We start from the raw sequence: 56,711 nt of genomic DNA, 5'->3' as shown, positions 1-56,711 counted from the left end.
ACGGCGTGGTAGCCGAGCTCGCTGAAGGCATCGGTGGCGGCGCGGGCGATCTGGATCTTGCGGTCCTTCGGGCGCCGCTTGACGTGATCCGCAGACGAGCGGCTAGCCGATGGCATACAGATCACCGTAGCCGCAGCGGCGGCTGATCGGGCGATCGGTGGACCGCCGGTTTTGTGGGGACGGCAAGGTGGGGCCGCCCGGCCGGGCGCAGCGTCGTACGCGAGGTCATTGGACGTCTAACCCCGTTACGCCCCGCCGAATTCCGGCCGCAGCACCGGGCTGAGCGCGCTGAGCGGGATGTGTGGCTCAACGGTGCCTCCGTCCATAAACCATTGCTGGGACTGCCCGTACTGGATCGGGGAGTCGTGCCCGACCGGGTAGTCCGGCATGTAGAGAATCAGCTCGTCGGGCGTGAGCGCCCACGCCTTGTAGCCCCCGGAGAACACGTTGTCCGGTGTCCAGCGGTCGACGGTGAACGGATATGTCCCCGGGGTGTGTTGCCACGCGGCGCGGTCGAGCGCCTCCTGAATGAAGGGTTCGGCCAACGGAGGGATAGCGGTCAGCGGGGCGACACCGGGTTTGGTGATGTCAGCCAGCTGCAGCGGCCGTCCGGACGCCATGTCGAAGGTGAACGTGCGATAGGCGTTGTTGAACGACGGCCCGTCGGCGTGGTAGTCCTCGTGGAAGGCCACGCTGAGCGCGCGCCCATGCGAGAAGACTTGGAAGTTCTCCTCGCCCCAGCTGTCTTGGACCATCGAGGCGCCCTTCGCGCGCCAGTTGTTCATCAGGGTGTGCAGGTACTCGCGGATCGCGGGGCCGCTGGTCGGGTTTTCGACCAGATCGCCCGGCAGGGCCATCTTGATGTCGCGCACGGCTTTTCGCTCGGATGTCACCGAGGCGTGGCAGTACTGTCCGTCCCAGTCGCCGCCGAGGTCGCCGCAAAACGACTGCGCCGACGCCGACGCCGGCGGCGCGGTCAACACCGCCGTGGCCACCGCCGCGGCCACCGCCGCGACACTGGCCGAGAGCCGGATAATCCGCATGACCGAAACGCCCTAGGGGAGTTCGACTTTGCTGGCCAGCCAATGGCCGCCGACATTGTCCATCGTGATCTTCATCCGACTCCGGTCGACGCGGCCGTCGGGACGCACGGCATTGCTGACCGTCTGGTCGACCATCAACAACACCACCACCCTGGTTTTGCTCAGGGATTCGATCGCGGAGTCGACGACCGTGCCGTGCGCGGTGGCCTTGTTGTCGACCAGCAGCTGCCGAAGCTGCACGCTGGCCTTGGTGTAGGTGTCCTTGAATTCCCCTGTGGCGCCGTCGAGTACGGCGGAGAAGTTCTGGTCGACCTGGTTGGAGTCGATGCTGGTCAGCACCTGGGCATAATCGATCGCGGTTCGCTGGGCCGCCTGCCCGGCCTGAGTCACCGTGTGCTCATCCCACAGCTTCCAGCCCAGCCCGCCCGCAAGGCCGAATGCGCCCAGGTAGACGGCGGCCACCACGGCGACGCCGGCGTACCTTTTCCACTGGCGCGCCGCGGTTTTCGGGCCCTTCTCCCCGGCATCCGACGCGTCTTCGCCGTCGTCGGGCGGCTTCTCGATGTCCTCGGTGGTGTCGCATTCTTGGTCGGCGGTCACGGTCACGGTTTCTCCTCGAGGTCTGGGCGTCGGTAGGTCAGTGGGGTGGTTCGATCGGCAGCACCGGTCCGCCGTACGGCGTGGGAATGGTGAACCGGCCCTTGGGCGTTGGATCCGCGGTTTGGCCGAGGTCGGCGCCGGCCGGGGGGCCCGCGGTGTCGTCGCCGCCCGGCCGGGGGGCGTTCTTGGCGCCGCGGATCAACACCTGGGGATCGTCGTCGCGGCAATAGGTGTACAGGAACGGTTCGGGGTAGTCCGCCGACGACGACGGCCGGCGCGGGGTGCCGTAGTCACAGGTGTAGCGCGGGTAGATGTCGGCGGTCGCCCACAGCCCGTGCTCGTGCATGGTCGTCATCAGGGCCTCGAGCGTGGACCCCCGGTAGTTCGGGAAGACCGCGTTCAAGGCAGGAACCCGGACATAGATGATCCGCGCGGTGGTCACCAGGTTGGCCAGCAGCCCGACCATGGTGTCGGAGTTGTCGTCGAACAGGTTGTCCACCGACGACATCGCGTGCGGTGTCTGGTCGACGAATTTGCGATAGCCGCGGTCCATTTTGTTCACACCGGTCATGAGGTCGCCGACATTGCGTGCGGCGACCGCGAGCCCGGCATTCTTGTCGGAGAGGGTGGTCAGGACGACGCGACTGGTCTTGAGCATGCTGACGGTCTGCGGCAGCACCGGGTCCATCGTGGAGAGCAGGAACGTCGAACCGTCGATGATGTCGGTGAGCTTTTGCGGGCCCTCCTTGCTCAAACTCAGTTCGCGCTTCACGATTTCGAGCTTCTTCGGGTCGGCTTGGGCGAGCATCCCATCGGCGTCGGCCAGCACCTGGGACAGCGGGATGGGAGTCGTGGTCCGCTGTGGGCCGATCACGCTGCCGTTCGACAGGAACGGTCCGCTGTTGGAGGCGGGCTCGAAATCGATGTACTGTTCGCCGGCGGGCGAGAGTCCGGACACCCGCACCGGGCTGACAGCGGGAATCTTGGTGTTCGCGTTGATGTTTGCGATCACCTCGACACCGGTGGGTGTGGGTCGCAGCGACTGAATCCGCCCGACCCGGATCCCGCGGACGGAGACGTCCTGGTTGGCCAGCAACCCGCCGGATTCGGGCAGCCGGATCGTGACCTGGAAGGTGGAGTCCAGCGGATTGATGCGCAGTGCGCCGATCGCCAGGTAGGCCAGGCCGACCACGAGGGTGAGCACCAAGGCGAGGCCGGACAGCCAGGCGCGCTGGCGGTGGCCGGCTCGGACCGCGGCGACGATGATTCGAGCGAGGGTGTCGATCATCGCGGTGGCTCCGGGTTGATGGGATCGGGCGGCGCTTCTCCCCCGGGCGCCGGGGGGAGGGGCGGACCGCTCGGCGTCCACGGGGTCTGGCCCATCGGCGTTTGCGGCCCGCGACCCACGACGCGTTCCTGCAGGCGCCACAGCACGTACTTGATGGAGCCGATCATGTAGTTCCAGTCGCGGCGCATGGGTCCGTGAAATGCCGGGTCGCCCTTGAACCCCCCGGTCTCCGCCCCGGTACCGGGTCGCGATCCCATGACCAGCCGGTCGAAGCTTCCGCGTACCGAAATGGCGTCGCTGGACGTGGTTTTCACGAACGGCGGGATCAGCCGGTTCAGCGCGGCGAGGCTGGTATCGGGGCTCAGCACCACGTCGTTCCAGGCGGCGGCGATGGTGTTGGCGTCCTTGATGACGCTGCGGCCTGTCTTGTCGGTGCCGGCGATGGAGGGGAATTTGGAGAGCTGCCGGGTCGTGGCGCCGAGTTCGTCGACCACGTCGGCGATTTCATCGGCGTTGCTGGACAACACGTTCGTGGCCGGGCCGACGGCCTGCAAGACCTCGGTGATCGCCTGGTTCTTCTCATCCAGGCGATCGGCCAGGCCCGCCGTCTCGGTCACCGCCGCGTCGATCTGCTCCGATCGGGCGTTGAGCTTGCCCAGCAATAGATTGGTCCGGTTGATCAGGTCGCCGAACGCGCGTCCCTGGTCGCCTGTCGCCTTCCCGGCGCCGTTGACGATGTTGGTGAAGTTGCGGACCGCACCGCCGTTGACGAGCAGCGCGGCCGAGCTGAGCACGCTCTCGACGGTGGCGGCGGCGCGGGTGGCCGGCAGCCCGATGGTTTCGCCGCCCTTGAGCAGCGGCGCATTCGGGTCCACCGGGGTCGGTGGCTTGATGGCGACGAACACGTCGCCGAGCGGTGTCGCGGATCGCAGCTCCGCGGTGCTGCCGACGGGGATGCGCACGCCGTCCATGATGCGCAGGGTGGTCACCGCGGTGTAGTTGCGCGCGACCATCTTCTCGAGTTGCCCGACGTCGGCTCCGGCGAGTTTGACCTTGGCATGGGCGGGCAGATTCAGGGCGTTGGAGAACACGGCGTTGAGCAAATATCCACCGCCGCCGATTCCCGGTGCCGGCAGCGGCAAACTGGCCAGGCCGTTGGTGGCACAGCCCGCACTGACCATCACCGCGCTCAGCGCCGCCGCCGCTGCCTTGTGCTTGCCCCAGGTCATCGCTACTGCCCCATCGCCGAGAGGCCGTCGAGGATGTAGGTCAGCCCGAAGTCCGGGCCGTAATCCTGGAGCGTCCCTGTGCTGCAGCCCAATTGGCGCAGGTGCATCAGATTGCACAGCTCCTTGGCCGACTGGCTGTCGGTGAGCGCCTTGTCGAGCAGGCCGTGCACACGGATCGCGCCATTGGTGCGGTCGACGGTGTTGTACAGGTTTTCCAGTGTCAGCGGGAGCACGTCCAGCATCTCGGCCACGACGCGCTGATCCGCGACAACCGTCTTGGCGACCGTGTCCCCGTTGCGGACGGCCTGCTTGAGGTTGTCGCGATTGTTCTCGATCAGCGTGGTGACTTCTTCGAGTATCCGGTTGATGGTCCGCCCGGTGGCGCCGGTGCCGAACTTCTCGTCCGCCAGGATCTGGCTGAGCTGCCGTGTGGTGGAACCGAACTCGCGTACCTTGGCGTCGTTGCGCGCGGCCGCCTCGGTGATCGAGCTGAGGTCGGTGATGATGGTGGTCAGTTGCTCGCGGGTGGTGACGCCACGCTCGGAGCTGAGGCGCAGCGCTTTGGAAAGCTCGTCGAGGGCGGCCAGGATCTTCTTGCCGTTCCCATCGGTGATGGCGACCGCCGCGTCGCTCAGGTCGGCGACCGGGCCGCCGCCTTTCCCGTCGCCCTTGAGCGATTTGGAGACTTTGTCGAGCATGTCGAGCACGCGGTCGAACGCCACGGGCGTCTTCGTCCTGGTCAGTCCGATGGTGTCGTGGTTCTTGAGCACCGGTCCGCTCCGGTATGGCGGGGTCAATTCAACCTGGCGGTCGGTGAGTATCGAGGTGGTGATCGTGACGGCACGGACCGCGGCGGGGATCTTGACCTTCTTGTCCAGCGTCAGCTCGGCCTCGACGTAACTGCCTTTGGACGTGACCTTGCTGACCTTCCCCACCGGCATGCCGAGCACCGCTACCACGTTTCCCTCGTAAAGGCCGGCGGCGCTGTCGAATTGAGCGATCACGGTCATCGTGTCTAGTCGGGATTTGACATAGTGCCCTACCAAGCCGATGGCGACGGCCGCCGCCGCGGCTGCCACGGCCGCGACGGCGATGAGCCTGCGCCGACCGGAAATCATTTGCAGTCCTTGAAGTACTGGATCATCTTGAATTCCTTCGCGCGCCCACTGATGGCGCACATCCACGAGTCGATGGCGAGCCCGTTGGGCAGGTTGAATTCGACGACCGGACCGTAGCCGGTGGCGTTCGTCAAGCCCCGCAGCGCCACCGGGGCGACCTGCAGCGTGTTGCGCACCAAGTCGTCGTGCTGGCCGATCATGTTCGTCAGGTCATGCAGGTTGACGAACAATTCGTCGAGCATGGGGCGGTTGGTGACGACGACCTTGTCGAGCTGATCGACCAGCTCGGTCAGCGCCGCGAACATGGCGTGGAAGGTGGCCTGGCGGGCCACCAGGTGGCCGAGCAGGTCCTGCCCTTGATCCATCAGATGCCCGATGTTGGTCTGCTGGCGCCGCAGCGTATTGACCACTCGCTGAGTGCTTTTCAGCAGCGTGCCGAGCTGTCCCCGGCGGTCGGCGGTGATCGTCGACAACGTCTGCAGGTTCGCGACCGCCTGCGGAACCAGCGGGGGCACCCCGCCCAGTTGCTTGCCCAGCACGGCGAGCGACTGCGCGAACTGGTCGGAATCGACCTGCTCGAATGTGGTGGTGGCGTCTTCGAGCAGAGACTGCAGGTCGTAGGGCACCGCCGTGTGGGACAGGGTGATCGTCTTGCCCGGAATCGATCCCGGGCCGTCGGGCACCAGCTCCAGATAGCGCGATCCAAGGATGGTCATCACCTTGATGACCGCCCGGGTGTCCTTGCCCAGCGCGACGTTGTCCCGCACGCTCAAGCCCGCTTCGACGTGATCGCCGTCGAGTTTCATGCTGGTGACGTGCCCGACCTCGATCCCGGCGATGGTGATGGGGTTTCCGGGCCGCAGCGTGGCGGCTTGCAGGAATTCGGCGGTGTAATGGGTGTAACCGACGCCGAGAAGCTTGATCCCCAGCGACACCGCGACGAGGACCGCGACCACCGCCAGCCCGCCCAGCCCGAGCCAGGTCCTGTTGTAGGACTCGAGCGGTCGCCAGCGCAGCCATCGGGTTCTCAGTGCGTCAGCCATTGGCCATGTTCCTGCATCGCGGGGTGTGCCACCCCATGTTCTTCGTGGTGATCGGATACGCGTTTCCGGGCGTGGCCGCGTTGACGATGAACGTGGTGATGTCGTTGAGCCCGGGGAAGAAGCCCGTCGCGTTCAGGTCACACGCGTAGGCGTTGCCGTAGGAACCCTCGCTGAGCGCCCGCGCGAAACCCTTGAGCAATAGGGGGAGGTTGTCACCGGTGAACGCCAGCTGGGGCTCGATTCCGGCCAGGTGCTTGCTGAATCCCGGCTCCCGGGTGATCAGCTGGTTCAATGACGGGTCGACGTCGTCGGCGATCGCCGCGAGGCGGCGGGTAACCCGGGCGATCGAACCCACCGAGTCCTGCAGCGCCGGGCGGCGGGCATCGAAATTGGCTACCGCGGAGCGGGTTTGATCGAGGGCGTGGTCGAGGTCGTCGTTTTGCCGCGCGACGGTGTCGGTGACCTTGGTGAGATTGCTGATGAGGTCGCCCAACGACTGGTCGCGCGCCGACAGCGTCCGCGTGATCGTCGAGGTCTGCTGCACCAGCAGCGGAATGGACGCCTGGTCGCCTTGCAGCGACTGCAGGACCCCCTTGGTCAGGTCGTCGGCGTCTTTGGGGTTGAGCAGGGTGAACAGCGGCTCGAAACCGTTGAGCAGCTTGCCGACGTCAAAGGAGGGGTCGGTCTGCTGCACCGGTATCACGCTGCCCGCCGAAAGCGTTCCCCTGCTGCCGGTTTCGCCGAGCGACAACCCCAGATACCGCTGCCCGATGATGTTCTGGTAGGTCACCGATGCGACCGTGTTGCCGTACAGGTGCTGGTCGTTCTCGACGATGAACGAGGCCTTCGCCAATTTGCCGGCCAGTTCGATGTTTTCGACGCGGCCCACCCGCACGCCGGCCATGCGGACGTCGTCACCGATGCGTAGTCCATACACGTCGGTGAACATCGCCGCGTACCGCGTGGTCGGCCCAGCCACGTCGCGCCGCAGGGTGGCGTACACCATCCACGTCACGGCGATGGCGATCGCCATGAACAGCGACAGCCCGATCAGCGGTCCGCGTACCTTCATTTCGGCTCACCACCCGGCGCCGGCTGCGGTTGCCGTGGTTTCAGGGAGACCGTGGCGCCGCGCGCCACCGGGCCCAGCAGCAGTTGCGTCGCCACCGACGCCGGACGACCCTGGCCGGTGATCGCGCCGAGTTGGTCACGTTCGTGTTGGCTGCCCACCGGGCCGACGTTGCCGCCGTAGGCCGCCGGCGCGGCCGCGTCGGGCGGGCCCGGACTCGGGGGAGGCGGTCCCGGCGCCGGTGCCGGCGGCGCGTCGTCGGGGTCGGCGGTCCCCGGGACGCGGGGTGTCGGGCCGATCTGCCACGGCCACCACGGCAACGGCGGGTTGGGGTCTTCCAGGCTGGGATTCGGGTTGAACAGGGGCGGGCCCACCGCGGTGAGGTTGCCATCGGGTCCGATCTGCGTGCCCGGGGGCGGCGCCAAATCCGCTGGCGCGTGGTAGTTCTGCGGCAACAACACCTCGGGCAGGTCCGGGCGCACCGCGATGGTCGGGGCGGTGTAGCAGCTCGGCCCGAGCAACTGACCATACCGCGGGCAATCGGCGCGGGTGTAGGTGTAGGTCGGGGTGAGCGCCAGATTGACTCGCATGTTCCCGGTGTCCATTTCCGGGTCCCACACCTCTTCGAAGAACTTGTCGGACAGCCGGTTCAGCCGAGTGAAGATGGGGACGAATTTGTCGCTGTTCAGGGCGAACACGCCGAGGGCGGGCGTGAGGTTCTGGCTCATCTCGATCAGCTGGTCGGTGTGGTTGTCGAACGCTTGCCGGTTCACGCCGAAGGTGTGGCGCGAGCCGGTGACCAGAGACCGGAATTGCTCGTGCTTTTCGGCCAGGGTTTGCATCGGTTTGACCGCGTCGTGCAAGACGTCGAGGAGGTCGGGCGCGGTGGCCTGCAGGCCGCGGGTGGCGTCCAGCAGCGCGGAGACCGTGGACGGGCCGGGGTAGGTGGTCACGATGGCATTGAGCTCGTCGAGCACCCGGGTCAGCTGCGCGCCGGCGTTGAGCAAGGTGCCGCGCCGGTTGTTGGTGGCGGCCGCGACGGCGGCCAGGATGCCGACACTGTGGTCTTCGCGGCCCCGGCCGGTCGCGGCCAGGATGTCGCGTAGCTTGCTGATCGTGGTCTGGAAGATCACCGTCGACAGCTGCAGGTCCTCGGGGATGCGCGTCCCGTTGCGGATGCTCGGGCTCGGGGCGCCGTCGACGAGTTGCACCGACGAGACCGCGAACACGTTGCTGGGCACCACGCGCGCGGTCACCGCGCTCGGGATGTCCTTGGCGTATTCGGGTTTGAGGTTGATGTGCACGTAGTTCGGCTTGCCGTAGGCCGCCGGGACGACGTTGTCGACGGCGCCGACGAGCAGCCCGTGGTATTTGACATCGGACCGCGCCGGCAGCCCATCGCCCACGTTCGTCAGCTCGGCGACCACGCGGATGTAGTCGTTGAGCCGGCCGGTGGACTTCAGCAGCAGGCTTCCCGTGATCAGTCCCGCGATCAGCAGCACCGTCGCGCCCAGGGCCACCAGCTGTTGGTCGGTGGGGCCCCGCCCGTCGAAATCTAGCGAATTGGCCATTCAGCCACCGAATCTCGCGCCGGCGTCGATGCTCCACAGCGCCATCGTGAGCAACATGTTGACCATGATCACGACGGTGATGCTCGCCCGCATGGCATGGCCGGCCGCGACGCCCACGCCCTCGGGTCCGCCCGCGGCGTAGAACCCGTAGTAACACTGCACGGTGGAGGAAAGCCACACGAAGACAACGCATTTGAGTACCGAGTAGGCGATGTCCTTGGTGCTGAGCATCATGGTGAAGTAGTGCAGGTACGGGCCGATCGATCCGCCGCTGATGATGTTGGCGACCACCTGGCACGTGAGGTAGGTGACGGCGAGGCAGGCGATGTAGAGCGGGATGACGGCGATGACGGAGGCCATCAGCCTCGTCGTGACCAGGAACGGGATGGGGCGTATCGCCAGGGATTCCAGGGCGTCGATCTCTTCGGCGATGCGCATGGCGCCGAGTTGGGCGGTGAACCGGCAGCCGGCCTGCATCGCGAACGCCAGGGAGGCCATGATGGGCGCCAGTTCGCGGGTGTTGACCAGTGACGAGATGATCCCGGTGGCGGGGCCGAGGCCGAGCAGGTTGAGAAAGTTGTATCCCTCCACGGCCACCAGTGCGCCGGCGGTGAAGCCGAGGACCACCGCGACGCCGGCGGTGCCGCCGCCGACCACGATCGAGCCGTTGCCCCAGGCGATGTTCGACAGCAATCGTAGGAATTCCGTGCGGTATTGCCGAAGCACGATCGGCACCGCGAGCACGGCACGGACGAAGAAGACCAGCATGTGTCCCAGCCGCATGGTAGGTGCGGCCGCGACCCGGTACGCGCCGATGAACGGTCGTGCGAGTCCGGGAACGTATGCGGAGGCCGTCATTTCACAGTCCCGTCCTGGGGAACAGCGTGTTGTACAACTGGCTGATCCCGACGTTGACGATCATCAGCACCAAAATCGACTCCACCACGGCCGCGTTCACCGAGTTGGCCACGCCCGCCGGCCCGCCCTTGGTGAAAAGCCCTTTTTGGCAGGCGATTACCGCCACGATGGCTCCGTAGATCACGGCCTTGAGCAGCGCGACGATCATGTCCTCCGTGGTGGCGAACGACGAAAACGTCGCCACGAAACTTCCCGGTGCGCCGCGTTGGAAGTAGACGTTGAACAGATAACTGGCCAAAAAGCCGACGAAGCAGGTGATTCCGGTCAGCGCCACGCCGACCATGATGGCGGCGGCGAAGCGAGGGACGACCAGGCGGCGGATTACCGAGACCCCCATGACCTCCATGGCGTCGGTTTCTTCGCGCATGGTCCGAGACCCGAGGTCCGCGGTGATGGCGGACCCGACGGCCGATGCCATCAGCACCGCGGCCACCAGCGAGGCGGCCTGACGGATCACGGCGAGCCCACTGGCGGCGCCCGCCAGCGAGGTCGCGCCGACCTGGTTGGCCAGCAGGGCGAACTGGATGGACAGCGTCACCCCGATGGGCAGCGCCACCAGGACCGTGGGCAGCACGGCGGTCGCCGCCATGAAGGCCCCCTGCCGCACGAACTCCGCCCACTGGAAGCGGCCGGTGAACAGGTCGACCATGCAGTACTCGACCGTGCGGACCGCGAGGATGTACTGCTCGCCCAGTGTGTTCAGCGAGGCGAGGGGGTGCCGCACCACATAGCCCGCGGACCACTCCTGGATGGTGGCCACACTGTCGGGCGCCCGATCCTCGGTGAGCGGGCGATCGTCCTGGGCGGTCATCGCCGGATGCGCCTCGGCGCGGTCACTCGCCGGTACGGCTGTTCATCGGTGAACCTTTGCTGTGCCCCCACGGGCGGCTATGTTAACCGCTATTCAGGCTATGCGAAAGATCTCACTTTGCACTTTGTGCAGATTTGGCGCTCAATTGCCCCGCCTGGTGCCGCTATGACCCGTGGTCACTTCGCATCTTCGCCTGCCAGCGGGTCCTTGACGCGACGCCGACTTCGCGAGAAGATCCCGTTCCAGGCCACAGATGTTACTGGACATTTGTCGACTAAATGGTTGGTTAGAGCGGTCGCGAGTTATCGTGTTCTCGGGGAAGGCGCGGATGATTCTGGCGAGGTTGCGACAGGCGGGCGGAGGCATCGTGTGTGCCGGCCAGGCGCTGCTCGCGACCGCCGTCGTGCTTTCCGGCACCGCCTACGCCGATCCGGGTGAACCTCCCCCACCGCAGCCGGCGTTCACGCCCGCGCCCAGCGATTGGTCACCGAACTTCGACGTCTGGCCCTACAACACGTTCACCTCTCGGGTGACCCCCGAGATGATCGGCGGAATGTCCGACTCCTGCCAATGGTTCAAGTCCCAATTCGATCCGTTGATGGGCCAGATCAACGACTTCAATCGCCACCTCGGTGACCACCATGACGACTACACGACCGGCGGCATGCAGCGGAACGCCGATGCCGTTGTCGCCAACATCGATCGGTCGACGGCCTTTCTGGGCCCGCGGGTGAAGCCACTGATCATCACCAACGAACCCGACAACTTCGGCCCCTATTCGCCGTTATACGGCGGGGAATCCATGGTCCACTTGGCATTTCAGTTGTCCCGGATCAGCGACAGCATCAAGAGAAAGGATCCGTCGGGCGTCACCCACGCGAATATCGTCTCGGCCATCGGCTGGGCGAACGCGCTGCGTGACTCCGGCGCATGTAACTGATGAACCATCGCCCATCGCTACGAACAGTCGGCAACCCACGGACGTGGTTGGTGAGTCGCTTCCGCATCGCCGCAGAAGGCACAGAAGTTGCCGAAGACACGGAAGCGGCGGAGGCCGAGGACGACGACGTCAGCCGTCCACCGGCCGACGCCTCCCCGGACACGGACCCCGGTGAGGGCTCTGCCGACGGGGAAGACGATCAGCGTCCGAGCAAGCGAAAGGGCCGGCGCGTCAACGTCGCTCGTTGGGCGGCCGCTCTGATTCTGGCGGTCGTACTCGCCGGCGCCGGATACGAGGGCTGGTTGCTGTTCCAGCATCACCAGAAGGACGTGGCGGCGGCCCAAGCACTCACTGCGGCAAAGAAATACATCCTCGCGCTGACCAGCGTGGACACCAACGCGATCGACAAGAACTTCGCCGAAGTCCTCGACGGCTCGACCGGCGAGTTCAAGGACATGTACACGAAATCCAGCGCCCAGCTGCGCCAAACGCTCATCGACAACAAGGCGGCGGCGCACGGCAACGTCGTCGACGCGGCGGTCCAGTCGGCGACCGAGGACAAGGTGGACGTCGTGCTGTTCGTGGATCAGTCGGTGAGCAACGGTGCGGCGCCGGCACCTCAGCTGGACCGCAGCAGGGTAAAGATGACGATGGAAAAGGTGGACGGCCGATGGCTGGCCAGCAAGGTCGAACTGCCGTGAAGTGATGCGCCGGTGGCCTGTTCAGGCGCGCCAGGCTTGTTTGGCCACCCGATAGAAGTTGCCACCGAGGACCGCGTGGATGTCACGACCGTTCCATCCCCTTCCCCGCAGGTGCTCACCGAGTGTCACAAAGGTTTCCGGCGGCACCCACTGGATCGGGCCCCAGCGGGTGTAGCTGGCGTCGAACAGGTGGGGATTGCGGCGCAGCTCGTTGGCGAAATCGGCGGCGTCGAAACAGAAGTCGGTGCTGATACCGACGTGCTCGATGCCGACGAGGTCGACGGCGTATTCGAGGTGCCGTGTCATCGCTTCCAGCGTGGGCGTGTTGGGTCCGAGGAAGATGCCGACGCCGGTGATGCCGATGACACCGCCCGTCTGCGCGCAGGCCCTGGCCTGATCGTCGGTGATGTTGCGGGGATGGTCCCACAACGCGCGCATGCATGAGTGGCTGTAAATGACCGGGCCGGTCGATACCTCGCACATGTCGAGACCGGTGCGCGCACTGCAGTGAGACCCGTCGGGAACGATGCCGACCGTGTTCAGTTCCGCGACGATCGCACGGCCCCAGGCGGTGAGGCCGCCGTCGGTGCGGTCGAGGCAGCCGCTGCCCGCGCGGTTGGCGTTGTTATAGGTCGGCAACAGGGTGCGCACTCCCAGGTTCGCCAGCCTCCGCAGATTCTCCAGGTCGTCGTCAAGCGGGCGTGAATCTTCCAGGTCGAAGACGACCGCGATGCGCCCGGCTTGGGTCGCCGCGTCTACCTCACCGAGGGTGGCCGCCAATTCCAGGCCGGGGTGGTCGTCGATCGCGGCACGATAGTGATCCAGCAGCGCCACGGCGTCGCTGAAGCTGTGTGGTGAATATCCCGCGTTGACCGAAAGCACCGTGCCACCGGCGAATTGGTAACGATTCAACGGTTCGATGTCGGCGTCGGTGGCGAGCGGCAGGCACGTGTGCTGGTCCCACAACAGGGCGGTCATGGTGGTGAACTCTCCTGAGGCGAGCCGTTACCCTCGAGCGCGGAGTCGACGGCCCGATCGGCCAGTTCGGGCCAGGGCCTCGGTTCGCGCGGGGACGCGGGCGGGTCGGCCAAGCGACGATGCCACCAGCCGACATCCCACCATCTTTGTCGCTTGAAGCCCACGTCGCGAAAGACGCCGACCGGGGTGAAGCCCAAGGCTTCGTGCAGACCGACACTGGCAGCGTTGGGAAGCGTGATGCCGGCATAGGCATTGATGTGCCCCTGTGCGGCAAGCACATTCAGCAGCGCCGTGTAAATTCGGCGGCCATGTCCCCGGCCCTGAACGGATGTGTCGAGGTACACCGAAACATCGACGCACCAACGGTAGGCGTCCCGTGCCCGGTGTGGGCTTGCGTAGGCGTATCCCTTGGGGCCTCGACTGTCCGCGACGACCAGCCAGGGCAGCGTTGCCAGCGTGGTGGTCATCCTCGACCGCATCTCCTGAACGCTCGGGGCGACCGTCTCGAAGGACACGGCCGTGTCCCGCACATACGGCAGATAGATGTCCACGATGGCGCCCGCGTCCTCGGGCGTGGCCATTCTTAGCCTCACGACCACAGAAGGCTAGCCGCACGACGGCCGATGGTCGCGGCCTTCAGGAAAAGAACCTGGCCATAAGGGCTTCTGCGAACGGGCGATGCGTGGTGTTTTGCGAAGACGCGAGCAACCAGCGCCCGTCGGTCCGCACGGCGACACTGGTGTTCACCCGGGCATTGCGCCGGTTGCGTCGCCGCCTCACCACCGTCGCGTTCGCGTGAATCAGCGCCACGTCGGGTGTGAGAAACCGGAGCTGGGCGACGTCGATCCGTAGCCGGGTGCCCTTGAGGAGCTTGCGGAACAGCGGGGCGTACGACGCCGCAATCGCGTCGCGGCCCGTATGGTGGGCGCCCAGAAAGGTGACGTAGTCCGCATCCGCGGTGAAGACACTGGCGTAGGCGTCGGGATCGCCTGCCGCCCAACCCCTTACCTGCTGATCGATCAGCCCGCGGATCGCGTCTTCGTCGGCCCGCCGCTCACCGGTCGTCACAATGCCTCCCGCAATCGATGGTGTCGATGCTGCTGCGCCCGTCGGAATCGTTGCCGCAAGTTGGCTCGAAGGACGCGAGACAACAACGTGGGGTCCTGCAGCCGCACCGGTGGGTCGACGAGGTGAGTGACCCGCAGCAGGCGTTCGGTGACCGCGGTGTCGTCGCCGGCGGCGTTCAGCATCGCCCCGACCAGACGGCCCCGCAGCCGCCGTTGCAGGGAAGGCTTGCGGTTCGACGACCGGTTGCGGTCGTTGGCCTGATTCATCGCCCATGTCGGCCGGATGCCGCGTGCCGCCATGAGGAAGAAGCGCTGGGCCAAGTCGGCGTCGCCGCCGCGTAGGCAGTCACGCAGTGCCAGCGCTTGCTGCGCCGCCATTGTCATGCCTTGCCCGTACACCGGGTTAGGGCTGCAGAGCGCATCGCCGATGACGAGCAGTCCGCGGGGGAGTCTCGTCATGTGGTCGTAGCGCCGCCAAACCGCCGCGGGATTGCGGAAGGTGGCAATGTCCGCGAGCGGGTGCGCGCGGCGTAGCCCGTCCATGATTTCCGGGGGCAATGCACCCTCGGCCAGCGCAAGCATGGTGGCGAAATCGGGTGGCGCCCCGCCCGTGTCGATGGTGCGGGCGACCGCGAACATCCAGGTGTCGTTCTCGCAGGCCAGCAGCAGCCCGCCGGGCTTGCCACGGAGCCCGAGGTTGAACACGACCATCTGCTCGTTGATGCATCCGTTAGGGATGCTCAGCAGTTGGCTGGAATAGCCCAGCATGGCGGTGGAGCGCGTCTCGGGCGGGCGTCCGTAGCCCATCCCCTCTAAAAACGCCGGGGTGCGGGCGGACCGGCCCATCGCGTCGACGAGCAGATCGGCGGCCAGGTCCCCCGGCGTGCCGTTGTCGTGCTGCACTATTCGCACGCCGGCAATGGCATTTGCCTCGGTGAGCGGCTCGATCACCTCATGGCCCTCGAGAAACCGCACGTTGGGCAGATTCGCGACGCGTCGATGCACATGGGACTCCACAAAAGGTCGCGTCGCCAGCCACAACGTCACCGCCGTGGGATCAGTCAACGTGCCCGCACGTTGGAGCTCGTAGCGGCCCGCCCGCACATAAAGCCGCGACAAGTCGCCGTCGTCGATGACAACCGCACCGGCGGCGCCCAGCTCGTCAATCAGCCCGGGAAACAGTTCGGCGAGCACCTGCGTGCCGCGGCTCAGGAAATTGTGGATGTGACGCCCTTGTGGCACACCCTTCCGGTGAATGGGAAGGCCGAGAGTCTTGTCACGCTCGATGACGCACACCGAGTCGTAGGCATCCGAAAGTACCCGCGCGGCAAGCAGACCCGCGATCCCCGCACCTAGCACAACGGCGTGCTCACGCGAGGCGTTCACGGCACAGGCCTGTGAACAGAGGAGCCCACACGGTTTGTGGTGTGACCCATGCCGCAGCAGCATACCGCAAATCTAAGGTTATGGTAAGAATATTAAGGCGATGATAATACGGCTTCCGCCACGGCCGACCGGCGGGATCCGTGGAGATCGCAGTCCCTCCCGGACAACGGCACGCACCTCAACACGGTGAAAGTTGGATCTATGCACAGCTTTTGGGACATGGGTGGCCCTCCTGGCGTCCATTCCGATGATTCGCTGCCACCCACAGGGCCGCCGTGGATGCGCGAGCATGCTTTCGAAATTGTTCCGCTGCAGTTAAAGTGGGGCGTCGGCGCGGCTGACCTGCATCACGAATAGGGAGGGTCAAACTGTTCTCCCGTTCGCGCCAGCTACCCGTTACACCGGCGTGGTTCACTTCCGCACTCGATCAACAGCCCGAGCACGGCGAGGTCGATGTCGACGGCTGCCGTATCCACCTACGCATTTGGGGTGCCGCCGACCAGCCGCCGGTGGTGCTGATCCACGGCGGCGGAGCCCACTCCGGTTGGTGGGACCACATCGCGCCGTTCATTTCCCGTACCCACCGGGTGATTGCGCTGGATCTGTCCGGCCATGGCGACAGCGGGTCGCGCGCCAACTATGACCTGCGGATCTGGGCGAGCGAAGTGATGGCCGCCGCGTCCGCCGCGGGCCCCGCCGGGAGGCCGACCATCGTCGGCCACAGCATGGGCGGTTGGGTCGCATCCACAACGGCGATGCACCACAGCCGGCAGATCAACAGCATGTTGGTGATCGATTCGCCGCTGTGGGAGCGTGCGCCGGAGGAAGAACGCCTACGCCGGCACAAACACACCGAATATCGGACGAAAGACGAGATCCTGGCCCGGTTTACGGCCGTGCCGTCGCAGGAGTTGATCCTCCCCTATGTCCGCCGGCATATCGCGGCGGAGTCGGTACGCAAGTCCGACGGGGGCTGGGTTTGGAAATTCGATCCGGCGATTTACGGCGGTGAGTATCTCGATCCGACGCCCGCCGACGAGGAATCGCTGGAGAGCATGCTCGCCGCGATGCGCTGCCGCGTGGGGTATTTGCGTTGCGAGGCCGGATTGGTGCCGCCCGCCATGGCCGAACGGATCCGCTCCCTCCTGCAGCTGAGGGGCCCGTTTGTCGAGCTGGCCGAAGCCGGTCATCACCCGATGCTGGATCAGCCGCTTCCCCTGGTCGCGACGCTACGGACGCTGCTGGAATTCTGGTCGATCACCTAGGCCCGTGCGCGGCGGGCCAGCTTCGCGGGCTGGTCGATGATCAGGGCCTTGCCCTGCTGCCGGATCCAGCCGCGCTGGGTGAAATCCGATAGCGCCTTGTTGACCGTTTCGCGCGAGGAACCGACGAGTTGAGCGAGCTCTTTTTGCGTGAGGTGATGCTCGACGCGCACCGGTCCCCCGCTGTTGGTACCGAAACGCATTGCCAGATCGAGGATTTGCTTGGCGACCCGGGCGGGCACATCGGTGAAGATCAAGTCGCACAGCGTGTTGTTGGTGTGCCGGAGCCGACGCGCCAGCACCCGTAGCAGCTGCTCCGCGATTTCGGGGCGTTCGGCCATCCATGTTCGCAGGGCGTGGCGGTCCATCCTGACGGTCTCCACCTCGGTCAGCGTGATCACCGTCGAGGTTCGCGGGCCCGGATCGAACAGTGCGAGCTCGCCGAACACGTCGCCGGGGCCCAGCACCGCGAAGACGGTTTCACGGCCGTCGGCGGTCTGATGACGGATCTTCACCGAACCCGCCAAGATCACGAAGAGGTCGTCGCCCGCCTCGCCCTCGACGAAGACGGTGCGCCTGCGCGGGAAGGAGACGTGCTGCAGGTGGCGGGCCAACGCGGCGACCGCGTCGGGTGCAATTCCCTGGAAGATGCCGGCTCGCGCCAAAATGTCGTCCACGCCGCCCCTTTCAACGCGTTCCGCACGGCGTTTGCGCGCACTAGGCGCTACTCCGGGTTGGGGGCGTCTTGGCTCGCGTCCTCGACTTTACACGAGGGTTAAATTCCGTAACGCAGCAGGTCGGGCGGCTAGGCGGCCGGCGTCGTGGCGGTCGACGCGGTGGTGACTTCGGAGTAGACGTTGCCGCACGCATCGCAACGGACCTGATACTCGAGCTTGTCGTCGCGCTCTAGAAAGCTGTACTGCGCCCATGCCATGCATCGCGGGCACCGTGCGCGACCGTGTTCCACTGCCATTCACCAAACCCCTCATTCGCACAGATGCAGTGGAAGTACCCCGTGCAAAGCTGGTCTAATCACCGACTTGCGGGCCCTGCCCGCCGCCTAGTAATTCAGCCCGGAGAACATCACCCGGCCGGGATCATACTTTTGCCGCACCGCGCTCAGCCGAGACAGGTTCGGGCCGAAATAGCGCGCCGGCGACTGGCCGGCCTCGATGTAGTTCACGTAGCCGCCGACCGAATACTGTTGCACCGCTTGGTGTGCCGTGCCGAGCCAATTCGTCGCGGCCGCAGGATCGCCGGTTTCGACGTACCACTGCACCAGCGCCGACTGCCGGCGCCAGGGAAAGGCCGTCGCCCCCGGCGCCACGGTGGCAAGGGCGCCGTCGAGCGCGTGCATGATCGCCAACATGCGCCCGGCGCCGCGGGGAAAGGCGTTGACCGCCGCGGCGATCCCCTGCGCGACGCCCGCGTTGACGGTGGCGAAGACGTCGGATCCGCCGACGTAGCCGAGCGGTGACGGGTTGAGGTTCCCGACCGCCAGGTAGTTCACCAGGTCCATGTAGTTGAAGGTGTGGTTCTCGGTGCCGGAGGGCTGCATTCCGACCGCCTGGGTGATGGCCGCCGCCGTGCTGTTGCCGGATCCGGCCGGGGAGGTCGCCATGATTCGGCAATGCGTGCCCGTCGCGTCGACGGTGGCGTCGGCCAGCGCCCAGCTGTTTCGGTCCGCGGTGCGCAGCCAGTTCTGCCATCCGACGAGGACCTGGGCGAACGACTCCGGCGGGAAGTTGAGGTTGACGACGTCGACGTCCTTGGTGGGGAACGTCGCGAAGGTCAGCGAGGTCGTCACACCGAAGTTGCCGCCACCGCCGCCGCGCAGCGCCCAGAACAGGTCGGGGTTGCTGGCCGCGGATGCGGTGACCGCCTGGCCGTTGGGCAGCACGACCGACGCCGATGTCAGCTGGTCGCAGAGCAGACCCGCGTGCCGGGACTGGGCACCCAGGCCGCCGCCCAGCGCGTGCCCCGCGGCGCCGACCGATGGGCAGGTGCCCGTCGGGACGCCCCGGCCGGCCGCGGCAAGCGTCCGGTGCATCGTGTAGAGGCTGGTGGCCGGCGTCACCGTGACCTGCCCCGTGGCCGCGTCGTAGTTGGCGTCCCCGGGCAGTTGGCGCAGATCGAGCACCATGGTCCCGTTGGCGGTCGACGCTCCGATGTAGGAGTGCCCGCCACTGCGCGGAGCGACCTTGAGGTTGTGGGCGGCGGCGAACGCCATCGCCTTCTGCACGTCGGCCGCCGACGTGGGGGTGACGACGGCCGCCGGCGTGGACCCGTTGTAGTTGGTGTTGAAAACCTGTTTGGCACTGGCGAATTGGGGGCTGTCCGGGAGCAGCACCTTGCCGCCGAGCGCGGTGGAAAGGCCTTCCCACCCGGACGGCCTGGGATCGGCGAAAGCACGGGGTGAGCCGAGCACCGCCCCCGCGGCTAGCGCCCCGACGGCGCCCCGCAGAAACGTCTGCCGTGAGATCTCACGCGCCAACGTCGGGCTCCCGCGACTGCCTCATGTCCCGAATTGTCGGCCACGAGAACCGTGGCGGCGCATGACATGTCGACGGTTGACCGAAACGTGCCCCAACCGTTATCCGGCGCCCTTGCCGTTGTCGACGCGATAGACGGCGCCGTGGATGGCCGCGGCGGCGTCGCTGGCAAGGAAGGCGATCACGTTGGCGACGTCGAGCGGCTGCATCATGCCGCGTGGGGAGGCCGTGCGCATGATCAGGTCGTAGTTCGGATTGTCCGGGGCGCTGAACTGTTCGATTTGGGGTGTGAGCATCCCGCCCGGGCACACGGCGTTGACGCGCAGGCGATCCGCCGTGTATTCGACGGCCAGCGCGCGGGTAAGGCCAATCAGCCCATGCTTGGCGGCGCAGTAGCCGGCCGAGTACGCCTGGCCCTCGACACCGGCGATCGAGCTGACGTTGACGATGTTTCCGCCTCGCTCCAGCAGGTGGGGCAGCGCGGCCCGGCAGAGAAAGAAGGGGCCGTTCAGGTTGACGGCGACATCCTGCTCCCAGTCGGCGTCGGACATCGACTCCGTGCGGCGCATCTGGTGTTTGCCGGCGACGTTGACGAGAATGTCTAAGCCGCCGAATTCGTTGACGCACTGCTCGACCGCGTCCCTGCAGGCCCGGGGCGAAGCGATGTCCACCGATGCGTGGCGGCCGCGTTCCACGTCGGCGAAGACGCCGGCCAGGCGTCCGGCGTCGCGACCGATGCCGAAAACCGTTGCGCCCTGCCGCGAGAACAGTTTGGCGGTTTCCGCGCCCAGTCCCGACGACGCGCCCGTCACCAATGCCACCTTGTCCTGCAGCGCAGCCATGCCAGCTCTCTTCCTTCGTCGCGGCGAGTTCGATGCGGCGTGCATGCTTCGGGCAGGCTAGTAGGACCGCATCCGCACGACGCTACCCCGCAGAAGGTCAAGTGGGGCAACCGGTCTCGATCTTCGCCCACTCGCGAACATCCGCTCGAGCTGCAGGCTCTGCCGAAGTCGGCGTGCCGTGACCACCGCGACCAGGTTGATCGCCAGCTTGCCCAGCGCGATCCTGCTGGTGCGCTTCTTCCAGCTCGGCCGCGTGGGACGCGCACGGCGGCCGACGTAGTAGCCGATGCACGTCGCTGTCGTGAGCGCGCAGATCGCCGCGATTACCGTCACGTGATGAGCGTCCTTCGTCACGGTCGCGGGAGGGTCACGCGCCGGCCACACTCCGGCCAACAAGTCTCAGGCCAGGTCGTGAGGCACGGAACCTGCCGATTCAAACAAGCTGGACCTCAACGCAATGCGATATCAGTCGATGTCGGCGCCGCCCGACATCGAGATCAGGACGCGGCGGTCACCACCGAGATGGGGATATTCGTCGTCGGGCAGGGGTACCGACAGTTGCTGTTCTGCCCAGTCGGCGGGGTCGGCCTCCACTGGCAAAAAGCTGTCCCGCGCACCGAAGTATCTGCGCGCACGGCTGTTGAGCATGGCTGGTTCGATCACGGTTACCCTCCTTCGCGACTGATGAATAACCCCGACTGTCAACATGTTTGGCTTTGTGAGGGTGGGCCGCCCGCCCCCGGACGAGTCGCCTGGCTATGGCAGTGGCCGAACCTCATCCGTGCAGGATCGAGGTAGTGCCCACGGAGTTGCCCGGGCGCGGCGGACTGGCCCATTCATCCTCGTTGTGATCTCATCACCTGCCTTTCTCCATCCTGGTGTTACCGGGCTTGGCCGACGGTCGCCGCGGAGGGCTGCGCTGCACGGCGCGCACATTGGGCGCGGGCGCGCGCCATGGCGGTGCGCATACCTCCCAGGACCGACCAGGTGACCGGGGCCCAAGCAGGGCGCACCCGGCCACTGGTGGCGCCGGTGGCCGACGAAGCAGGGTGACTGACGCCGCGCACAAGATGGCGTCGACCTCGGCAATCAGGACCGCCACCTCCGGATCATCGGCCAGCAAGAGCCCCGTCTGCCGGCCTGCTGATCCCTCGGCGTCGGTGCCGGGCGCCGCTGTCCCGGTGCCGCAGTGCGTCATCACCAACTCACGTTCTGTCAGCATGGCACCGGCCCATCAGGCGCTGATTGCGGTCTGCTGCCTATCCCCGCGGTTGACCGCGATCTTGCGTGGCTTGGCCTTCTCGGCCACAGGGATACGTAACCGCAGTACCCCGGCGTCGTAACACGCGTCGATATGTTCGGTGTCGAGATTGTCGCCGAGCACCAGTTGCCGACTGAACACCCCACGCGCCCGTTCGGTTGCCAGCATCTCCCGGCTTGGATCGACGTCGGGGCGCTCGGCGCGCACCGTCACCACATTGCGCTCGATGTCGAGGTCCAGCGACTGCTCATCGATTCCCGGCAGATCGAATTCGACCACGAACTGCTCGCCGTCGCGCCAGGCATCCATCGGCATCGCGGCAGGACGTGCCGCGGTGCCCGATAGCTGCTGAGTGAAGCGGTCGAGGTCACGAAACGGATCGCTACGAACCAACATGGTCGTCACCTCCAACACTCCCATCTGGTGTCTGTTCGCATCGGTTATCTATGCCTTGCGGCATAGTTTTTATATAGCTCGGGTCGGCGATCTTGGCAAGGGTCTGGCGAAGATTTTCGGGGCCAGTTGCCGAGAGATGTTGCCGGCCACCGCATGCAGCGGGAGATCGGGTTGACGTGACCGGGCGACGGCGCCCCCCTTCGGCGCAAGACCCCCGCGCCGCAATCGCAGAATCGCCCGGCACTGTACGCCTGTACAGCGTGCCACCGGTGTCACAATACAACGAACCGGCTGAACGAGGAGAACATGGCAGCATCCGCGCGGCGTGTGGGCGCCGAGACGTCCAAGACCCGGGACACCCTGCTCGACCATGTCGAGAAAATGATGCTCGACGAGGGATACGCGAGCGTGACCTACCGCGCCCTGGCCTCGGCCGCCGGGGTCACGCCCAGCCTGGTCCAGTACTACTTCCCGACACTCGACGACATTTTTCTCTCGGCGATCCGCCGCTATTCCGAACGCAGCCGACGGCTCCTCGACAAAGTGCTCGAATCGCGCCCCGATGATCCACTCCGCGCATTGTGGGAGTTCAGCCGTACCGAGGCATCGGGCGCGTTGATGACGGAATTCATGGCTCTGGGCAACCACCGCAAATCCATCCAGGCCGAGATCGCCGCGGTGACCCAGGCCAACCGCAAACGTCAGGTCGATGCGCTCGTCGCCAAATTCGGCAAGAGCGCACGCCCGGGTGGACACTTCTCGCTACCCGCCCTGCAACTGCTGATCTCCGGGCTGCCCAAGTTCCTCAACCTCGAAGAGGGCATCGGCGTCAAGACCGCCCACAAGGAAGTCACCAACGCCTTCGAGAAGTACCTGGACTCGATCGAACCGGCCCCAGCGCCGAAACGTAAGACCGCCCAACGGCGTTCACCGTAGCGTTCAGGGCGGACTTCTCCAGGGAAGCCGGATCGAATCAGGGCGCAGCCAACTGCATAGCGACACCGCGGTGCCGCTCGGCTAGCGCATCACATGGGCGCACTGGGTGTGCGGATGGACGTCAAACAGGTCGCGGTAGGAGGGTGGTTGCCGGCCGTCTTCATCGTGGATGCCGTACTTGACGGCCAGTTCCGCGCCGATGAGCGTCTGGCCGCTGAGTTCGATGCATTGGTGGTCGTTGTAGAGCGCCCAGATCACATGTCCGGTGAGCTCGGGTGTTTCGGCGCTGTCGAGGATGTGCCCGAATTTCTCGGGGTTGCTGGCGATGATGGCGCGGACGCGGTCGGTGAGCAGCGATCCCATCCAGATCGATACCGCCGTGATCCCAGTGTCTTTGAAGTCGACGGCCATGTCGGCGGCCATCTTGTCGACGGCGGCTTTCGGCACTCCGTAGGCGGGTCCGAAGGCATAGTGCACCGAGCCCGACGAGGAGGTGAAGGCCACCAGGCCGCGTCGCTGCGGGAGCATCAGGGGTGCGGCATAGACGGTGGCGACGTAGCTGCTGCGCACGCCGACATCCAGGGTGTCGATGACATTGAGCGGCTCTTCCCAGAACTTGGTGCGCCCCATCATTTCGTCGCGGATGAGGGCGGCGTTGTTCACCAGGATGTCGATGCGGCCCTGTTCCTGCTCGATCCGGGTGAACAGCGCCTTGACCTGTTCGTCGTCGCCGTGATCGACACGCACGGCGATGCCCTGTCCCCCTGCGGCGCTGACCATTTCGGCCGTCCGGTGGATCGTGCCGGGCAGGGCGGCGTCGCCGGCGTTCTCGCTGCGGCCGGTGACGTACACGGTGGCGCCGTGCTGTCCGAGGGCGTGGGCTATGCCGGCTCCGGCGCCGCGGCTGGCTCCGGTCACGACGGCCACGCACGGTGCGGACGACATGAGAGTTCTCCTGTCTGTCGGGTCAGCCGACGATCGCGGGCATGGAGTCCCAGCCCCGGACGGTCGAAGTGCGCGAACGACGCGCGTTGTCCATGTCGATGGTCCACTCGGGAAATCGCTTGAGCACCTCCTCGAGCGCGACGCGGCCCTCGAGGCGGGCCAGTGGTGAGCCGACGCAGAAGTGGGCGCCGCGACCGAAGGTGAGGTGTCCGCCAGGCTTACGGCGGATGTCGAACCGGTCGGGGTCCTCGAAGTGCCGTTCGTCGCGATTTGCCGAGGCGAGCATCAGCAGTATCGCGCTGCCGGCCGGCACCATCTGCTCCTGGAACGCGACATCCTCGGTCGCGACGTAGCGCGCGACGTGCGGCCCGGGCGGCTCGAAGCGCAGCAGTTCCTCGATCGCCGTCGGGATCAGGGAGTGGTCTTCGGCGAGTTCCTTGCGTTGGTCGGGGTGTTCGGCCAGGACCTTGCCCATCCACCCGAACAGCCGACCGGTGGTCTCGACGCCGGCGCCGGCGACGACGGCGAGGAAGATGACCAGCTCTTGCTTGGTCAACTTGCGCGTAGTTCCGGTTTCGTCGTCGAATTCGACGTTCAGCAGCTCGGTGATCAGGTCCTCGGACGGGTGCTTCTCGCGCCACTCGACGTATTCGCCGAACATCTCGCCGGTGAAGTAGTGCTCCTTGTCGACGTGCATAGGCTTGCCGGCTTCGTTGCGCAGCACCGCGTTGGCGTGGGCGCGCACCGCGGGCTGCTCGGAATCCGGGATGCCGGCGAGCATCCCGATCGTTTTCATCGGGAGTTCTGCCCCGAGGTCCTGGACGAAGTCGAAGCGTTCACCGCCAACCAGCGGATCGAGGCAGGCGGTGCAGAACGCGCGCACCTTGTCCTCGATGGCGCGCATCTTCTTCGGTGTGAATGCGCGCGACACGATGGCGCGGTGGATGGTGTGCACCGGGGGATCTTCATTGATGAAGACGCCTGCCGGGATCATCGGATCTGTGAGCACGACTTCGAGGATGTCGCCCTTGGCCGAGCTCAGGCGAGTGGTGTCCTTGAGCGCCGCGTCGACGTCGGCGTAGCGGCTGATGCCCCAGAAGTTGTGCCGCTCGTTGTAATAGAGCGGGGATTCGTCGCGAAGCCGGCGATACGTCGGGTAGGGGTCGAGGTCGATCTCGACATCCCAGGGATCGTAGTACAGGTCGTCCATCTGCTGCCTCCAAAGTTATTGCCGAGCGGCGCGATTCGTTTGGCATTCGGCCTAGATGACGGCACCGCCGTTGACGCCGATCACCTGGCCGGTGATGTAGCCCGCGGCGTCGGTGCACAGGTAGGAGCACAATCCGGCGACGTCCTCGGGCGAGCCCAGGTGGCCGGCGGGAATCGCCCGCGTCAGGTACTCGGTCGGCGGCAGCTTTTCCAGCCGCTGTTGTTCGCGCAGCATCGGGGTGTCGATCGCGAATGGCGGAATGGTGTTGGCGGTGACGCCTTTTCCGGCGTAGTCCCGCGCGACGGTCTTCGTCAACGCGATCACCCCGCCCTTGGTGGCCGAGTAATGGCCCTGACGTGGCGCGCCCTGTTGGCCGGCCGCCGACGAGATGGTGACGATGCGCCCCCATCCGGCGGGGACCATGTCCGCGAGGCCGGCCTGCAGGCTCAGGAAGGTGCCGGTCAGGTTCACCGCGAGGAACCGATTCCACTCTGCCAGGGTGATCTGGTCGAACCGCGTGAACCCGCCGATGGCCGCGCTGGTCACCAGGATCTCGACGGGGCCGAACTGTGCTCGCACCGTGTCGAACGCGGCGTGAACCGACGCTTCCTCCGATACGTCGACACCGGCCGCGACGGCTTTGCCTCCCGCCTCGTGGATTTCGGCGACGACCTGGGTGGCTGCCTCCTCGTTCAGATCAAGGACGGCCACCCGGTGCCCGTCGGCAGCGAGCATCGTGCAGATCGACCGACCCAAGCCCGATCCGCCGCCGGTCACCACCGCCACTCGGCTCATCTCAGACACGCTCCTTGCCGCACCGACATTGGGTGGGTGCTGTACGAATGTACAGCGATACGTACGCCGTAGACAAGGCGGCCGCATTTCGCTGATGTTGTACAGTCGTATTGCGTCTGTTGCCGGTCGCGACGATGGGAAGTGGTGTTGTGGACGACAGGTTCTCGATGCAGGGGCGGGTTGCCGTCATCACCGGCGGCGGCACTGGGATCGGCCGGGCTTCGGCACTGGTCCTGGCCGAATACGGCGCCGACGTCGTGCTCGCCGGACGGCGGGAGGAGCCGCTGAAGGCCACGGCCGCCGAGATCGAGGTACTGGGACGGCGGGCACTGGCCGTGCCGACCGACGTGACCGATGCCGCGGCGTGCCAGTCCCTCGTCGATACGACGCTGGCCGAATTTGGCCACCTGGATGTGCTTTTGAACAATGCCGGTGGCGGTGAGACCAAATCCCTGATGAAGTGGACCGACGACGAGTGGCATCGGGTGCTGGACCTGAACCTGTCCAGTGCGTGGTATCTGTCGCGCGCGGCCGCCAAGCCGATGATCGCCGCGGGCAAGGGCGCCATCGTCAACATCTCGTCCGGCGCCGGCCTGTTGGCCATGCCCCAGGCGCCGGTGTATGCCGCCGCGAAGGCCGGGCTGAACAACCTCACCGGCTCGATGGCCGCGGCCTGGACCCGCAAGGGCGTGCGGGTCAACTGCATCGCCTGCGGCGCCATCCGCACGCCCGGCCTAGAAGCCGACGCAGAGCGTCAGGGCTTCGACGTCAACGTGATCGGACAGACCAACGCCTCGGGTCGCGTTGCCGAGCCGGATGAGATTGGTTACGGGGTACTGTTTTTCGCCTCTGATGCGTCCAGTTACTGCTCGGGTCAGACGCTGTACATGCACGGCGGGCCCGGCCCCGCAGGTGTCTGAGACACAGGCGAGACGCGAGGTCTGCTGGGGTTGTAACCACAGATCGGATTCCAACCGAGGCGATCTACCTCGTCGCTGAGGTTCACCACCGTTCGGCGGGGACGTCTTCGATCGTCAGCGGACGGGCGTAGGAGGGATCGGTGCGGTCCCACTTGCCCTTGATGAAGCCCTTGACGGCGCCCGATGCCATCACCGAGGAATCGCCGCTCATCATCCACTCGAGGGTGCAGCGGCGCAGCGCGATCTTCCAGACCCCGTCGCGGCGCTCGAGGCGATCGAGGTAACGGCCGCCCATCAGCGACACGATCTTGCCGCCCTTGGCCCGCATCGCCCCGATGACATAGCTCTCCGCATGGGCTTCGTCGCCATTGATCTCACAGGTGTGGGTGGTGATGTTGTGCAGGTGGTCCTCGAAGACCATGCTGTGCGCGTTGTTGGCCCAATCCCCGTATTCGGGGCCGAGTTTCACGGTCGGGCCGTGTTCGTCCACGCCGTCCTCGAAATAGACGCTGCCCATCAGTTCCGTGTCGTGGCGGTCATGCCCACGGGACTGGTTCATCACGCAGTCGAGGATGGCGGTGCGATCCTCGAGGTACTGCACCCGCTGCTGCAGTTGCTTGAGCTCGTCGCCGTTGGTCATGACGGTCCTTCCGCTGAAGTAATGGGTTCGCTGTACATCTGTATAGCACACCGTGGGGTCGACCTCATCAAGGCGGGCGTGTTCGTTCAGGACGGCTGGCCTCGTTGTGATCAACCTGCGAGAGGCCGCGTGTTCGACTACGCACGCCGGGACACGGACTACGCACTTTCAAGGGCGCGAAGGACTGCCTGGACACGCGAAGCTCATGCCGTGCGACCCGGACCGGCATGAATTTTCCACCATTCCTCGCCGGCCCGTTCGGGTCCGCCCTTCAACTATCGAGGAGACGAAGATGAGCCTGGCGCACGCCTCAGACGCCCGGATGGCCCCGGCGGACGAGTTGGTGCCGTCGCGCTACGCGGTGCGGGTCGGCGAGATTGACGTGCTGGTGATCAGCGATGGGGTGCTACCGATAACCACCTCGACGTTGGCCACCAACGCCGCCCCCGCCGAGCTGGCAGGCTGGCTGGGCGATAACTTCCTGCCGCCTGAGGTGGTCGACTGGCCGCTGAACGTGGTCGTGGTGCGTAGTGGTGACCGGACCATCCTGGTCGACGCCGGGCTGGGGCTGGAGTTCCCGGACTTCCCGCGGGCGGGGCAAACGGCGAAGCGACTGGAGGCCGCGGGTGTCGATCTGGCATCCGTGACCGACGTGGTGCTCACCCACCTGCACATGGATCACGTGGGCGGGCTGCTCACCGAAGGGCTGAAGGACCGGTTGCGTCCGGACCTGCGGATCCACGTGGCGGCCGCAGAAGCCGATTTCTGGGAGGCACCCGACTTCTCCCACACCACCATGCCGGAGCCGATACCGGACGTGCTTCGCTCGGTCGCCTCGCGATTCCTGGACGAGTACCGCGACCGGCTCCGGACGTTCGAGACGGACTACGAGGTGGCGGCGGGCGTGTTCGTCACCCGCACCGGTGGTCACACCCCCGGGCACAGTGTGGTCCGCCTGGCTTCGGGCGGCGACCGGCTGACATTCGCGGGTGACGCCGTGTTTCAGGTCGGATTCGAAAACCCCGAGTGGCACAACGGATTCGAGCACGACCCCGAGGAGGCGGCCCGCGTTCGGGTGCGTCTCCTGCGGGAGTTGGCCTCGACAGGCGAGTCGCTGGTGGCCACCCACTTGCCGTTCCCGTCAGTGTGCCGGGTCGCGGTCGCCGGCAACGTCTTTCGGTGCGTACCGACCGTCTGGGATTACTGACCGCTCCCGGGTGGTCGCGCCATTGTCGCTGCCGGACTAGGCTATCGCGGTAGCGTCGGCCGACACACGAAGGAGGCGCTCGCATTGACCGACATCATCAACGACGCTTTCTCCCGCCGGGTGTTCATGCGGGGCGCCGCGTTATCGGTGCCCGTCGTGGGCGCCGCGCTCGTCGTACCCGCCGCGTTGGCCGAGCCTTCGGAGTGCAGCGATCCATCCGGCATGGTCGGCAACTGCGCGGTGCAGCTACCCCAGGAATTCACCTCGACGAGTTTCAGCACAACGGCCATCGCCGGAGGTACGAACTACTCGATTCTGTTCAGCACCAAGATCCCGAGAGGCCCGCTCGTACCTTCGGGCGCCACCGGTTACCGCATCCGCAGCGGCAGTGTGTCGGGCACGAAGCAGGACGGAACCCCGTTCCGCCTGACACCAGGGATCGGCGAGGTGGGACCACGGGTCCTCGGAGCACGTTCGGCGTCATCCCTCGGCTTCGCGCTGGATGTGCCGTGGAATGCCGACCAGCTCGTGCGTTCGTTCCTGTACGCCTACGAAGTCGAGTTCTTGACCGGGCTGACCGGAATTCAGACCTGCCCGTACACGACCACCATGACGCTCGCGGACAACGGGATGACCCTCGGTGGTGTCGGCTCGGTGACGTTTTCCCAGCCGAGGCTTACCGATTGCGGCGAGGCACCACCGCCTCCAGAGTGAACCAGTCGCACAGCTTCCGTCGCTATCCCGCTGCTCGGGTTTCGGAACCAGGGATGGTCCTACCCTTGACGAACTTCCACCGCTCAACCAGTGCGTCGCCGAAAACATCGTTCTGCCAATAGAATTCGATGGACATTAGTACTTCGAGTATGATATGACCCGGCTGTTCGCGATTGAGGCCAGGATTGGGGCCGGCACCTATGGGGTGCAATTGGTCGGCGCGCCCCACCGCGGCATGGGCCGCAAATACGTCGCGCAGCTTCTCGACCGAGCCGCGGGGCCCGCGGCACCGGCCGTAAACGATCTGTGGGCCGACAAGGGTAATCCCTTGCCGGCCCACAGATTACGTAAAGATCAGACCGCGGTCACTCCGGTGGCCTGGGGGCCCTTGGCGCCCTGTCCTACCTCGAACTGAACCCGCTGATTCTCCTCCAGTGAGCGGTAGCCACCGCCCTGGATCTCGGAGTAGTGGACGAAGACGTCCGCACTGCCGTCATCGGGGGCGATGAAGCCGAAGCCCTTTTCGCCGTTGAACCATTTCACGGTTCCTTGCGTCATATCTCTTGTACTTCTTTCGTTTACTTTCGCGAATGCAGAACACATTCACCCTTCAGCCTACCCCACAATTGGAGTCCCTGAATCCGTCTTCTACGGCGGCGCCGCGCCGGGGGCCCCCACCGGACGAGATTTACGCGTCGATCATCACCGTAGGTTGCCAACCTGCGTGGCGGTGGACGACTCCTTTACGCGCCGCTCGACGCGATGCCAATCGACCGGCTACGGCGTGAAGGCCATGCGATCACGGCTCCGTTGCGCACACAGCTCGCCACCCCGTCAACGCCCCCCGGGTCGGTTGGCGTGGTTGACGCGACGGTGTTAGCGTAGCCACCGTCGCTGACTCGGAACCCGAGTTTCGCTTCGGTTGGCAGCCATCTTCTCGCGTCAACCGGGCTGTCCGGCGTCTGACTGAACGCAACGAAAGCTGGGGGAACGCACGCGGTGTTTCGAGTGTTGAGACGGTTCTGGATCCCGCTGCTGCTGGTGGTGGTCGTGGCACTAGGCGCGTACGCGATCACCCGCATCCGGGAGTCCACCGGGCATCACGGCCCGAATCTGGCGGAGGGATCCGGAATTACCGCGAACTTCAATCCGAAGCACATCCGGTATGAGGTCACCGGGGCGGGTGGGACCGCGAATCTCAACTACCTCGATGAGAACGGACAACCCCATCTCATCGAAAACGCCCCGCTGCCCTGGTCTTTCACGATCGTGACGACGCTGCCGTCGATGTCGGCCAACATCCTGGCCCAGGGCGATCGGGGCACCCACGATCTTCGGTGTCAGGTGACCGTCGACGGTCAGGTGCGTGACAGCAGGACGAGCACCGACGCCATCAAACCGTTCATCTACTGCTTGGTGAAATCCGTATGAGCAACTTGCACACGAAGCCGCACCGCCCGTTCGTTGGTCGGATGGTCCGGATCTTCTCGTTGCCGATCATCGTGTTCTGGGTGCTCGTCGCGGTGGGCCTGGGCGTCTTGACCCCGTCGCTCGATGCCGTCGCGGCGACGCGTTCAGTGCCTATCAGCCCCACCAATTCGGATTCGTATCGGGCGATGCTGCACATCGGCAAGGTGTTTCAGCAGTACGATTCCGACTCCACAGCGATGGTCGTGCTGGAGGGCAAGGACAAGCTCGGCGACGCGGCGCACAAGTTCTACGACAAGATCGTCGCCAAGCTGGAAGCCGATCATCAGCACGTGCAGAACGTCCAGGACTTCTGGAGTGATCCGCTGACCGCGGCGGGCTCTCAGAGCGTGGACGGCAAATCCGCCTACGTGCAGATCTTCCTCAATGGCCCCCAGGGCACGACGCCCAGCCACGAGTCGGTGGCAGCGGTGCGTGACATCGTTGCGTCGGTACCAGCGCCGCCGGGTATCAAGGCCCATGTCGCCGGTAATACCGTGCTCAATGCCGACACCAGCGTGGCAGGGCACCAAAGCATGGCGATCATGGAGCTGGTGTCGGTCGGCGTCATCATTGTGATGCTTCTGATCGTCTACCGCTCCGTGGTGACGATGCTGGTGTCCATGGTCATCATCGGCCTGGAACTATTTGCCGCACAGGGCATTACGGCCACGGCGGGCAACCTGAACATCATCGGCTTGACCCCGTACGCGGTGAGCATGGTGACCATGCTGGCCTTGGCCGCCGGGACAGATTATGTGATCTTCCTACTCGGGCGATATCACGAGGAGAGATCGAAAGGCCTCGATTCCGAAGAGGCGTTCTATGTCGCCTACAGCGGTGTCTCGCATGTCATCCTGGGTTCCGGGCTGACCATCGTCGGTGCCTGCTTGTGCCTCACCATGACCACGCTGCCCTACTTCCAGACCATGGGTCTGCCCTGCGCGATCGCAGTTGGGGTGATCATCGCCGCAGCCCTGACGCTGGCGCCGGCGATCCTGACGGTGGCATCGAAGTTCGGTCTGCTCGACCCCAAGCACAACGTGGTCTCCTCGCCGGGTTGGCGCAAGGTCGGCACCTCCGTGGTTCGCTGGCCCATCCCGATCGTCCTGGTGACCTGCGTGATCGCCGTCGTGGGTTTCGTCGCCCTGATGACGTATGTGCCGCAGTACAACGACCAGAAGTTCACCCCCGCCGATATGCCCGCCAACCAGGCCATGGGCGTCGCGGACCGGCATTTCTCCCAGGCCCGCATGAACCCCGAGCTGTTGATGCTCGAGGCCGACCACGATCTGCGTACCCCCGCGGACATGCTCGTGATCGAAAAGGTCGCCAAGAATGTCTTTCGCATGCGGGGCATCGATCGGGTGCAGACCATCACCCGCCCGCTGGGCGCGCCGATCGAGCACAGCTCGATCCCCTTCCTGCTTGGTGCGCAAAACGCCGGCACTCTGCAGGCCGCGAAGTTCAACAACGACAACTCGGCGCAGATGCTCGAACAGGCCGACGAGATGAGCCGGACCATCGCCAACATGCAACGCATGTACACCATCACCAAGGAGATGACCGAAACCACGCACAGCATGGTTGGCAGGACCCACGAGATGGTGGACACCACCAACGAATTGCGGCAAAGCCTCGCCGATTTCGAGGATTTCTTCAGACCCATTCGCAGCTACTTCTACTGGGAAAAGCACTGCTACGACATCCCGATCTGCTTTTCACTGCGGTCAGTCTTCGACACCCTGGACGGAATCGACGCCCTCGCCGACCAAATACAAGGCCTCACCACCGATTTGGATCGGTTGGATCATTTGCTGCCGCAGATGTTGCCGGTGCTGCAGAACACCATCACCTCGATGACAAAGATGCGCGACTTCATGATCGCGACCCATAGCACCCAGGCCGGCACCCAGGCCCAGCAGCAGGAGCTGGCCAAAGGCGCGACGGAGATCGGCCTGTACTTCGACCAGGCCAAGAATGACGACTTGTTCTATCTGCCACCGGACGTGTTCGACAATCCCGACTTCAAACGTGGCATGAAGATGTTCATGTCGCCCGATGGCAAGGCAGTCCGGATGATCATCACCCACCAGGGCGACCCGGCCTCGGTGGAGGGTATCGACCATGTGCGGGGCCTCAAAGGTGTTGTCGCAGATGCCCTCAAGGGCACCCCGCTGAGTAATGCCAAGGTCTCACTCGCCGGCACGGCATCGCTGTATGCCGACATGCAGGACGGCGTCGTCACCGACCTCATGATTGCGATCATCGCGGCGATGATCCTGATTTTCGCGATCATGCTGTTGATCACGCGCAGTGTGGTGGCCGCCCTGGTGATCGTCTGCACCGTCGCCGCATCCTTGGGTACCGCGTGTGGTTTGTCGGTGCTGCTCTGGCAGGACATCCTGGGGCTGGGCGTGCAGTGGATCGTGATCCCGTTGTCGATGGTGATCCTGCTGGCAGTGGGTTCGGACTACAATCTCCTCGTGGTCTCGCGCTTCAGGGAAGAGATACACGCCGGGCTCAACACGGGCATCATCCGTGGCATCGGGGCGACCGGACGCGTCGTCACCGCGGCCGGCCTGGTGTTCGCCTTCACCATGATGGCGATGATCGTGTCCGGCCTGCGCGTGGTCGGTCAGCTCGGCATGACCATCGGCATCGGCCTGGTGGTCGATACGTTGATCGTGCGGGCGTTCATGACCCCCTCGATTGCCGCCGCGCTGGGCCGCTGGTTCTGGTGGCCGCTCAACACCTTTGAGATCACCAGGCATGGCCGTGGCGGACCCGAGCCAACTCCGGTCGACGACGACAACACTGCGCCCCTTGCGACAGCGAGGGCGTGAGAGCCGTGACCGAGTCTGGCAAGCTGGCGGCGGGGTTGGTCGCCGCGGCGGAATGCTTGTCAGACACGGAATCAAAACTGCGCCAACGCACCCAAGGCCGGCTCGATCGATCCCGCGATCCCGCGATCCTCGACGCCGCGCTGGCCGCATTAGCCGAAAACGGTTACAACGACACCAATATGAACGATATCGCCGCGCGAGCGGGTGTTGGTAAAGCGGCGATATACCGCCGCTGGGCGTCGAAGGCCGCGTTGATGACCGATGCGCTTGTGTATTGGCGGCCCGACCTCATCGACGACGATGCCCCGGACACAGGCAGCCTTGCCGGTGACTTCGACGCGGTGGTTGAACGTGTAGCGCGCGCCGATGACGACCTGATCTCCAGCGATCTGGTGCTGCGAGTGGCGATGGAGGCGATGCACGATCAGCAGCTCGCATCGGCCCTCGACGAGTTGATGCTGCTCAAGGGCAGGCGCGTGGTGACGGCCATCCTCCGACAGGCCGCCGCCCGCGGCGAGGTCGCACCCGACGGGGACTGGACCCTTATCGCCGACACCTTGACGGGAATGGGGCTGATGCGGGTCATCAGCGGTCAAACCGTCGACGCGAAGTTCGTCCGCAGAGTCATCGACACGCTCATCCTGCCTGCCGTCTGCGCGGCGAGCACCAAGGATGGTGGCGGGAGCGCAAAGTAGCGCCGGTTCGACCAACGACGTCGGACGTCACCGCGCCATGTTGGCGAAGCGCGAGAGGTGCAACTGGTGCGCAACGGTCACCGTCTTGGTCGGGCCGTTACGGTGTTTGGCGAGAATGAAATCCGCCTCTCCCCCGCGCGGATCGTCCCTTTCGAATGCGTCCGGCCGGTTCAACAGAATCACCATGTCCGCATCCTGCTCCAGCGATCCCGACTCACGAAGGTCAGACAGCATCGGCTTCTTGTCGGTGCGCTGCTCGGGACCGCGATTGAGCTGGCTGATTGCGACCACGGGAACCTCGAGCTCCTTGGCCAAAAGCTTGAGCTGACGGGAGAATTCGGACACCTCGAGCTGTCGCGACTCCACCTTCTTGCCCGACGACATCAGCTGCAGGTAGTCGACCACCACCAGGCGCAGGTCGGCCTTCTGCCGCAACCGGCGCGCCTTGGCGCGGATCTCCATCATCGTCAGGTTCGGCGAATCGTCGATATAAAGTGGTGCCTCGCTGATTTCGCTCATCCGCCGCGCCAGCCGCGTCCAGTCTTCGTCGCTCATCCGGCCCGAACGCATGTCGGCGAGTTTGATTTTCGCCTCCGCCGACAGCAACCGCATGACGATCTCGGACTTGCTCATCTCCAGCGAGAAGATGACGCTGGCCATGCGGTGTTTGATCGAACACGACCGCAGGAAATCCAGGCCGAGGGTGGAGTTATGAGTAGGGACCATCGCCCTGCTCGCCAGATACAGGTGACTGTCGTTGTCCACTTCGACACAACGCACGGCAACCGTATCGACCGGGCGGACGTCCACAATGAAGCGTGATCCAGAACGCGTAGTGCCGGCTACAGCGCGGCGCTCTTTGTGCGCTAGGGCCTTTCGCTCCAACGCGAACACTTTGTCTTCCGTCGAAAAAGTCAGGGTGTAAGCGATGCTGGACGCTTCATTGCGCCCCCGGACGCGCTTGGTCGAGGTTTGGCAGCGATAGCCGAGGCTGACGATAAGCTCGGCGACATCGCACACGAGCCGCTGGTTGGTGACCGAAAACTGCACGGCACCACCCGCTGTCACCGTTCCATCGGTGTCGAGCAAGCCGGCGAGTAGCGCGCGCCGCTGCGTCTCGGATCCCCGCAGGTATTCGGTCGGGATGTGTTTGTTCCCGAGCACGCCGATTGTGCGCAGGCGCGCCTGCAAGGTACCCACAGTCGAGTGACATTTCTGGCACAACCGCAGCCCCGCGGATGGCCCCCCGCAGCGAACGCAGGTGGGGCCCGGCACCGGGGCGGAGACAAACCGTGCCCGGCCACCGCACGATCGTCCACAAGTCCGTACCTGACTAGGTTGTGGAATGAACGACTTGCCGCATACCACGCACTGGCGCGGAGCCTGTTCGGCGCTAGCCGGGAGTCGCAAGTGGTACCGATACCGAGCGGATTCCGACGGAACCGCCACAATGCCGTCCGCTTCGATCCGCATGATGATCTCAGGATCGGCCGCGGTGATCTGGGCTGCGGCACTGGTGCCATCCCCGAGCCAGGCGCCGAGAGTGTAAGGGGGCACCAAGAACTCGCGATCCGGCAGGTCAAGTGCGCGCGCATTGACCACGCTGTGGTTCAGTCGCCGGTCCAGAGTGGGGCAACGCAAGGTTCCGGCGATCTCGGCCGTCGTTCGCACCGCCGCGAAGGTGCGCTGATTCTTGTACCGGTTGTAGCCCGCGGCGGCCGCCCGCGCGGACTTCCGGGACGCACGTGTCTCGGTCAGCCACTGATGCGCGGCGTCGGCGACGATCACCGTCCCGTCGGAGAATTCCACTTCGTAGCATGGCCGTCCCAGCAGCACCTCGGTGGCGGCGACCACCCGCGTCGGCTTCCCATCGGCGCCGAGCAGCTCATCGCCGACCGCGACATCGCCCATCGTCGTCCACCCGGTCGGCGTGGGCAGCGGCGTATCCAACGCCAGGGCCTTCCCGACTCCAGGCCTGGCCGCCACAATGATCATCTGCCCGGCGTGCAGACCGTTGGTCACCTCGTCGAGTTCGGTGAAACCCGTCGGCACCCCGCGCGCCACGCCGCCGTTCGACGCGATGGCGTCGATCTCGTCCATCGTCGGCTGCAGCAGATCCTCGAGCGGAACGAAATCCTCCGTCGTCCGCCGGTCGGCCACCTCGTAGATCTCGGCCTGCGCGCGGTCGACCACCTCGGCCACATCGGCACCCTCGGCGCCCGCGTAGCCGTACTGCACCACACGGGTTCCGGCCTCGACCAGGCGCCGCAGTAACGCCTTCTCGGCGACGATGGTCGCGTAGTAGCCCGCGTTGGCCGCGGTGGGCACCGTCGAGATCAGCGTGTGCAGATACGGCGCGCCGCCGATCCGGCGCAGCAGGTTGCGGCGGTCCAATTCCGCGGCGACCGTGACGGCGTCGGCCGGCTCACCGCGCCCGTACAGGTCCAGGATCGCGTCGTAGACGTTCTGGTGCGCGGGGCGGTAGAAGTCGCCGGGCCGCAGCCGCTCGAGCACGTCGGCGATGGCGTCCTTGCTCAGCAGCATGCCGCCCAACACCGCCTGCTCCGCCGCCATGTCCTGCGGTGGCTGACGCCCGAAGTCCTCGCTGGGCGACGACGCATCCATGCCCGACGTCAGATCATCGACGACCGCCATGGATTCCCTTCTCCCGCGCTCCACTCATCCGAACATACATTCGACAACCGACATTGAGGGTAGGTCAAGGTCCTGACACCTTCGCCTCAGAGCGCCCACACGCTCGGCGCCGGGACGACGTTAGACGTTGCTGGCTACTAGGTAAAAGGGGTGCTGTTCATGAAGCTGTGCATCGTGTGTGCATATACATCGACACCTGTGTTGAGCGGGGTGTGGAGAACCTGTGGATTAAAGCAAAGGGCCAGGACATAGGTGCAGATACCGGCCATACAACGCCATGAAAACCATGTGGACAAGAATCTCTACGGCGTGTCGGGCCGGGTTACGGTCCCGGGCGTGTTGGCTTTCCGCCATATTTTCCCAGCGTTACGGGCCGGTAACGCGGACCGTTCGGATGCGGCCCAGAAATCGTTCGCTACGGAGCACGTCCGCGACCACCCGTGGCAAACAACGGCCGCAAGCCCGCAGCGCAAAAAGCCCGGCGGCGGCCGATCAAGGCCACCGCCGGGAATGAGCAAATGTCGGGTGCTTAGCTCTGCGCGACCACTTCGAGCGCGACCTCGACGTCGACCTCGGGGTGCAGGTGCACCGCCACCGGGTGAGTACCGAGGGCTTTGATGTGCGACTTCGGCAGCCGGACGATCCGTTTGTCCAGGTTGGGACCGCCGGCCTTCTTGATCGCGGCGACGACGTCGCCGGCGGTCACCGAGCCGAACAGCTTCCCGGAATCCGCCGCGGTCTTCACCGGCAGCGAGACCGGTCCCAGCGCCTCGATCGCCGTCTTGAGTTCGTTGGCGTGGCCGAGGTCGCGCACCGCCTTGGTTTCGCGGGCCCGGCGGATGTCGTCGGCCTGCTTCTGCGCGCCGCGCGAGGCCACGATCGCCAGTCCGCGCGGGAGCAGGTAGTTGCGGCCGTAGCCATCCTTGACCTCGACAGTGTCGCCGACGGTACCGAGGTGGTCGACGTCAGCCGTCAGAATCAGCTTCATCGTTCGTAACTTTCAGTTGGCCTTCGACGCCTACCGCGCCGAGGAGGTGAAGGGCAGCAGCGCCACTTCGCGGGCATTCTTCACCGCGATGGCGATGTCGCGTTGGTGCTGCACACAGTTGCCGGTGACGCGACGCGCACGGATCTTGCCGCGCTCACTGATGTAGGTGCGCAGCAGCGCGGTGTCCTTGTAGTCGATCGCTTGATCCTTCTTGGCGCAGAAGACACACTTCCGCGCCTTGACCGGCTTTTCCGGAGCCGGGCGCCGCTTGTTGGACTTGGCCATGTCTGTCTTTCTTTCCCTTTTCTACTGCTGAAGTTCTTAGAAGGGCGGTTCGTCGTCGCCGCCGCCGAACGAGCCCGATGCCGGCGCGCTGCCCCACGGGTCGTCGGCCGGTGCGCTGGTCGCGGGCGCCGCCTGCTGGCGGGATCCACCGCCGCCACCACCGCCGAAGCCGCCGCCGCCACCGCCACTGCGCGAGGCCTTGTTGACCTTGGCCGTGGCATAGCGCAGCGAGGGGCCGATCTCGTCGACCTCGACCTCGACGACGGTGCGCTTCTCACCTTCGCGGGTCTCGAACGAACGCTGCTTGAGCCGGCCCGTGACGATCACACGGGAGCCGCGGGTGAGGCTTTCGGCGACGTTCTCGGCGGCTTCCCGCCAGATGTTGCATCGCAGGAACAGCGCCTCGCCGTCCTTCCACTCCCCGCTCTGGCGGTCATAGATCCGAGGCGTCGACGCCACCGTGAAATTCGCGACGGCGGCACCCGACGGAGTGAACCGCAGTTCTGGGTCTGCGGTCAGGTTTCCGACGACGGTGATAGTGGTGTCACCAGCCACAGTTTCCTCCTCGTTCCACGCTGTTGCTCGCCGCTCCGGTAGTGGATGTCATGAGCGTGTCCTCGCTGAGCCTACGCAGGTGCGCCCCGCCGTGGGTCCACGGCGCGGCCACGATTGTTAGTGCTTGTCGGTGCGCATCACCTTGGTGCGCAGTACCGACTCGTTGAGGCTCAGCTGGCGGTCGAGCTCGGACACCGTCGCGGGCTCGGCTTTCAGGTCGACGACGACGTAGATGCCTTCGGCGTGCTTGGCGATCTCGTAGGCCAGCCGGCGCCGGCCCCAGATGTCGACCTTGTCGACGGATCCGCCATCCTTGCGGACGACGTTCAGGAACGTCTCCAAGGACGGGGCAACGGTGCGCTCGTCGAGCGTGGGGTCAAGAATGACCATGATTTCGTATGGACGCATGGAAACCTCACCACCTCCTCTGGTCTCAAGCGGCCACGGTCGATCCGTGGCAGGAGGGTCGCCTGCGTCGGCAACCGCCCCAGGCTACCGGATACCGGGCTGACCAGAAAATCCGCGCGACGGCGCAACCCCGCTACCGCCGGGCGGCCATGTATTCCTTGACCCTGGCCAGCGTCGCCGGATCGGCCTTGGCGAGCGCACCGGAATCGAATGGCGGCTGCGGGTCGTATTCGATGAGCAGCTGAGCGGCCTGCGCGGCCTGGCGGTCGACGAGCAACTCCACCAGCCGCAACGCCATGTCGATGCCGCTGGACACCCCGGCCGCGGTGATGATCCGCTGCGGCAGGTGCTCGACGACCCGCTCGGGCACGTAGCGCGCGCCCAAATTGTTGAGCAGGTCGGCGGCGCCCCAGTGGGTGGTGGCGGTCAGCCCCTCGAGCAGTCCGGCCGCAGCCAACAGCAATGAGCCGGTGCAGACCGAGGTGGTGAACCTGGTGTTCGGATGCACCGCCCGCAGCCAGTCCCGGATGGCCTCGTCGTGGATCAGTTGGCGGGTACCGATGCCGCCGGGAAACACCACCACTTCCGGGGCGCTCACCTCATCGAAAGTGGCGTCGCAGGTGACGCCGAGCATTCCGTTGTCGGTCCGCACCTCACCGCGGCGGTGCCCGACGAACACGGCCTCGATCGACGGAATGCGTTGCAGCACGTCGTAGGGCCCCACCGCGTCCAGAGCGGTGAAGCGCGGAAAGATCGGGATGGCGACCTGGGTCATGTCATGGCGCCAGTGCCGGTTGTTCGTCGGCGTCCTCGGGCACGGGGGCGCTCGCGCGGCGTGAGCCCACCGGCCGCAGCCAGTCCGGCAGCCAGCCCGGCGGGGCGTCGGGTGCGCGGTCGAACGGCCCGCCCGCCGGGTCGTCCACCCGTCCGCCCCAGCGCACCAAATCCTCGTCGGGCCGGTAGATCTGGCGGATCACCAGCGCGCACAACGCGATGACCGCGACGTCACGCAACAGCACCGTGGTGGTGAAGAACTGCTCGGGCAGCGAACGATTGGGATTGCCGTACAGGTAATACATCCGCGGCACCCACACCAGCGCGTCGATGGTCATCCACGCCAGCAGCACCCGTCGATGCGGCAGAGCCAGCACCGCCAGCGGCACCAGCCACAGCGAGAACTGCGGACTCCACACCTTGTTGGTCAGCAGGAAAGCAGCCACCACCAAGAACACGACCTGCGCCACCCGCGGTCGCCGCGGAGCGGTCAGGATGATGAATGCGATTGCCGCACAACACGTCACGAACAACACCGCGACGACCGTGTTCAACACCGTCGGCGGTTGCCAGAAACCCAGCTTGGGATCGAAACCCCGCCAGCCGGTGAACGACTTCACGACGTTGTACAACGAGTCCATGTCGTCGCCGCGTCGCGTATTGAGCCGGAAGAACTCCGACCATCCGCGCGGAAAGAACACCAGCACGGGCAGGTTCACCAGCAGCCAGGTCACCACGGCCGCCGCCGCGGTGCGGCCCCACGCCCGCAGCCGCCCGGTCCGGATTCCCAGCAGCAGCATGGGACCCAGGAACAGCAACGGGTACAGCTTTGCCGCCGCCCCCAACCCGATTAGCACACCGGCCAGCATCGGCCTGCGCCGCGCCCAGGCCAGCAATCCGGCCATCGCGAAACCCGTTGCCAGCGCGTCGAAGTTGGTGAAGATCTGAAAGATCAGCACCGGCGACGCCGCCACCAGGGCCGCATCCCAGACCCGCCGCCCGGCCAGGCCCGCGGACGCCCAGACGGTGGCCAGCCAGGCCAGCGCGAGTCCGAACGCCGAGACGTTGAAGAACATCACGACCTCGGCGACCACCGGAAGCGGGGCCAGCTTGCTCAGCGCCGTGTAGGTCTTGGCCAGCGCCATCGACACGTACTGGTACATCCCCGTCAGCACGGGATACTCCATGTACCGCACTGCGGGCCGGCCGTCGTAGCGGATCTGCTGGGCGCCGGTGGAGTCGGTCTCGATCCAGCTCGACTTGTACGGAAATTTGCCCTGGCTCAACAACTCCGCGCCGTAGAGCGGCACCGTGTCGGAATAGCACAGCTCGTAGTAGGCGCGCTGGTTGTCCCAATTGGCCACGCGCTGATCGCCGGTGCCGGTGCCGGTGCTTTGCAGGCAGGCCGCCTTGGTCGACCAGCCGAGCGCCAAAAAGACCAACCCGATCAGGAACATCACCCGCAGCGGCGTCATCAACCGAGCGCGGCCGATCAGCGCGTGCCGGCCGACGGGACCCCCGACGACGTCGGCGAGCGCGGCGCCCAGAAAGTCGGTGCGGCTCGGGCAGTCTCGGTTGTCGGCGCTGCGTAGGTCCGCGGCCAACGGCCGCGGTGAAATGGTGGCTCCGTGTTCCGCGTCCCCGGTCACGGCGGCGGGGGCGGCGCTTGGGGCCCACCCGGCGGGACACCGCCGCCCGGCTCCGGAGCGCCCGGCGGGCCGCCGCCGGGCGGCGGTGGCGCGAGCGTGATCGTGGTGGGCGGGCCGACCGGGATGGTGATGCCCGGCGCCACTTCGATGGTGGGCTGAATGACGGTTTCGGCCGGCGGCTTCGGCGGGGGCGGCGGCGCCGGCACGCCCGCGTAGCCGCCGATCTCGGTCGGCTTGGGGAAGGATTCGTTGGAGGTGCCCTTGAGCGCGCCGTCCATGGTGGCCTTCCAGATATCCGATGGCAGCCCCGACCCATAAACCGGTGCGCCCGAGGCCGTTACGAGCGGTTCGTCGCCTTTGGCGGTGCCCAGCCACACGGCCGTCGACAGCGATGGCGTGTAGCCGACCATCCAGGCGTCCTTGTCCGAGTTGGTGTCACCCAGCTGCGTGGTGCCGGTCTTGGCCGCCGATGGCCTGCCGCCGGCGAGGGCGTGGCCGCGCGAGTAGCTGGCGATCGGTGCCATGGCGGCGGTGACGTTGTCGGCGACGGCCTTGGGGATGCGCTGCTCGCCGTTGTCCTCGGACTTGCTCGCATCGAACAGCACCTGGCCGTCGGAATTGACCACCTTCTGCACGAAATGCGGCCGATGATAGACGCCGGAGGCGGCCAGCGTGGCATACGCCGAGGCCATGTCGATCACCCGGGTTTGATACTGGCCCAGCACGATTCCGTTGTTCGGTGGTCCACCCTTGCCGTCCTCGGACAGGGTGTGGGGGACGCCGGGGAAGCTGGTCGCGACGCCGGCCCGGTGCGCGGCGTCGGCCACGGCCTGCGGTCCGCCCTTGAGCTTGAGCATCAGCCGGTAATACGAGGTGTTCAACGATTGCTTGAGCGCCTGGGCGATGTTGCACGTCCCGCAGCTTTCGCCCTCGACGTTCGTGATCTTGATGCCGTCGACGGTCAACGGCGAACTGTCCACCTGATAACCCAGGCCGATCCCCTGCTCGAGCGCGGCGATCAGGCAGAACACCTTGAACGAGGAACCGGTCTGCAACCCGGCCTGAGCGAAGTCGAAGCCGTTGGCGTCGCTGCCGCCGTAGTAGGCGCGGATGGAGCCGTCGTGCGGATCGACCGACACCACCGCCGTGCGCATGTCGGGGTCTTGGCCGTCGAGGTATTTCGACACGGCCTTCTCGGCGGCCTGCTGGGCCTTGGGGTCGATGGTGGTGGTGACCTGAAGCCCCTGGGTGTTCAGCGTCCGTTCGTCGATGTTGAACAGATCCATCAGTTCTCGGGTCACCTGGCGCTCGATGAGCCCGTTGGGCCCGGTCGTCTGGTTCTGTGCGCGCGCCTGATCGGGCGGCACGGTCTGCGGGAACACCTGCGCGGCACGGTCGTTCGACGACAGCGCCTTGGTCTCCACCATGCCGTCGAGCACCCAGTTCCACCGCGCCAGGGCGCCCTTGGGGTCGACGGCCGGGTCCAGGGTGGAGGGCCGCCGAATGAGGGCCGCCAGCAGTGCCCCCTCCGATACGGTGAGCTGCTCGACCGGCTTGTCGAAGTAGGCCTTCGATGCCGCGGAGATGCCGTACGCGCCGCGCCCGAAGTAGATGATGTTCAGATAGGACTGCAGCACTTCGTCTTTGGACCACTCCCCCGACATCTTGGTGGCGATGACCAATTCCTTGGCCTTGCGCATCAGGCCGCTGATGCCGTGCTGCGCCGACCCGACGAGGGCGTTCTTCACGTATTGCTGGGTGATCGTCGATCCACCCTGCAGGTCCCCGCTGCCGAAGAGGTTGTTGTTCACCGCCCGCGCGAAGCCGCTGAAGTCGAAGCCGGGATTGGAATAGAAGTTGCGGTCTTCGGCGGCGATCACCGCCTGGCGGACGTGCACGGGCACTTGGTTGAGGTTGACGTCGACTCGATTGCCTTCCGGCGGAATGATTTTGGCGATCTCCGAGCCGTCGCTGGCCAGGATGGTCGACACCTGGTTGGTGCGAAGGTCCCCCGGCTTGGGAATGTCGACGATGAAGTACGCCATCGCGAAGGTGACGATCGGTAACAGCACCAGCACGGCCGCACACAGGTAGGCGGCGCGGCGCACCCACAGCCAGTTGATCTGCTGGGTCCAGGCCCAGTCGCGCCACGGTCCGGCCGCCCGCCTGCCGGGTCCGCCGGATCCGCCGGGCCGGCCAGGCCGCGGCGGCGGCGGAGGAGGTCCGCCGGGTGGGCGACCTCCGGAGCCGGCGCGCTGCTGCCGGCCCGACGCCGGCCCGCGGCTGTCCAAGGCGGCCTTGACCTCGTCGATCGCGTCACGGCGCAACGGCGTCGACGGCGGGCCGGCCAAGGCGGCTTTGACTTCGTCGATCGGGTCGGAGCGCCGCGGCGCCTGGTCGTCTCTGACCGCCGGCAGGATCGTGGTCAGGCGATCGTCGGGCGGCCCCTGCCGGCGGCGGTTGGACGGTCGCGGCGCATTGCGCTGTCCGGGATCCTGCGGACGGTCGTCGTTGTCGCGGTTGCCCACCCGCTCGGAACCTGGCCCACGTTGGTCACCGGACGACTGGCTGTGCCGTCCTTCGTCATTCGAGCTCATTCAGTGGCCGTGCGGGCGCCGTTGCGCGCCGCCCGCGAGCGCCCGCTGCCCCTGGGAGGAGATGCCGGGCGCGCGGCGCCGAGCACGTATGACTTGACGAGGTGGTTCCAGCTGCACGTGCGGCACACCTCCACCACGTGGACCGCGAACTCCTCGAAGCGGGTGGCCAGCATCACCAACTCCTCGGCGGTCCGCGCCGAGCCCGAGACCGGGCCCAGGTGTTCGCCGAACACCCACGAGACCAGGGTCAGCTGCTCCTTGCGGCAGATCGGGCACATGACCTGGCTCGTTTTCCCGTGAAACTTGGCGGCGCGCAGCAGATACGGGTTCGCGTCACACACCTCGGACACGCCCGTCCGGCCCGAATACACCTGGGCCAGCAGTGAGCGCCGCCGAAGCGCGTAATCCACCACTTGTCGCTGCAGTCGCACGCCCACCAGAGTACGACGCCATCCCGACCAGTGATACGCAACCAAAACTGTGGCGGCCCTGCCGCGGTGCTCGGTGTCGGTTTCTGCGCCCAATGCGAGCCGGACTTCTACGATCATCCCGTGGCGAAATGGCTCGGGACACCGCTGGCCGGCGGGTTGACGGCGACCACCCGCGCCAGGGACAGCGACCGTCAGGACACCTGCACGATCCTCGACAACGCGCTGAGCGACGGCGAGGTCTCCGCCGAGGAGCATCGGGAAAGGGTCAGCGCGGCCACCAAGGCGGTGACGCTGGGCGACCTGCAGGCTCTGGTGCGCGATCTGCAGTCCAACACCGGGCGGGAACTGCCCGCCCTCGACTCGCGGCCCCGGCGGCCGCGGCTGGCCGGGTGGGGCGCACCGGCCGCCGCCTTCGTCGTCTCGGTCCTGCTGGGCATGGGGATCGGATGGGGCCTCTACGGCAACACCCGCTCGCCGCTGGACTTCACCACGGACCCGGGAGCGAAGCCCGACGGCGTCGCCGCCGTGGTCCTGACGCCGCCGACGCAACTGCACTCGGTCGGCGGGCTCACGGGATTGCTCGAGCAGATGCGCAAACGGTTCGGCGACACCATGGGCTACCGGCTGGTGATCTACCCGACGTATGCGGCGTTGGACCGCCCGGACCCCTCCGACGACCGGCGAATCCTTGCTTACACTACCGGGGCGGATGGGGCGATCCGACCAGCTCGGCCAAGAGTTCCTCGGACGGTCCGGCGCCGGTCGACCTGAGCAAATTCGACGTCAACGCGGCGGTGGGCATCATGCGCGGCGCCCCGCAGACCCTGCGCATGAAGCCGTCCGACGTGAAATCGACGTACCTGATCGTCGAGCCGGCAAAAGACCCGACCACACCCGGGGCGCTGACACTGTCGCTCTATGTCTCCAGTGACTACGGCGGCGGCTACATCGCATTCGGCGGTGACGGCACCGTCAAACAGATGAGTTTGCCCACGTAACGCCCCGTCCCCCCGGCGTAACTCGACCCCCGGTGGGCTGTGACGAACTGCAAACCAACACCGCGTGGTGTTGTGGCTAATATATCGGGACGATACGATTGCGCGAGGCGTCGGACCGTCGTAACTAGCCATGCAAACCGTCTTGTGAGGGGGTGAATCGATGCTGGAGCTTGCCATCCTGGGTCTCCTCATCGAGTCGCCCATGCACGGCTACGAGTTGCGCAAACGGTTGACCGGTTTACTCGGCGCGTTCCGGGCGTTTTCGTACGGTTCGCTCTACCCGGCCCTGCGTCGCATGCAGGCCGAAGGGTTGATCGCCGAGGACGCCGCGCCGGCCGGGACGCCTGTCCGGCGGGCCCGGCGCGTTTACCAGTTGACCGACGAGGGCCGTCGGCGTTTCGGTGAGCTGGTGGCCGACACCGGTCCGCACAACTACACCGACGACGGCTTCGGGGTACACCTGGCCTTCTTCAACCGGACTCCGGCAGAGGCGCGGATGCGCATTCTGGAAGGCCGCCGCCGTCAGGTCGAGGAACGGCGGGAGGGTCTGCGTGAAGCCGTGGCGCGGGCCAGTAGCTCGTTCGACCGCTACACCCGCCAGCTTCATCAATTGGGGCTCGAGTCCAGTGAGCGCGAAGTCAAGTGGCTCAACGAGCTCATTGCTGCGGAGCGGGCTATGCCCGGCCTCTCCGAGCAAACATAATCCCCCGCACGAACCCAGCATCCAGTCAGAGGTCAGAGGTTAGGAGAACGCCCATATGAGTGAGCAGAACGCGCCGCTTGCGTCGACGGAGGTACGAGTCGCCATTGTCGGCGTCGGTAACTGCGCGTCTTCGCTGGTTCAGGGCGTGCAGTACTACTACGACGCCGACGAGAACAGTACCGTGCCCGGCTTGATGCACGTGAAGTTCGGCCAGTACCACGTGCGCGACGTGAAGTTCGTCGCCGCGTTCGACGTGGACGCCAAGAAGGTCGGGTTCGACCTGTCCGAGGCCATCTTCGCCTCGGAGAACAACACCATCAAGATCGCCGACGTGCCGCCCACCAACGTGACGGTGCAGCGCGGCCCGACGCTCGACGGCATCGGCAAGTACTACGCCGACACCATCGAGGTGTCCGATGCCGACCCCGTCGACGTGGTCAAGGCGCTGCGCGAGGCCAACGTCGACGTGCTGGTGTCCTACCTGCCGGTGGGCTCGGAGGAGGCCGACAAGTTCTACGCCCAGTGCGCCATCGACGCCGGCGTGGCATTCGTCAACGCGCTGCCGGTGTTCATCGCGTCGGACCCGGTGTGGGCCAAGAAGTTCGCCGACGCGGGTGTGCCGATCGTGGGCGACGACATCAAGAGCCAGGTCGGCGCGACCATCACCCACCGCGTGATGGCCAAGCTGTTCGAGGACCGCGGCGTGCAGCTGGACCGCACCATGCAGCTCAACGTCGGCGGCAACATGGACTTCCTCAACATGCTCGAGCGCGAGCGGCTGGAGTCCAAGAAGATCTCCAAGACGCAGGCCGTGACCTCCAACCTGCAGCGCGAGTTCAAGACCAAAGACGTGCACATCGGCCCGTCCGATCACGTCGGCTGGCTCGACGACCGCAAGTGGGCCTACGTCCGGCTCGAGGGCCGGGCCTTCGGTGACGTGCCGCTGAACCTGGAGTACAAGCTCGAGGTCTGGGACTCGCCGAACTCCGCCGGCGTCATCATCGACGCGGTGCGCGCCGCCAAGATCGCCAAGGACCGCGGCATCGGCGGCCCGGTGATCCCGGCGTCGGCCTACCTGATGAAGAGCCCGCCGCAGCAGCTGCCCGACGACATCGCGCGCACCCAGCTCGAAGAGTTCATCTCGGGCTAACGCTCCTTCCTTGCTCCGCGAACGTCGAGTTGTTGCGGCGACACGCCGTGCAGGCGGCCAACAACTCGACGTTCGGCCGGGGGTGAGGGCGTACCTCGGCGGGGGTTGAGGGCGCACTTCGGCCGGGGTTGAGGGCGTACCTCGGCCGGGGTTGAGGGCGCAATAGCCGATTCATCGACACAACGCTGTGCGGGTGCTTAGCATCATCTCTCGATGACCGTTCAACCCGCGGCGTTCCTCCGCACAACGCTGCCCCTCGACCTGTCGCGGCTCGGCGAACTCGACAGCGGCCGCTACCACTCGATTTGGCTGCCCGACCATATGGTCAGCTTCTGGCCCGACTCGATCTGGACTCCCGAGTTCACCGACCTGGCTACCGCGTCCCCATCGCCGCACCGTCACCTCGACGGGCTCGCGGTCGCGGCCGCGGCGGCCGTGCTGACCGAGCGGGTGCCGATCGTCAGCGCCGTGGTCGACACCGTGCGCCGCCATCCCGTGATGCTCGCGCAGACGGCGCTGACCATCGATCACCTCGCCAAGGGGCGCTTCATCCTCGGCCTGGGCAGTGGCGAGAGCGAAAACACGCTGCCCTACGGTTTCGACTTCTCCCGTCCGGTCAGCCGATTCGAGGAGGCTTTGACGGTGATCCGGCTGCTCTGGCGCAGCGACGGCCCGGTCGATTTCGACGGCCAGTTCTACTCGCTGCACCACGCCCGACTGGACACCGAACCCTACGAAGGCCGGCCTCCGCAGATCTGGATCGGCGCCAGCGGCCCGCGGATGCTCGACATCGCCGGCAGGCACGCCGACGGGTGGTGGCCGGCGGGCGCCTGGACTCCCGGGCACTACGCCGAGATGCTCACCGCGGTGAGGACATCCGCGGAACGCGCCGGCCGCGACCCGATGGCGATCACACCGTCGTTCATCCAGGTGTGCCTGATCGGCGAGGACGACGCGGCCCTCGCCGAGATCCTGCAGGCTCCCCTGGTCAAGGCGTTTCTGCTGCAGGTGTCCGCGAAGACGTTGCGCGACTTCGGTTTCGAACACCCCATGGGCGACGGTTGGCGTGGCTTTCAGGACATCGACCCCGCGGTGCTCACCCGGGACCGCATCGCCGAGTTCCTGGGCAAGGTGCGGCCCGAGATGGTGCTGTCCGTCGTGCCCCACGGGACACCGAAAGAGGTCGCCAGAATCGTCAAGACCTATGTGGACGCCGGCCTGCGCGTACCCAAGATCCTCGACTACGGCGCCATGGCCGGGCTGGCCTACGCGCAGACCTCGGCGGCGAACGTCCGCGCCGCCGAGGACGAACTCATGCGGCTCTGCGGAGACCCGTCGTGACAACGCTTTTGGACGCCGCGGAGTTGCTCGCCGCCGCCGAGGCCGAAACCGGACTGCACGACTACGGCGACCCGACATTGCCGGAGCGCTTCGCCGTCGCCGTCGACCATCTCAACGGCCTCGGCCTGGACGCCGACGGCAGATTCGAAGCCGCGCAGGTATGTCGATGGCTGCTGACCTCGCGGCTCGAACTCATCGAAGACCGCAACCGCTACCCGATCGCCGAGGAAGTGATCGATTCGCCGATGTTCGTCACGGGCGAACCACGCTCGGGGACAACGCTGATGCACGCCCTGATGTCGGTCGACCCGGGCGCTCGGGCGCTACGGTTCTGGGAGGTGATGTATCCGTCCCCGCCGCCGGGACTCGCGGGACCCGACGACGAGCGCCGGGCACGCGCCGACGCCGACTGGCGCGAGATCAACGCGAAGATGCCCAAATGGCTGCGCAGCCATCCCTACAACGACATGCTGGGCGACGGCCTGCCCGAGGACGAACGCACCTGGGCGTTCGACTTCCGCGTCATGACACCCACCGCGTGGTGGCGGGTGCCCATGCAGTCACTGGTCGGGGGCCTGGCCACCGACCCGGACGCACAGTACCGGCTACACAAGGCCATGCTGCAACAGCTCCAATACCGCAGGCCGCGAAAGTATTGGGTGCTGAAGGGCTTTCACGGATTCCGGCTCAAGGAGCTGTTCGACACCTATCCCGACGCGCGGATGGTCTGGTTGCACCGCGACCCCGTGCAGGTCGCCGCCTCACGCACCATGATGATGGCCGACATCGCCGAAGGCATGGTCGGCACCGTCGACCTGCACGCCTTGGCCAAGATGCATCTGGAGTTGACGCGCGCCGGCGTCGCCAACACCATGAGCAACCCGCTGGTCGATGATCCCCGCATCCTGCACCTCCGCTACGCCGACTTCATCACCGATCACGTTGGCGCCGTGCGGCGTTACTACACGTTCTGCGGTCGCGAACTGACCGCCGAGGCGGAGGCGGCGATGCGCGCGTACCTGGCCGACAATCGCGGCGACCGCTACGGCAAGTTCCACTACTCCACGCAACTGCTCACAGACATCGGAGAAGACCTCGACGCCCTGCACGCCGAATTCAAGCCCTTCCGCGACCGGTTCGGCGTCGCGATCGAAAAACGGGGCTGACATGACGGGCGCACACCAACGGCTGTCCGTCCACAACGTCACCTTCTACGGCGCTTCGCTGGCCGAGCTGCACGAGCACTGGGCGACGCTCGGCGTATCCCGGTTGAGCATCCTGGACGGCCAGCTGCTCGACCCGGAGTTGTCAAAACTGTTTCGGCACAACGACTATACCGTGGAGGCGGTGTACCACCTCTTCGCCGAGGGCTGCCTGACCTCCGACGCCCACGCCGCCCGGGATGCGCTGTCCGCCGTCATCGACGCGGCGGCCGAGGTGGGCGCGCACACGGTCTACATGCTCACCGGCGGACGCGGAGACCTGACCTGGAACCAGGGCGCCGAGCGCTTCTGCGAGATGGTCGCGCCGTGCGCCGCGCGCGCGAAGGCCACCGGAGTGGCGCTGGCGATCGAGAACGCGTCCAGCCTGTACGCCGACATCCACGTCGCCCACACCCTGCGAGACACCGTCGCCCTGGCGGAGATGTGCGACCTACAGGTGTGCATCGACGTGTTCCACTGCTGGGCCGAAGGCGATTTCGATGCCCAGGTGCAACGGGCGCTACCGCGCACGGCGCTCATCCAGCTGAGCGACTACGTGCTCGGCGACCGGGCGCTGCCGAACCGTGCGGTCCCCGGCGACGGCGCCATCCCCATCGAAACGTTCGTGGCCCGGGTGCTCGCCGGCGGTTACAACCACGGCTTCGACCTGGAGCTTATCGGGCCCCGCATCGACCGCGAGGGCAGGCTCGAATCGTCCCGGCGCGCATGCGATGTCGTCGGCGCGATGCTGGCCAGGCTGGGGGCGTGAGCATGGCCTTCGGTGACGGTCCGGACGACGCGGCCCTCCAGGAAGCCTGGACCGAATTCTGCGAGCGGCTGCGGCGCGCCGGCGAGCGCGTCTTCAAGGACCCCAACCCCACGTCGGGCAGTCATCGCGTCGACGCCTACCGGTTCCTCACCCAAAACCTCGGCCAGGCCTTCGACCTGGCCCTCGAAACTCGCGACACCGGCTACCCCGCGCTGCACACCTTCAGCGGCCCCACCCGCAAGCTCGGCGGTGACTGCGCCGACTTCACCTATCAACAGGCCTGGATCGACGGGCACTCGACCTACCGGCTCACCGGCACCCGCGGCACCGCGCGATTCTTCAACGTCACCGTGCAGGGCCGACGCACCCCCGGACCCGGCGTGCTGCACGAACCCTTCGGCGACACACCGGAAGCCAACCTGCTCGGCCATCAGCTCCGCACCGGCGAAGACGGGGCGTTCGAGCTCTACATCGGCGGTCCGGAGCGCGGGCCGAACTGGCTGCCCACCACGTCCGGCTCACGAAAGCTGTTCATCCGCCAAGGGTTTGACCGCTGGGACGAGCTCCCCGCGCAGCTACGCATCGAGCGCGTCGACATGGCCGGCCCCAAACCGCTGCCCACGCCCGCCGACATGGTCGAGGCGATGCGGTGGGCCGGCGATTTCGTCACCGGCCTGATGTCGGATTGGCCCGAGTTCCCATTCCAATACGGCGGCGTCGACGCCGACCACCCGAACAGGTTTAACGGCGCCGGCGCGACCGACGCCGACACCAAGCGCGGCCGAGCCGCCACCAACATGTATTGGGAGCTGGCCGCCGACGAGGCGCTGATCGTCGAATTCGACGCCCACGACGGGTTGTGGATGTTCACCAACATGGGCGTCTTCTTCAACAGCATGGACTACCTGTACCGCCCGGTGAGCTACACGCCGAGCCGCACCAAGATCGACCGCGACGGACGCATCCGGCTGGTGATGGCTCACCGTGATCCCGGCGTGCACAACTGGCTCGACACCCAGGGCTTCGAACGCGGCAACCTGACCTATCGGCACATGCTCGAGGGCGAACCCGCCGCGCTGGACACCCGGGTGGTCAAGTATGACGCGCTGCGCGGCGCGCTCCCCGAAGGAACCGCCATGGTGAGCGCCGGAGAACGCGCCGCCCAGATGTGGGAACGCTTCCGCGGCATTCGCCGCCGCTATGTCCTCTAGAGCGGTCTAGGGTCAATGATCGTGACCGACGTATCTGAGGACGAACTGGCGCAGCTACCTGAATTCGCGCTGTTGCATGAAAACGCCGAGCAGGCCGGGGTGTCCGGCCCGCTGCCCGACGTCGAGCGCGTCGAATCGGGCAACGGTGAGGGCAAGATCAGCGCGCTGCGCTGGGGCGGCGCCGCGCCGCGCATCGTGTTCATCCACGGCGGCGGACAGAACGCGCACACCTGGGACACGGTCATCGTCGGCCTCGGTGAGCCCGCGCTGGCGGTCGACCTTCCCGGCCACGGCCACTCCGCCTGGCGCGAGGACGGCGACTATTCGCCGCGGCTCAACGCCGACACCTTGCTGCCGCTCCTGCGCCAGCACGCACCGTCGGCCGACCTCGTCGTGGGCATGTCGCTCGGCGGGCTGACCGCGATCCGGCTGGGCGCGGTGGCACCCGAGCTGGTCAAGGAACTCGTGCTGATCGACGTCACCCCCTCGGCGCTGCAACGCCATTCCGAGATGACCAAGGAGCAGCAGGGCACGGTCGCGCTGATGCACGGCGAACGGGAGTTCCCCAGCTTCCAGGCCATGCTGGACCTGACGATCGCCGCCGCACCGCACCGCGAGGTGAAGGCGCTGCGCCGCGGGGTGTTCCACAACTCCCGCAAGCTCGACAACGGCAGCTGGACGTGGCGCTACGACGCCATCCGCACCTTCCCCGACTTCTCCGGCCTGTGGGACGACGTCGACGCGTTGTCCGCACCCGTGACACTCGTGCGCGGTGGCAGTTCGGGCTTCGTCAGCGACGACGACGCGGCCGAACTCGCCCGTCGCGCAAGGCATTTCCGCGGCGCCCACGTGGTCGAGAACTCGGGGCACTCCGTGCAGAGCGACCAACCCCTCGCGCTGATCGACCTGCTGCGCGGGGTGCTCGACGCACCCTGAGCCGTCATGACCGACCACGACCGCAGCGCCAGGGCCTCCGGGCGGCCGCGTGACACCTCGATCGACGAGCGCGTGCTGTCGGTGACCCGTGACCTGTTGGTCGAGGTCGGGTGGGACGGGTTGAGCATGCGCCTCGTCGCGGTGCGGACCGGCGTCGGGCGATCCAGTCTGAACCGTCGCTGGTCGTCTAAGGCGGAACTGGTGCTGCACGCGATCCTCGGTGAAACCCCTGATCTGGCACCGTTTTCCGGTACCGATCTGACCGGCTGGATCGACTGGGTGGTGCGCGGAAGTCACGAGCTGTTCGCCAGGCCCGACGTGCGGGCCGCGGTTCCGGGTCTGCTGTTGGCCCTCGGCGAAAACGACGACTTACGCCGGGATCTGTGGGCAAGGTTCAGCGGGCCGGCCGTGCAGCTTTTCGCCGACGACGTGCAGGCGACGACGTCCGCCAAGCGCCGCCGAGCCGACGTCGACGCCCGGGCAACCCTGGCGATGGCGGCGGGGGCCGCGCTGTTCGTCACGACGGTCGCCGTCGAGGACGACTCCGAGACCCTACGAAACCGGATCGCGCAGCTGTTGATCACGGCCGTCGCCGCGTCGCACCCGCAATGATTCGACGATCGCGGCTTTCGGGGATCGCCACGCGATTCCGAGGTCGCCCACGGTCTTGCTGTCGTCGGTGGGGGTGGCGGCGGTCAGCAGCAGCGCGGCTTCGTAACTGAGGCCGTCGCCGAGCGCGATGTATCGGCCGGCGACGTCGGCCAGGCGGCCGATGCCGCGCAACGCGCCCGGCGATAGCCGCACGCGCCGCACCCGCCGGCCCAGCCCCTCTTCGAGCGCGTCGATCATCTCGTCGAAGGTGAGCAGCTGCCCCCCGCACACGTAGCGGCGCGGGCCGCGGCCGGCCCGCATGATCCGCGCATGCACGTCGGCGACGTCTCGCACGTCGACCATCTGCATGCCGCCGCGCACCTTCGGTGCCACCGCCCACCGCACGATCGGCGCCCACCCTTGTTCGGTGACGCCGGGGGCGGTGCCGAAGGCCGGTCCCACGACGCTCGAGGGGTATGTCACCACGACGGGCGCGCCGGTCTCCTGCAACCGCCGGGCGACCCGGTCGGCGTAACCCTTGGTCTTCGCGTACGCGCTGCGGCCGCACGCCGTGGGCGAGTCGGGCGAAATGGCGCCGTCGGGCGGCGGGAACAGCGCGCTGTAGCTGCTGACCAACACCACCGGGTCGAGCGCGAGGGCGACCGCGCGGGTCAGGATCGCCTCCGTCGCATAGGCATTGACGTCCCACATCAACTGCGCGCGGCGTTCGTCGGTGCCCACGACGCCGGCGGCGTGCAATAGGGCGTCGGCTCCGGCGAGAAGTTCCTCGACGGTCGCGGCGGACCTCACGTCACCGGTCAATACCGTCACGGGACCGAGCGCTCGTAGCCGGTCGAGGACGGCGGTGGGGTCGGTGGGGGCGGCCAACAGCTTCACCTCGTGACCGGCCTGGATCAATGCGCGCACCGTATGCGCGCCGAGATATCCGGTTCCGCCCGTCACGGCTACGAGCATGCGTGGTTCTCCGATCTGTGATCAGCCCGTCGTGCTATATTTCGGTGCCAATGGTATCGAAACTGGCATTCAGCCCGCTGCGGCTGGGTCCCCTCACCCTGAAGAACCGCTTCATCAAGGCGGCGACGTTCGAGGGCGTGATGCCGCGCGGCACGGTCAGCGACGCGCTGATCGACTTCCACACCGAGGTCGCGCGCGGCGGGGCCGCGATGACGACCGTGGCCTACTGCGCGATCTCCCCGGGCGGCCGCGTTCACCGCGACACCGTCGTGCTGGACCGCGACCGCGTGCCCCAGCTGCGCCGACTGACCGAGGCCGTGCATGCCGCGGGTGCGCTCGTGTGCGCCCAAATCGGCCACGCCGGGCTGGTCGCCAACACGCTGTCGAACCGGACGCCGACCCTGGCGCCGTCCACCCGGGTGAGCGCGCCGGCCATGGGACTGGTTCGCGCGGCCACCGCCGAACAACTCGACGCGGTCGTCGACGGCTTCGGGACAGCGGCCCAAAACGCGGTCGACGCCGGATTCGACGCCCTCGAAATCCACATGGGCCATGGCTATTTGCTCAGTTCGTTCTTCAGCCCGAATCTGAACAGGCGCACCGACCGCTTCGGCGGCGACACCGTGCGCCGCGCCGAACTGGCCCGTCGCGTCGCCGAACGGGTCCGGGCCACCGTCGGCGACTCCGTTGCCGTCACCGCCAAGTTCAACATGGACGACGGGGTGCGGGGTGGCTTCTGGCTCGACGACAGCATCCCCACGGCGCGGCTGCTGGAGTCCGACGGGCACCTCGACGCGTTGCAGTTGACCGGCGGCAGCTCGCTACTCAACCCGATGTACTACTTCCGCGGCGATGTCCCCATGGACGAATTCATCGCCTCCCAACCCCGGCCGGTCGGCGTGGGTCTGCGCGTGATGGGCCGGCGGCTGTTCCGGACCTATCCGTTCGAAGAGGCGTTCTTCTCAGCACTCGCGCGCCAGTTCCGCGCGGCGATGTCGATGCCCTTGATCCTTCTCGGCGGCATCAACCGGCTCGACACGGTCGAAGGCGCCCTGGCCGAGGGGTTCGAGTTCGTCGCCATGGCCCGCGCGCTGCTACGAGATCCCTTCCTGGTCAACCGTTTTCGAGAGGATTCCGCCACCGAAGGGTTGTGCATCCACTGCATGAAATGCATGCCCACCGTCTACAGCGGAACGCATTGCGTGGTGCGCGAACGGATCGAGGCGGCGCCGGTGGCCTGACGGGGCTTACGGTGGAGCCATGACTTCTGAGCTTCCTGTTCGTATCGGTGTGCAGCTACAACCCCAACACGCTCCGCAGTACGGTCAGATCCGCGACGCCGTGCGCCGGTGCGAGGACATCGGCGTGGACATCGCCTTCAACTGGGACCATTTCTTCCCGCTCTACGGCGATCCGGACGGCGCGCATTTCGAATGCTGGACCATGCTCGGGGCTTGGGCCGAGCAGACGTCGCGCATTCAGATCGGTGCGCTGGTGACGTGTAACTCCTACCGCAACCCGGAACTGCTCGCCGATATGGCCCGCACCGTCGACCACATCTCCGACGGGCGACTGATCCTGGGCATCGGTTCGGGGTGGAAGCAAAAGGACTACGACGAGTACGGCTACGAATTCGGCACCGCCGGCAGTCGCCTCGACGACCTGGCGACCGCGCTCCCCCGGATCAAAAGCCGGCTGGCCAAGCTGAACCCGGCGCCCACCCGGGAGATCCCGATCCTGATCGGCGGCGGGGGCGAACGTAAGACGCTGCGACTGGTCGCCGAACACGCGCACATCTGGCACAGCTTCACCGCCGCCGACGAGTTCCCGGCCAAGTCGGAGGTCCTGGCGCGCCACTGCGCCGACGTCGGTCGCGATCCGGCCGGCATCGAACGCTCGGCGGCCGTGAAAAACGGCGGCGAACTGCTGGCCAACGCCGAAACGCTGGTCGGCCTCGGCGTCACACTGCTGACCGTGGGATGCGACGGCCCGGGTTACGACCTGAGCGACGCCGAAGCGTTATGCAAGTGGCGCAATAACCGCTGAATGGGCGGCCGCCGGCTTTGCTCCGGGTTCATTCGCCAAACACGTGAACGCGCGCGT

The 56,711-nt window shown here is 66.3% G+C and carries 57 protein-coding genes and 1 pseudogene (1 of these 58 only partly in view); 21 read left to right on the top strand and 37 right to left on the bottom strand.

All coding sequences use genetic code 11. The features are described 5' to 3' along the window. The 11 genes from OCQ_RS00560 to OCQ_RS00510 all read right to left on the bottom strand — a co-directional run. On the bottom strand, window positions 1-116 hold the start of the coding sequence (locus OCQ_RS00560; RefSeq protein ID WP_009955629.1) for a TetR/AcrR family transcriptional regulator. The gene continues 1,144 nt to the left of window position 1, outside the view; only the first 116 of its 1,260 coding nucleotides appear in the window; the start codon lies at window positions 114-116; its stop codon lies off the left edge, out of view. A gap of 129 nt (window positions 117-245) precedes the next feature. Then, window positions 246-1,043 carry a mannan-binding family protein gene (locus OCQ_RS00555; protein ID WP_014378799.1) on the bottom strand — a complete coding sequence of 266 codons (798 nt, stop codon included), beginning with the start codon at window positions 1,041-1,043 and terminating at the stop codon, window positions 246-248. 12 nt (window positions 1,044-1,055) lie between these two features. After that, window positions 1,056-1,649, bottom strand: a complete 594-nt coding sequence (locus OCQ_RS00550) for a hypothetical protein (protein ID WP_014378798.1) — start codon at window positions 1,647-1,649, stop codon at window positions 1,056-1,058. A gap of 31 nt (window positions 1,650-1,680) precedes the next feature. Further along, window positions 1,681-2,931, bottom strand: a complete 1,251-nt coding sequence (locus OCQ_RS00545; RefSeq protein WP_014381598.1) for an MlaD family protein — start codon at window positions 2,929-2,931, stop codon at window positions 1,681-1,683. Further along, on the bottom strand, window positions 2,928-4,160 hold the full coding sequence (locus tag OCQ_RS00540) for an MlaD family protein (RefSeq protein WP_014378796.1): 1,233 nt from the start codon (window positions 4,158-4,160) through the stop codon (window positions 2,928-2,930). The genes OCQ_RS00545 and OCQ_RS00540 overlap by 4 nt, the downstream gene beginning before the upstream one ends. Before the next feature lie 2 nt (window positions 4,161-4,162). Further along, the gene (locus OCQ_RS00535) at window positions 4,163-5,278 is read right to left on the bottom strand and encodes an MCE family protein (protein ID WP_014378795.1); all 1,116 of its coding nucleotides are present in this window, start codon (window positions 5,276-5,278) and stop codon (window positions 4,163-4,165) included. Then, entirely contained in the window at window positions 5,275-6,321 is a 1,047-nt protein-coding gene (locus OCQ_RS00530) for an MCE family protein (protein ID WP_009955638.1), read from the bottom strand. Before OCQ_RS00530 ends, OCQ_RS00535 begins: the two co-directional genes overlap by 4 nt. Next, on the bottom strand, window positions 6,314-7,393 hold the full coding sequence (locus OCQ_RS00525; RefSeq protein WP_014378794.1) for an MlaD family protein: 1,080 nt from the start codon (window positions 7,391-7,393) through the stop codon (window positions 6,314-6,316). Before OCQ_RS00525 ends, OCQ_RS00530 begins: the two co-directional genes overlap by 8 nt. Then, on the bottom strand, window positions 7,390-8,961 hold the full coding sequence (locus OCQ_RS00520) for an MlaD family protein (protein ID WP_014383612.1): 1,572 nt from the start codon (window positions 8,959-8,961) through the stop codon (window positions 7,390-7,392). Before OCQ_RS00520 ends, OCQ_RS00525 begins: the two co-directional genes overlap by 4 nt. Next, the gene (locus OCQ_RS00515) at window positions 8,962-9,819 is read right to left on the bottom strand and encodes an ABC transporter permease (RefSeq protein WP_009952080.1); all 858 of its coding nucleotides are present in this window, start codon (window positions 9,817-9,819) and stop codon (window positions 8,962-8,964) included. A gap of 1 nt (window position 9,820) precedes the next feature. Next, the gene (locus OCQ_RS00510) at window positions 9,821-10,690 is read right to left on the bottom strand and encodes an MlaE family ABC transporter permease (RefSeq protein WP_008262772.1); all 870 of its coding nucleotides are present in this window, start codon (window positions 10,688-10,690) and stop codon (window positions 9,821-9,823) included. A 328-nt stretch (window positions 10,691-11,018) separates the two neighbouring features. Between OCQ_RS00510 and OCQ_RS00505 the strand changes: the two genes are divergently transcribed. Beyond that, on the top strand, window positions 11,019-11,630 hold the full coding sequence (locus tag OCQ_RS00505; RefSeq protein ID WP_009952082.1) for a hypothetical protein: 612 nt from the start codon (window positions 11,019-11,021) through the stop codon (window positions 11,628-11,630). Beyond that, complete coding sequence (locus tag OCQ_RS00500; protein ID WP_026071081.1) at window positions 11,630-12,331, top strand: hypothetical protein; 702 nt, start codon at window positions 11,630-11,632, stop codon at window positions 12,329-12,331. Before OCQ_RS00505 ends, OCQ_RS00500 begins: the two co-directional genes overlap by 1 nt. Before the next feature lie 21 nt (window positions 12,332-12,352). Here the strand turns inward: OCQ_RS00500 and OCQ_RS00495 are convergent, their stop codons facing one another. Genes OCQ_RS00495 through OCQ_RS00480 form a run of 4 tightly spaced genes read right to left on the bottom strand, consistent with a single transcriptional unit; the run spans window position 12,353 to window position 15,762 of the window. Next, window positions 12,353-13,309 carry a dipeptidase gene (locus OCQ_RS00495; protein ID WP_014383611.1) on the bottom strand — a complete coding sequence of 319 codons (957 nt, stop codon included), beginning with the start codon at window positions 13,307-13,309 and terminating at the stop codon, window positions 12,353-12,355. Beyond that, on the bottom strand, window positions 13,306-13,890 hold the full coding sequence (locus tag OCQ_RS00490; protein WP_014378790.1) for an arsinothricin resistance N-acetyltransferase ArsN1 family B: 585 nt from the start codon (window positions 13,888-13,890) through the stop codon (window positions 13,306-13,308). Before OCQ_RS00490 ends, OCQ_RS00495 begins: the two co-directional genes overlap by 4 nt. Before the next feature lie 55 nt (window positions 13,891-13,945). Then, the gene (locus tag OCQ_RS00485; RefSeq protein WP_009952089.1) at window positions 13,946-14,377 is read right to left on the bottom strand and encodes an SgcJ/EcaC family oxidoreductase; all 432 of its coding nucleotides are present in this window, start codon (window positions 14,375-14,377) and stop codon (window positions 13,946-13,948) included. Next, on the bottom strand, window positions 14,374-15,762 hold the full coding sequence (locus OCQ_RS00480) for an FAD-dependent oxidoreductase (RefSeq protein ID WP_014383610.1): 1,389 nt from the start codon (window positions 15,760-15,762) through the stop codon (window positions 14,374-14,376). The genes OCQ_RS00485 and OCQ_RS00480 overlap by 4 nt, the downstream gene beginning before the upstream one ends. 368 nt (window positions 15,763-16,130) lie before the next feature. On the opposite strand from OCQ_RS00480, the gene OCQ_RS00475 reads away from it, so the two are divergent. Continuing rightward, a complete protein-coding gene (locus OCQ_RS00475) occupies window positions 16,131-17,027 on the top strand; it encodes an alpha/beta fold hydrolase (RefSeq protein WP_167324043.1) in 897 nt (298 codons plus the stop codon). On the opposite strand, the gene OCQ_RS00470 is transcribed toward OCQ_RS00475, so the two are convergent. The 7 genes from OCQ_RS00470 to OCQ_RS00445 form a co-directional block, all read right to left on the bottom strand. After that, on the bottom strand, window positions 17,024-17,701 hold the full coding sequence (locus tag OCQ_RS00470; protein WP_009952093.1) for a Crp/Fnr family transcriptional regulator: 678 nt from the start codon (window positions 17,699-17,701) through the stop codon (window positions 17,024-17,026). The two genes, OCQ_RS00475 and OCQ_RS00470, sit on opposite strands and share 4 nt — an antisense overlap. Window positions 17,702-17,829: 128 nt before the next feature. Further along, the gene (locus tag OCQ_RS27190) at window positions 17,830-17,958 is read right to left on the bottom strand and encodes a hypothetical protein (protein WP_008262754.1); all 129 of its coding nucleotides are present in this window, start codon (window positions 17,956-17,958) and stop codon (window positions 17,830-17,832) included. 126 nt (window positions 17,959-18,084) lie between these two features. After that, complete coding sequence (locus OCQ_RS00465) at window positions 18,085-19,518, bottom strand: FAD-binding oxidoreductase (RefSeq protein WP_009952095.1); 1,434 nt, start codon at window positions 19,516-19,518, stop codon at window positions 18,085-18,087. Between the two features lie 99 nt (window positions 19,519-19,617). After that, entirely contained in the window at window positions 19,618-20,358 is a 741-nt protein-coding gene (locus tag OCQ_RS00460; RefSeq protein WP_009952096.1) for an SDR family NAD(P)-dependent oxidoreductase, read from the bottom strand. A gap of 57 nt (window positions 20,359-20,415) precedes the next feature. After that, a complete protein-coding gene (locus OCQ_RS00455) occupies window positions 20,416-20,691 on the bottom strand; it encodes a hypothetical protein (protein ID WP_014383609.1) in 276 nt (91 codons plus the stop codon). Between the two features lie 132 nt (window positions 20,692-20,823). Beyond that, complete coding sequence (locus OCQ_RS00450; protein WP_014710772.1) at window positions 20,824-21,021, bottom strand: hypothetical protein; 198 nt, start codon at window positions 21,019-21,021, stop codon at window positions 20,824-20,826. Window positions 21,022-21,592: 571 nt separating this feature from the next. Beyond that, a complete protein-coding gene (locus OCQ_RS00445) occupies window positions 21,593-22,015 on the bottom strand; it encodes an Hsp20/alpha crystallin family protein (RefSeq protein ID WP_008262748.1) in 423 nt (140 codons plus the stop codon). A gap of 306 nt (window positions 22,016-22,321) precedes the next feature. Here OCQ_RS00445 and OCQ_RS00440 point away from each other — a divergent pair, with 306 nt between their 5' ends. After that, complete coding sequence (locus OCQ_RS00440; RefSeq protein ID WP_008262744.1) at window positions 22,322-22,951, top strand: TetR/AcrR family transcriptional regulator; 630 nt, start codon at window positions 22,322-22,324, stop codon at window positions 22,949-22,951. An 81-nt stretch (window positions 22,952-23,032) separates the two neighbouring features. On the opposite strand, the gene OCQ_RS00435 is transcribed toward OCQ_RS00440, so the two are convergent. From OCQ_RS00435 to OCQ_RS00425, 3 genes are read right to left on the bottom strand one after another with little or no spacing between them, the layout of a single operon-like run. After that, a complete protein-coding gene (locus OCQ_RS00435) occupies window positions 23,033-23,896 on the bottom strand; it encodes an SDR family NAD(P)-dependent oxidoreductase (RefSeq protein ID WP_014710769.1) in 864 nt (287 codons plus the stop codon). 22 nt (window positions 23,897-23,918) lie between these two features. Then, on the bottom strand, window positions 23,919-25,106 hold the full coding sequence (locus tag OCQ_RS00430; protein WP_014383606.1) for a cytochrome P450: 1,188 nt from the start codon (window positions 25,104-25,106) through the stop codon (window positions 23,919-23,921). A gap of 51 nt (window positions 25,107-25,157) precedes the next feature. Next, window positions 25,158-25,901: an SDR family NAD(P)-dependent oxidoreductase gene (locus OCQ_RS00425; RefSeq protein WP_009952105.1), complete on the bottom strand. Its 744-nt coding sequence runs from the start codon at window positions 25,899-25,901 to the stop codon at window positions 25,158-25,160. Between the two features lie 149 nt (window positions 25,902-26,050). Between OCQ_RS00425 and OCQ_RS00420 the strand changes: the two genes are divergently transcribed. Beyond that, on the top strand, window positions 26,051-26,821 hold the full coding sequence (locus OCQ_RS00420; RefSeq protein WP_014383605.1) for an SDR family NAD(P)-dependent oxidoreductase: 771 nt from the start codon (window positions 26,051-26,053) through the stop codon (window positions 26,819-26,821). 82 nt (window positions 26,822-26,903) lie between these two features. Here the strand turns inward: OCQ_RS00420 and OCQ_RS00415 are convergent, their stop codons facing one another. After that, complete coding sequence (locus tag OCQ_RS00415) at window positions 26,904-27,461, bottom strand: nuclear transport factor 2 family protein (RefSeq protein WP_014383604.1); 558 nt, start codon at window positions 27,459-27,461, stop codon at window positions 26,904-26,906. Window positions 27,462-27,753: 292 nt separating this feature from the next. Here OCQ_RS00415 and OCQ_RS00410 point away from each other — a divergent pair, with 292 nt between their 5' ends. After that, window positions 27,754-28,668, top strand: a complete 915-nt coding sequence (locus OCQ_RS00410; RefSeq protein ID WP_009952109.1) for an MBL fold metallo-hydrolase — start codon at window positions 27,754-27,756, stop codon at window positions 28,666-28,668. 84 nt (window positions 28,669-28,752) lie between these two features. After that, window positions 28,753-29,382: a hypothetical protein gene (locus OCQ_RS00405; RefSeq protein WP_008262709.1), complete on the top strand. Its 630-nt coding sequence runs from the start codon at window positions 28,753-28,755 to the stop codon at window positions 29,380-29,382. A 354-nt stretch (window positions 29,383-29,736) separates the two neighbouring features. Here OCQ_RS00405 and OCQ_RS00400 read toward each other — a convergent pair whose 3' ends face one another. Next, the gene (locus OCQ_RS00400; RefSeq protein ID WP_009952110.1) at window positions 29,737-29,940 is read right to left on the bottom strand and encodes a cold-shock protein; all 204 of its coding nucleotides are present in this window, start codon (window positions 29,938-29,940) and stop codon (window positions 29,737-29,739) included. Between the two features lie 450 nt (window positions 29,941-30,390). On the opposite strand from OCQ_RS00400, the gene OCQ_RS00395 reads away from it, so the two are divergent. From OCQ_RS00395 to OCQ_RS00385, 3 genes are read left to right on the top strand one after another with little or no spacing between them, the layout of a single operon-like run. After that, window positions 30,391-30,813, top strand: coding sequence for an MmpS family transport accessory protein (locus tag OCQ_RS00395; RefSeq protein ID WP_014383602.1), 423 nt, complete (start codon window positions 30,391-30,393; stop codon window positions 30,811-30,813). Next, window positions 30,810-33,695 carry an MMPL/RND family transporter gene (locus tag OCQ_RS00390; RefSeq protein ID WP_051019681.1) on the top strand — a complete coding sequence of 962 codons (2,886 nt, stop codon included), beginning with the start codon at window positions 30,810-30,812 and terminating at the stop codon, window positions 33,693-33,695. Before OCQ_RS00395 ends, OCQ_RS00390 begins: the two co-directional genes overlap by 4 nt. Window positions 33,696-33,700: 5 nt before the next feature. After that, on the top strand, window positions 33,701-34,390 hold the full coding sequence (locus OCQ_RS00385; RefSeq protein WP_014381579.1) for a TetR/AcrR family transcriptional regulator: 690 nt from the start codon (window positions 33,701-33,703) through the stop codon (window positions 34,388-34,390). A gap of 27 nt (window positions 34,391-34,417) precedes the next feature. Here the strand turns inward: OCQ_RS00385 and dnaB are convergent, their stop codons facing one another. From dnaB to OCQ_RS00340, 9 genes are all read right to left on the bottom strand, one after another. Further along, on the bottom strand, window positions 34,418-37,045 hold the full coding sequence (gene dnaB, locus OCQ_RS00380) for a replicative DNA helicase (protein WP_014383600.1): 2,628 nt from the start codon (window positions 37,043-37,045) through the stop codon (window positions 34,418-34,420). Window positions 37,046-37,574: 529 nt separating this feature from the next. Further along, window positions 37,575-38,033 carry a 50S ribosomal protein L9 gene (rplI, locus tag OCQ_RS00375; protein WP_008262694.1) on the bottom strand — a complete coding sequence of 153 codons (459 nt, stop codon included), beginning with the start codon at window positions 38,031-38,033 and terminating at the stop codon, window positions 37,575-37,577. Window positions 38,034-38,063: 30 nt separating this feature from the next. Beyond that, window positions 38,064-38,318, bottom strand: a complete 255-nt coding sequence (rpsR, locus tag OCQ_RS00370; protein WP_003874730.1) for a 30S ribosomal protein S18 — start codon at window positions 38,316-38,318, stop codon at window positions 38,064-38,066. Between the two features lie 36 nt (window positions 38,319-38,354). Continuing rightward, entirely contained in the window at window positions 38,355-38,873 is a 519-nt protein-coding gene (locus OCQ_RS00365) for a single-stranded DNA-binding protein (RefSeq protein WP_008262692.1), read from the bottom strand. Window positions 38,874-38,990: 117 nt separating this feature from the next. After that, window positions 38,991-39,281: a 30S ribosomal protein S6 gene (gene rpsF, locus OCQ_RS00360; RefSeq protein WP_007771721.1), complete on the bottom strand. Its 291-nt coding sequence runs from the start codon at window positions 39,279-39,281 to the stop codon at window positions 38,991-38,993. A gap of 133 nt (window positions 39,282-39,414) precedes the next feature. Continuing rightward, a complete protein-coding gene (locus tag OCQ_RS00355; protein WP_014383599.1) occupies window positions 39,415-40,056 on the bottom strand; it encodes a DJ-1/PfpI family protein in 642 nt (213 codons plus the stop codon). 1 nt (window position 40,057) lies between these two features. After that, complete coding sequence (locus OCQ_RS00350; RefSeq protein ID WP_008262687.1) at window positions 40,058-41,704, bottom strand: glycosyltransferase family 87 protein; 1,647 nt, start codon at window positions 41,702-41,704, stop codon at window positions 40,058-40,060. Beyond that, complete coding sequence (locus tag OCQ_RS00345) at window positions 41,701-44,301, bottom strand: transglycosylase domain-containing protein (RefSeq protein WP_139826552.1); 2,601 nt, start codon at window positions 44,299-44,301, stop codon at window positions 41,701-41,703. The genes OCQ_RS00350 and OCQ_RS00345 overlap by 4 nt, the downstream gene beginning before the upstream one ends. Next, on the bottom strand, window positions 44,298-44,732 hold the full coding sequence (locus OCQ_RS00340) for a DUF5318 family protein (protein WP_036396835.1): 435 nt from the start codon (window positions 44,730-44,732) through the stop codon (window positions 44,298-44,300). The genes OCQ_RS00345 and OCQ_RS00340 overlap by 4 nt, the downstream gene beginning before the upstream one ends. A gap of 120 nt (window positions 44,733-44,852) precedes the next feature. Here OCQ_RS00340 and OCQ_RS00335 point away from each other — a divergent pair. The 9 genes and pseudogenes from OCQ_RS00335 to OCQ_RS00295 all read left to right on the top strand — a co-directional run bounded on the left by OCQ_RS00335 (window position 44,853) and on the right by OCQ_RS00295 (window position 53,654). Then, window positions 44,853-45,730 (top strand): annotated as a pseudogene (locus OCQ_RS00335) (DUF1707 SHOCT-like domain-containing protein). 160 nt (window positions 45,731-45,890) lie between these two features. Then, the gene (locus OCQ_RS00330) at window positions 45,891-46,433 is read left to right on the top strand and encodes a PadR family transcriptional regulator (RefSeq protein WP_003874738.1); all 543 of its coding nucleotides are present in this window, start codon (window positions 45,891-45,893) and stop codon (window positions 46,431-46,433) included. 55 nt (window positions 46,434-46,488) lie between these two features. Then, a complete protein-coding gene (locus OCQ_RS00325) occupies window positions 46,489-47,583 on the top strand; it encodes an inositol-3-phosphate synthase (RefSeq protein WP_008262662.1) in 1,095 nt (364 codons plus the stop codon). Between the two features lie 213 nt (window positions 47,584-47,796). Next, entirely contained in the window at window positions 47,797-48,924 is a 1,128-nt protein-coding gene (locus OCQ_RS00320) for an LLM class flavin-dependent oxidoreductase (RefSeq protein ID WP_014383595.1), read from the top strand. After that, entirely contained in the window at window positions 48,921-50,090 is a 1,170-nt protein-coding gene (locus OCQ_RS00315) for a sulfotransferase family protein (RefSeq protein ID WP_014383594.1), read from the top strand. The genes OCQ_RS00320 and OCQ_RS00315 overlap by 4 nt, the downstream gene beginning before the upstream one ends. Window position 50,091: 1 nt before the next feature. Further along, window positions 50,092-50,895 (top strand): sugar phosphate isomerase/epimerase family protein, encoded by an 804-nt coding sequence (locus OCQ_RS00310; protein WP_014383593.1) that lies wholly within the window; start codon window positions 50,092-50,094, stop codon window positions 50,893-50,895. A 2-nt stretch (window positions 50,896-50,897) separates the two neighbouring features. Then, the gene (locus OCQ_RS00305; RefSeq protein ID WP_014383592.1) at window positions 50,898-52,106 is read left to right on the top strand and encodes a DUF1214 domain-containing protein; all 1,209 of its coding nucleotides are present in this window, start codon (window positions 50,898-50,900) and stop codon (window positions 52,104-52,106) included. 15 nt (window positions 52,107-52,121) lie between these two features. Next, a complete protein-coding gene (locus OCQ_RS00300) occupies window positions 52,122-53,042 on the top strand; it encodes an alpha/beta fold hydrolase (RefSeq protein WP_014383591.1) in 921 nt (306 codons plus the stop codon). Between the two features lie 6 nt (window positions 53,043-53,048). Then, on the top strand, window positions 53,049-53,654 hold the full coding sequence (locus OCQ_RS00295) for a TetR/AcrR family transcriptional regulator (RefSeq protein ID WP_009954176.1): 606 nt from the start codon (window positions 53,049-53,051) through the stop codon (window positions 53,652-53,654). Here OCQ_RS00295 and OCQ_RS00290 read toward each other — a convergent pair. Beyond that, complete coding sequence (locus OCQ_RS00290; protein ID WP_041784735.1) at window positions 53,595-54,608, bottom strand: NAD-dependent epimerase/dehydratase family protein; 1,014 nt, start codon at window positions 54,606-54,608, stop codon at window positions 53,595-53,597. The genes OCQ_RS00295 and OCQ_RS00290 overlap by 60 nt on opposite strands. Window positions 54,609-54,658: 50 nt before the next feature. Between OCQ_RS00290 and OCQ_RS00285 the strand changes: the two genes are divergently transcribed. Together OCQ_RS00285 and OCQ_RS00280 are read left to right on the top strand one after the other, a co-directional pair. Next, window positions 54,659-55,849 carry an NADH:flavin oxidoreductase gene (locus OCQ_RS00285; protein WP_014383589.1) on the top strand — a complete coding sequence of 397 codons (1,191 nt, stop codon included), beginning with the start codon at window positions 54,659-54,661 and terminating at the stop codon, window positions 55,847-55,849. Window positions 55,850-55,868: 19 nt separating this feature from the next. Then, complete coding sequence (locus tag OCQ_RS00280; protein WP_014378767.1) at window positions 55,869-56,654, top strand: LLM class F420-dependent oxidoreductase; 786 nt, start codon at window positions 55,869-55,871, stop codon at window positions 56,652-56,654. The last annotated feature ends 57 nt before the right edge of the window (window positions 56,655-56,711 follow it).

The organism is Mycobacterium paraintracellulare (assembly GCF_000276825.1).
Taxonomy (GTDB): Bacteria; Actinomycetota; Actinomycetes; order Mycobacteriales; family Mycobacteriaceae; genus Mycobacterium; species Mycobacterium intracellulare.
Note: the sequence above shows the minus strand (reverse complement) of the source record. Positions and strands in the feature narration are given on the sequence as shown.

Bases quoted from the DNA above. Each gene is read 5' to 3' on its own strand.
- OCQ_RS00520 (WP_014383612.1), bottom strand. From the start codon at position 8,961: ATGGCCAATTCGCTAGATTTCGACGGGCGGGGCCCCACCGACCAACAG.
- OCQ_RS00280 (WP_014378767.1), top strand. From the start codon at position 55,869: ATGACTTCTGAGCTTCCTGTTCGTATCGGTGTGCAGCTACAACCCCAA.
- OCQ_RS00285 (WP_014383589.1), top strand. From the start codon at position 54,659: ATGGTATCGAAACTGGCATTCAGCCCGCTGCGGCTGGGTCCCCTCACC.
- OCQ_RS00310 (WP_014383593.1), top strand. From the start codon at position 50,092: ATGACGGGCGCACACCAACGGCTGTCCGTCCACAACGTCACCTTCTAC.
- OCQ_RS00355 (WP_014383599.1), bottom strand. From the start codon at position 40,056: ATGACCCAGGTCGCCATCCCGATCTTTCCGCGCTTCACCGCTCTGGAC.
- OCQ_RS00435 (WP_014710769.1), bottom strand. From the start codon at position 23,896: ATGTCGTCCGCACCGTGCGTGGCCGTCGTGACCGGAGCCAGCCGCGGC.
- OCQ_RS27190 (WP_008262754.1), bottom strand. From the start codon at position 17,958: ATGGCATGGGCGCAGTACAGCTTTCTAGAGCGCGACGACAAGCTCGAG.
- OCQ_RS00330 (WP_003874738.1), top strand. From the start codon at position 45,891: ATGCTGGAGCTTGCCATCCTGGGTCTCCTCATCGAGTCGCCCATGCAC.
- OCQ_RS00410 (WP_009952109.1), top strand. From the start codon at position 27,754: ATGAGCCTGGCGCACGCCTCAGACGCCCGGATGGCCCCGGCGGACGAG.
- OCQ_RS00430 (WP_014383606.1), bottom strand. From the start codon at position 25,106: ATGGACGACCTGTACTACGATCCCTGGGATGTCGAGATCGACCTCGAC.
- OCQ_RS00490 (WP_014378790.1), bottom strand. From the start codon at position 13,890: ATGGCCACGCCCGAGGACGCGGGCGCCATCGTGGACATCTATCTGCCG.
- OCQ_RS00505 (WP_009952082.1), top strand. From the start codon at position 11,019: ATGATTCTGGCGAGGTTGCGACAGGCGGGCGGAGGCATCGTGTGTGCC.
- OCQ_RS00295 (WP_009954176.1), top strand. From the start codon at position 53,049: ATGACCGACCACGACCGCAGCGCCAGGGCCTCCGGGCGGCCGCGTGAC.
- OCQ_RS00345 (WP_139826552.1), bottom strand. From the start codon at position 44,301: ATGAGCTCGAATGACGAAGGACGGCACAGCCAGTCGTCCGGTGACCAA.
- OCQ_RS00555 (WP_014378799.1), bottom strand. From the start codon at position 1,043: ATGCGGATTATCCGGCTCTCGGCCAGTGTCGCGGCGGTGGCCGCGGCG.
- rplI (WP_008262694.1), bottom strand. From the start codon at position 38,033: ATGAAGCTGATTCTGACGGCTGACGTCGACCACCTCGGTACCGTCGGC.
- OCQ_RS00415 (WP_014383604.1), bottom strand. From the start codon at position 27,461: ATGACCAACGGCGACGAGCTCAAGCAACTGCAGCAGCGGGTGCAGTAC.
- OCQ_RS00440 (WP_008262744.1), top strand. From the start codon at position 22,322: ATGGCAGCATCCGCGCGGCGTGTGGGCGCCGAGACGTCCAAGACCCGG.
- OCQ_RS00320 (WP_014383595.1), top strand. From the start codon at position 47,797: ATGACCGTTCAACCCGCGGCGTTCCTCCGCACAACGCTGCCCCTCGAC.
- OCQ_RS00545 (WP_014381598.1), bottom strand. From the start codon at position 2,931: ATGATCGACACCCTCGCTCGAATCATCGTCGCCGCGGTCCGAGCCGGC.
- OCQ_RS00400 (WP_009952110.1), bottom strand. From the start codon at position 29,940: ATGACGCAAGGAACCGTGAAATGGTTCAACGGCGAAAAGGGCTTCGGC.
- OCQ_RS00510 (WP_008262772.1), bottom strand. From the start codon at position 10,690: ATGACCGCCCAGGACGATCGCCCGCTCACCGAGGATCGGGCGCCCGAC.
- OCQ_RS00525 (WP_014378794.1), bottom strand. From the start codon at position 7,393: ATGAAGGTACGCGGACCGCTGATCGGGCTGTCGCTGTTCATGGCGATC.
- OCQ_RS00535 (WP_014378795.1), bottom strand. From the start codon at position 5,278: ATGATTTCCGGTCGGCGCAGGCTCATCGCCGTCGCGGCCGTGGCAGCC.
- rpsR (WP_003874730.1), bottom strand. From the start codon at position 38,318: ATGGCCAAGTCCAACAAGCGGCGCCCGGCTCCGGAAAAGCCGGTCAAG.
- OCQ_RS00530 (WP_009955638.1), bottom strand. From the start codon at position 6,321: ATGGCTGACGCACTGAGAACCCGATGGCTGCGCTGGCGACCGCTCGAG.
- rpsF (WP_007771721.1), bottom strand. From the start codon at position 39,281: ATGCGTCCATACGAAATCATGGTCATTCTTGACCCCACGCTCGACGAG.
- OCQ_RS00445 (WP_008262748.1), bottom strand. From the start codon at position 22,015: ATGTTGGTTCGTAGCGATCCGTTTCGTGACCTCGACCGCTTCACTCAG.
- OCQ_RS00305 (WP_014383592.1), top strand. From the start codon at position 50,898: ATGGCCTTCGGTGACGGTCCGGACGACGCGGCCCTCCAGGAAGCCTGG.
- OCQ_RS00460 (WP_009952096.1), bottom strand. From the start codon at position 20,358: ATGGCTGCGCTGCAGGACAAGGTGGCATTGGTGACGGGCGCGTCGTCG.
- OCQ_RS00390 (WP_051019681.1), top strand. From the start codon at position 30,810: ATGAGCAACTTGCACACGAAGCCGCACCGCCCGTTCGTTGGTCGGATG.
- OCQ_RS00500 (WP_026071081.1), top strand. From the start codon at position 11,630: ATGAACCATCGCCCATCGCTACGAACAGTCGGCAACCCACGGACGTGG.
- dnaB (WP_014383600.1), bottom strand. From the start codon at position 37,045: ATGGCGGTCGTCGATGATCTGACGTCGGGCATGGATGCGTCGTCGCCC.
- OCQ_RS00325 (WP_008262662.1), top strand. From the start codon at position 46,489: ATGAGTGAGCAGAACGCGCCGCTTGCGTCGACGGAGGTACGAGTCGCC.
- OCQ_RS00290 (WP_041784735.1), bottom strand. From the start codon at position 54,608: ATGCTCGTAGCCGTGACGGGCGGAACCGGATATCTCGGCGCGCATACG.
- OCQ_RS00540 (WP_014378796.1), bottom strand. From the start codon at position 4,160: ATGACCTGGGGCAAGCACAAGGCAGCGGCGGCGGCGCTGAGCGCGGTG.
- OCQ_RS00495 (WP_014383611.1), bottom strand. From the start codon at position 13,309: ATGACCGCCCTGTTGTGGGACCAGCACACGTGCCTGCCGCTCGCCACC.
- OCQ_RS00300 (WP_014383591.1), top strand. From the start codon at position 52,122: ATGATCGTGACCGACGTATCTGAGGACGAACTGGCGCAGCTACCTGAA.
- OCQ_RS00425 (WP_009952105.1), bottom strand. From the start codon at position 25,901: ATGAGCCGAGTGGCGGTGGTGACCGGCGGCGGATCGGGCTTGGGTCGG.
- OCQ_RS00515 (WP_009952080.1), bottom strand. From the start codon at position 9,819: ATGACGGCCTCCGCATACGTTCCCGGACTCGCACGACCGTTCATCGGC.